The sequence below is a fragment of the Bradyrhizobium liaoningense genome (genome assembly GCF_018130825.1).
Lineage (GTDB): Bacteria > Pseudomonadota > Alphaproteobacteria > Rhizobiales > Xanthobacteraceae > Bradyrhizobium > Bradyrhizobium liaoningense_B.
Map to the genome: position 1 here is coordinate 626,034 of NZ_JAFCJS010000003.1, position 55,058 is coordinate 681,091.

The window sequence follows — 55,058 nt, forward strand, 5'->3', positions numbered from 1 at the left end:
CCAGATGTCGCCGCACCAGTTCGTGCTGGAGCTGTTCCACGGTCCGACGCTCGCCTTCAAGGACGTGGCGATGCAGCTGATCTCGCGGCTGATGGACCATGTGCTGGAAAAGCGCGGCCAGCGCACCACCATCGTGGTTGCGACCTCCGGCGACACCGGCGGCGCTGCGGTCGAAGCCTTCGCGGGCCTCGAGAACGTCGATCTCATCGTGCTGTTTCCGCATCGCCGCATCTCCGAGGTGCAGCAGCGGATGATGACGACGACCGGCGCGGCCAACGTCCATGCGCTTGCCATCGAAGGCACCTTCGACGACTGCCAGGCGCTCGTGAAGGGCATGTTCAACAACCATCGCTTCCGCGATGCGACCTCGCTCTCCGGCGTCAACTCCATCAACTGGGCGCGCATCGTCGCCCAGGTGGTCTACTATTTCACCTCCGCCGTTGCCGTCGGTGCGCCGGCGCGCGCGGTGGATTTCGTGGTGCCGACCGGCAATTTCGGCGACATCTTCGCCGGCTATGTCGCCAAGCGCATGGGCCTGCCGGTGCGCACCCTGCGCATCGCCGCCAACGTCAACGACATCCTGGCGCGCACGCTGAAGACCGGCATCTACGAGGTGCGCGAGGTGCACGCCACGGCGTCGCCGTCGATGGACATCCAGATCTCCTCGAATTTCGAGCGGCTGCTGTTCGAGGCCGGCCGGCGCGATGCCGCCGGCGTGCGCCGTCTGATGGATTCGCTGAAGCAGTCCGGGCGCTTCGTGCTGCCTGACGCAACGCTGGCGGCGATCCGCGAGGAGTTCGACGCCGGGCGCGCCGACGAGACCGAGACCGCGGCTGCGATCCGCGCCGCCTGGCGCGAGGCGGGCGAGCTGGTCGACCCCCATACCGCGGTGGCGCTCGCCGTCGCCGACCGTGACACCACCGACACCACGGTGCCCAGCATCGTGCTCTCCACCGCCCATCCAGCCAAATTCCCCGATGCGGTCGAAACGGCCTGCGGCCAGCGGCCGCAATTGCCGGCCTGGCTCGACGGTCTCATGACCAAATCCGAACACATGAAGGTGATGAAGAACGATCAGGCCGAGGTCGAGCGGTTCGTGATGTCGGTCAGCCGCGCCGCAAAGCAGGGAGTTGCCGGATGAGCGTCGAGATTTCCAAGCTTGCGTCCGGCCTCACCGTCGTCACCGATAAGATGCCTCATCTCGAGACCGCCGCGCTCGGCGTCTGGGCCGGCGTCGGCGGACGCGACGAGAAGCCAAACGAGCACGGCATCTCGCATCTGCTGGAACACATGGCGTTCAAGGGCACGACCAAGCGCACCTCGCGCGAGATCGTCGAGGAGATCGAGGCGGTCGGCGGCGACCTCAATGCCGGCACCTCGACCGAGACCACGTCCTATTATGCGCGGGTGCTGAAGGCCGACGTGCCGCTCGCGCTCGACGTGCTCGCCGACATCCTCGCCAATCCCGCCTTCGAGCCGGACGAGCTGGAGCGCGAGAAGAACGTCATCGTGCAGGAGATCGGCGCGGCGCAGGACACGCCCGACGACGTCGTGTTCGAGCATCTCAACGAGCTCTGCTATCCCGACCAGCCGATGGGCCGTTCGCTGCTCGGCACCGCCAAGACGCTGCGCAGCTTCAACCGCGACATGCTGCGCGGCTATCTCTCGACGCATTATCGCGGCCCCGACATGGTGGTGGCAGCCGCCGGCGCCGTCGATCACAGCCAGGTGGTCGCCGAGGTCGAGCAGCGCTTTGCGAGCTTCGAGGCGACGCCGGGCCCGAAGCCGCAACCCGCCCAGTTCGGCAAGGGCGGCGCCAAGGTGGTGCATCGTGAGCTCGAGCAGGCCCATCTGACGCTGGCGCTGGAAGGCGTGCCGCAGAACGACGTGTCGCTTTTTTCGCTTCAAGTTTTCACCAACGTCCTGGGCGGCGGAATGTCGTCGCGGCTGTTCCAAGAGGTGCGCGAGAAGCGTGGCCTCTGCTACTCGATCTACTCGTTCCACGCGCCCTATACCGACACCGGCTTCTTCGGCCTCTACACCGGTACCGATCCGGCCGATGCACCGGAGATGATGGAGGTCGTGGTCGACATCATGAACGACTCGGTGGAGACCCTGACCGAGGCCGAGATCGCGCGCGCCAAGGCGCAGATGAAGGCAGGGCTCCTGATGGCGCTGGAGAGCTGCTCGTCCCGTGCCGAGCAGCTCGCCCGGCACGTGCTCGCCTATGGCCGGCCGCAGACGGTGCAGGAACTGGTGGCCCGGATCGACGCCGTCAGCGTCGAATCGACCCGGGACGCGGCGCGTGCGCTGCTTTCGCGTAGCCGCCCTGCAGTTGTCGCATTGGGCAGCGGCAGGGGTCTGGACACGGCGGTGTCTTTTGCGGAAGGATTGACCCGGGCGCGCGCCAAGGCGCGGCTGCATTAGGAGCCGCGCGAGGGCGCCCCCGCCCCGGGAAGCATCACCATGGCCCTCTTTCGCCTGCCATCCAGTGGACCCGCCGCCCTCGCCCCGCGCGGCAACGGTCTGTTGCTGCGCGCGCCGCAGATGTCGGATTTCCTGCAATGGGCGCATTTGCGCGAGACCAGCCGCGACTATCTCACGCCCTGGGAGCCGATCTGGCCGTCGGACGATCTGACCCGCTCCGGCTTCCGCCGCCGCCTGCGCCGCTACTCCGAGGATATCGCCGCGGACCGCTCCTACCCGTTTCTGATCTTCCGTGAGCTCGACGGCGCCATGGTCGGCGGCATCACGCTCGCCAATGTCCGGCGCGGCATCGTGCAGGCCGGCACTATCGGCTATTGGATCGGCCAGCCCCATGCCCATCGCGGCTACATGACGGCCGCGCTGCGGGTGCTGCTGCCGACGCTGTTCGGCGAGCTCAATTTGCACCGGGTCGAGGCCGCCTGCATCCCCACCAATGCGCCGTCGATCCGGGTGCTGGAGAAGTGCGGCTTTTCCCGCGAGGGCCTCGCACGCCGCTATCTCTGCATCAACGGGGTCTGGCAGGACCACCTGCTGTTTGGCCTCCTGCACGAGGATTTCCGCGGCTGAGCCGCCCGATGTGTGCGGCCAAATCCCTCTTTGCTGCCTTGGGTTCGCCGATTTTGGCGATATAACCCGGCCGGAACATTGTCATGGAGTATGGGTGTTGATGGTGAAGGAGCTTCGGTCTTCGCGGACGACGTTGCGGCGGCGGACGGCCGTCGCGCTGGCATTATCGGTCGCGCTCGCCTCCGTCTCGCCGGTAGCGGCCCAATCGTTGAGCGACCGCTTCAAGAGCCTGTTCGGCGGCAAATCCGACGAGCCGGCAGAGTCCAAGCCGGCGCCCGCGCCCGGCCAGCCGGCGGCGGACGACGACGTCGATTGCCCGCAGGTCACGGTGCGCGCCGGCGCCTCCACCTACGCGGTCGGCGCGGGCGGCAAGCCGGCCACCGGCAATGATGTCCGCTTCCAGGCCACGATCACCAAGATGGCGCGCGAATGCTTCCGGAACGGCGGCGATATCACGGCCCGGATCGGCATCCAGGGCCGCGTCATCGCCGGTCCGGCCGGAGCGCCTGCCACGGTCGAGGTTCCCCTTCGTATCGCCGTGGTGCAGGGCGGCGTCGGCGAGAAGGTGATCGCCTCGAAGGCCTACCGGACCACGGTCGGGATGTCGGAGGGCGGCAGCGTGCCCTTCACCTTCATCGCCGAGGATCTGGCCTATCCGGTGCCGTCAGCTGCGACCGCCGATTCCTACATCTTCTACGTCGGCTTCGACCCGCAGGCGCTCTCGCCCGAGCCGAAGGCGCGGAAGAAGAAGTAGGCGGCGAGTTCGGCTCTGTAAGGCGCGTGGACTTTACGCGAAATACCGCGTCAGTATCCCGCGATAGACCTTCGTCAGCTTCTCCAGATCCGTGACCGGCACGCGCTCGTCGACCTGGTGCATGGTCTGGCCGACCAGGCCGAATTCGATCACCGGGCAATAGCTCGAGATGAAGCGCGCGTCGGACGTGCCGCCCGAGGTCGACAGCTCGGGCTTGCGTCCCGTCACCTCCTCGATCGCGGACACCGCGAGATCGGTGAAGGGGCCGGGCTTGGTCACGAACACGTTGGAGTTCGACGGCTCCCAGACGATGCGGGCCTTGATGCGGTTGCCGCAGGCCTTGGTGAGGCGCGTCTCGACCAGCTCGCGCAGGCTCGCCTGGGTGTGGTTGTCGTTGTAGCGGATGTTGAACTTTGCGCGGGCTTCGCCGGGGATGACGTTATAGGCCTTGTTCCCGACGTCGACCGAGGTGAACTCGAGATTGGAGGCCTGGAACTGCGCGCTGCCATGGTCGAGCGGCTCGTCGGAGATCGCCACGATCAGCCGCGAGATATCAGGCACCGGATTGGCGGCGCGGTGCGGATAGGCGACATGGCCCTGCACGCCGTCGACATACAGCGTGCCCGACTGCGAGCCGCGGCGGCCGACCTTGATGGTGTCGCCGAGCGTCTCGACATTGGAGGGCTCGCCCAGCACGCAATGGTCGAATTTTTCGCCGCGCTCGGCGGCCCATTTCAGCAGCTTGATGGTGCCGTTGATGGAAACGTCTTCCTCGTCACCGGTGATCAGGAACGAGATCGAGCCTTTTCCATCGGCGCGCGGCTTGCCGCCATTGGCCGCGAGATGCTCCAGCACTGCGGCGACCGAGCAGGCGATGCCGCCCTTCATGTCGACCGCGCCGCGGCCGTGCAGCACGCCGTCCTTCACCTCGCCGGAGAACGCGCCGACGCTCCAGGCGCTCTCGTCGCCCGGCGGCACCACGTCGGTGTGGCCGGCAAAGGTGATGTGCGGTCCCTCGGTGCCGATGCGTGCATAGAGATTGTCGACGTCGGCGATGCCTTCCTCGCTGAAGGTCACGCGGTGGCAGGTGAAGCCGGCGGCGCCGAGGGCTTTTTCAAGCACTCCCAGCGCACCGGCGTCGGCCGGGGTTACCGAGGGGCAGCGGATGAGATCGCGGGCAATCGAGAGAGCATCGGTCATGCGCCCCGCTTAACATGCATGCCGCCGGGTGGGCTAGCACTGGGCGGGACAATTTCGATCTCGCGGTTCTGGTCCCAGCTTTTCGCGGGCGACGTGGCCGACGACGAACTGTCCTCGATTTCGAGAAGCGGATCGGGGCCGAATCGGTTGTGGCCCGAGCTGCCGGGCCGGCAGAACATTTCGACGAATCCCCACAGCCACAGGATGGAGAAGGGCAGGCTGAGCGAAAGCATCCAGCTCAACTTGGGGAGCAGGTCGGCGAACTGGCTGAACAGGCCGGGCAGGAAGAAGAACGGAACGATCCACCAGCCGCTCCTGTCGCGATCGTGCAGCCGCTTGATCGCCGTCGCGAGATAGATCCAGAAGAACAGCGCCATGCCGGATGTCTTGAGGATCGCGCCCGCGAGATCGGCGGATGCCGGCGAGCGGGAGGCGCGGGGATCAACCAGCTTGAAGAGGTCGTCGAGACCGAAGTCGAAATCGAGCTCGATGCCGAGCTTCAGAGTGGACCTCGTCCCTGCGAGGATCCCGACGACTTGACCGGCGATCTCCAGCAAGCCCGCCAGCAGCGCGACGATCAGCAGCGCCTGCCACAGCAGCGCGCGGTTGATGCGGCCGTCGAAGCGGAAGAGGTACCAGGTCCAGTCCATGCGAAGGGCTCCGGGCGGTCAGGACCGCCCGAAGATTGGTCGCGATGGAGGGAGGGAGGGTTCGATTTCTACCAGACCCGTCATCCCCGCGCAGCGGCGAAGCCGCTGTCGCTGGAGGTGCGAGGCCTACGGTGCAGCGCACCGTAGGCGGAGCCTCGAAGGATGTACGGCCGGGATGTAGCGACTACCGGGCCGTCGCCCTTCGAGGGCCGCCGAAGAGGCGGCCACCTCAGGGTGACGGGGACGGATTTGGGTTCGCGGCGCGAACTCAGTCCCGCAGCAGCTCGTTGATGCTCGTCTTCGAGCGCGTGCGCTCGTCGACGCGCTTGACGATCACGGCGCAGGCGGTGCTCGGGCCGATCTGGCCGTTCTTCATCGGCTTGCCGGGCAGCGCGCCGGGCACCACCACGGAATATTCGGGCACCTCGCCCATGAAGACCTCGCCGGTCTCGCGGTCGACGATCTTGGTCGATGCGCCCAGGAACACGCCCATCGCCAGCACGGCGCCCTTGCGCACGATCACGCCTTCGGCGACCTCAGAGCGCGCGCCGATGAAGCAGTCGTCCTCGATGATCACGGGCTCGGCCTGCAGCGGCTCGAGCACGCCGCCGATGCCGGCGCCGCCGGAGATGTGCACGCGCTTGCCGATCTGGGCGCAGGAGCCGACCGTGGCCCAGGTGTCGACCATGGTGCTCTCATCGACATAGGCGCCGAGATTGACGAAGGACGGCATCAGCACGACGTTCTTGGCGATGAAGGCCGAGCGGCGGACGACGGCGCCCGGCACCGCGCGAAAGCCGGCATCGCGAAAGCGGTTCGGGCCCCAGCCCTCGAACTTCGAGGGCACCTTGTCCCACCAGCTCGCCTTGCCCGGACCGCCACCAATGACGTCCATGTCGTTGAGGCGGAACGACAGCAGCACGGCCTTCTTCAGCCACTGATTGACCTTCCACTTGCCGTCCGCGCCGCGCTCGGCAACGCGCGCCTCGCCCTTGTCCAGGGTCTCCAGCGCCTGGTCCACCGCCTCGCGCACCTCGCCCTTGGTCGTGGTCGAGATACCGTCACGCGCGTCGAAAGCGCTGTTGATGGTGGATTCGAGGGCGGACAGGGACATCGGGATTTCCTCTTCGGATCGGGAATTTTGATGGGATTGAGGCGCTTTTTCGGGATTTGGAGGGGCGGAGTCAAGGCATAGTCCGCTGTCGTCCAGGACAAGCTCGGTCCCGTAGTCCCGTAGCCCGGATGGAGCGAAGCGTAATCCGGGAAAGTCTCTCCGTCGCACCAGATGCCCCGGATTTCGCTGCGCTCCATCCGGGCTACGGCTTCACCGAGACAGCCTGCCCAAAAACCCCGCCAGATCGTCCGTGACATGGTCGACATGGGCCGCGTCGCGGCCCTCCAGCTCCCAGTCCTCGCGCACCACCTCTTTGGTCCCGTCAGGCACCACCAGCACGGTGGTCATGCCGAGCTCGTGCGGGACGGTGAGGTTGCGGGCGAGGTCCTCGAACATGGCGGCGCGGGTCGGATCGACCGAATGGTCCACGAGGAATTTCCGGTAGGTCTGCTCCGCCGGCTTCGGCTCGAATTCGGCGGCGATGATGTCGAACACGCCGTCGAAATGGCCGGCGAAGCCGAGCCGCGCCAGCACGGCATCGACATGGTCGACCGAGCCGTTGGTCAGGATCAGTTTTCGTCCCGGCAGCTTTGCGATGGCGGCACCGAGGGCCGGGTTCGGCTCCAGCGGTGAATGGTCGATCTTGTGGACGTAAGCGAGGTAGTCGTCGGCGCGAACGCCATGCAGGGTCATCATGCCGCGCATGGTGGTGCCGAAGCGGCGGTAATAGTCCTTCTGGATATTGCGTGCTTCTGCAGGGCTGACGTTCAGCCAGTTGCACACGAACTCCCCGATTCTAGCATCGACCTGCTGCCACAGATTGACGTGATGCGGATAGAGCGTGTTGTCGAGGTCGAACACCCAGGTGTCGACGTGGCCGAAGGTGCGGGGTTGGTTCATCACAACTCTCTATCCGTTGAGCAAGGCCGCGGCCCCGCCCTCGATCGTCGTCCTGGCGAAAGCCAGGACCCATACGCCGCGGCCCATCAATAGGGCACTCCGGTCATCGTTCTTCGCCAAACCCAATCCTGGGGTAATGGGTCCTGGCTTTCGCCAGGACGACAGCGGAGTGTTCGGCGTCGTCTTCACCACATTGATCACGGCACCGCAAACCGCAGCGTCTTGCCGCCGCTCGACATGTCCACCGCACCAAAGCCCGCCGCCGCAAATCCGCGCGCGGCGCAATCGGTCTGCTCAACGGTCTCGAACTTGGTCTCGCGCGTGCAGAGCTGCTTGTCGCCGCCCCAGTTCAGCGGCCTGTCCTTCAGCTTGATCGCGCGATTGTCGGCATCGACCGCTTCGGCGAAGCTGAAAATCTGCTTCGGCTGGCCGGTCACATCGGGATGCAGGCACTTGCCGGGATCGATGCGGTACCAGCCGCGGCTGGTCACGGTCTTGCCGTCGTCGGTGGCGATCGCCGCCATCACCTTGTGCGGCGTATCGTTGCACCAGGTCAGGCCGCTTGCCGACGGCGTCTGCGTCGCATCGACCATGGTCTTGAAGAAATTTTGCGACGACGCCGCATCGGACGACAGCCCGCGGCTCTTCAGGAACGCGGCGAGTGCGCCTTGCGTCTTCGGCCCGTCGACGCCGTCGATCGCGCCGACGTCGTAGCCGATGATCACCAGCAGCCGTTGGATGCCGGCGAGTCGCGCCTGCTCGTCGTCATATTCGGAATCCTCGGCGAGATACGTCACCAGATTGCCGTCGTCGCCCTGCGTCGGCGTCACCTGCGTGAAGGGCACCTGCGTCTGGCCGCTGCGGCACTGCCGCGCGGCCGCGATGACGAAATTCTCCTGCGCCACGCACAGCATGTCGCGGCCGTTCTGCGGGATCGGGGAGGCGCCATAGATGCCGAGCGCGCGGGCGTTGAGCAAAATGCGGTCGGCGGTCAACGTGCCCTGCACCACCACGCGGCAGGTCGCGGGATCGATCCTGAACCAGCCGCGCGTCGCGGTCGCCGCCTTGTCGTCGATGCCGATCGCGGCCTCCACGACATAGGACATGCGGTTGCAGATCTTGAGGTCGGCGAAAGCCGGCGCGGAGGAGAAGAAGAACGAGACGGCTGCGGCCGGCAGCGTCATCAGGAGGCGCGTGAGGAGCGAGCGGCGGCGACCTTGTCTGACCGGAAGCGGCGTCCGTTCCCTCTTTTGCGCATAGAAGTCGCTGGCGTCGCCGTCAGCGGTAGAACGACGAGACAGCAAGGCCGTCAGGCCCGGGAAGTGCCCGGACGCAACGGCCCTGTTGGTGGTGTCGTCCCTCACTTGTGGATCAGCGTCCCCGTGCCCGTATTGGTGAAGAGCTCGAGCAGCACCGCGTGCTGCATCTTGCCGTCGATGATGACGACGCCCTCCACGCCCTGTTCGAGCGCGTAGATGCAGGTCTCGACCTTCGGGATCATGCCGCCGGAGATGGTGCCGTCGGCGATCAGCTTTCGCGCGTCCTTCACCGACAATTGCGGGATCAGCTTCTTCGACTTGTCGAGCACGCCGGGCACGTCGGTGAGCAGCAGCAGGCGCTTGGCCTTCAGCGCGCCGGCCACCGCACCGGCAAAGGTGTCGGCGTTGATGTTCAGCGTCTGGCCTTCCTTGGAGGTCGCGAGCGGCGCCAGCACCGGGATCAGCTCGTAGCCGATCAGCTGGTTGAGCAGCGTGAGGTCGACCTTCTCGGGGTCGCCGACGAAGCCGAGATCGACCGCCTTCTCGATATGCGAGCCCGGATCGACGATGGTGCGCGTCGTCTTGGTCGCCTTCACCATGTTGCCGTCCTTGCCGGACAGCCCGACGGCCTTGCCGCCGGCCTCGTTGATGTAGCCGACGATCTGCTTGTTGACGGAGCCGGCCAGCACCATCTCGACGATCTCGATGGTCGCGGCGTCGGTGATGCGCAGGCCCGCGGCGAATTCCGAGACGATGCCGAGGCGCTTGAGCATGGTCGCGATCTGCGGCCCGCCGCCATGCACCACCACCGGGTTGATCGCGGTCTGCTCCAGCAGCACGATGTCGCGGGCAAAGTTCTTCGCGGTCTCCTCGTCGCCCATGGCATGGCCGCCATATTTGATGACGATGGTTTCCTCGTCATACTGCTGCATGTGCGGCAGCGCTTCGGACAGGATGCGGGCCTGGTCGAGCGGGGAGATGTCGGTCATGTCACGGTCTCGCTGGCGGGTCGGTCGGTGCGCGTTCTATCTGATTGGCGGGGGCAGCGCAAAGTGTGGTGTTTGCTCTTACCCCTCCAGGGGAGGGTAAGAACGAGCCGCTACTTCCGCGGCAACACCGCCGCGAGCGTCACGGCCAGCCAGCTCGCGATCATCACCGTCCCGCCGGTCGGTGCCGCCATGGGAAACAGCGATTGCCCGGCATATTGCCGCAAGGTGAGGTCGCCCGCGAACAGCGCTGCGCCGATCACGAAGCCAACCGTCGCAACAAGACCAATTCCGCCGTGCAGAAGGCCGCGCGTGAGCAACCCCATCGCCGCAAGTATGGCAGTTGCATGAAACAGCAGCATGGCGCTGGCGGAGGCAAGGCGGCCAGCGTCCGCGCCGTGGGCGGATGCGGCGGCCAGCGCGACGCCGGCGGCGCCCATCAAGCCGGCAAGCCCGATCAGCAGGCGATGCGCCAGCATCACGAGCTCCGCTCGTCCAGCAGCTTCGCCATCGCGGCGCGCAAGCTCTCCATGCCGGTCGAGCTGCGCGAGGAGGTCGCGAGCACATTGGGGAACGCGGCCGGATGTTTGGCCAGCGCGGCCTCGGTCTCGGCAATGCGCGATTGCAGCTCGGAGGCCTTCACCTGGTCGGCCTTGGTCAGCACGATCTGGTAGCTGACGGCGGAGCGGTCGAGCGTCTTCAGGATCTCGAGATCGACGTCCTTGAGCCCATGCCGCGCGTCGATCAGCACGTAGACGCGCGCGAGGCTGGCGCGGCCCAGCAGGAATTTGTGGATCAGCTCGGTCCAGGACGCCACCTGGCTCTTCGGCGCCTTGGCATAGCCATAGCCGGGCATGTCGACGAGACGCAGGTCCTTCTTCCCGGGGACCTCGAAGAAGATCAGCTCCTGGGTGCGGCCCGGCGTATGCGAGGTGCGCGCCAGCGCGTTGCGTCCCGTGAGCGCGTTGATCAGGCTGGACTTGCCGACATTGGAGCGGCCGGCAAAGGCGATCTCGAGCCCGTCCATCGGCGGCAGCGTCGCAATCGACGGCGAGGCCCAGATGAACTGCCAGTCGCGCGCGAACAATTTGCGCCCGGCCTCGATCAGCTTCGCATCTTTGTCGTCGGTCATGCGAAGCTCTTTGCTTGCACCGTCATTCCGGGATGGTCCGAAGGACCAGACCCGGAATCTCGAGATTCCGGGTTCGATGCTTCGCATCGCCCCGGAATGACGGAGTGTGAGACTTACGTCGCCTTCTTCGCGAACGTCGCCTTGAGATTATCGAATAACTCCACCTTCACGCCGTTGCGGCGCATGATGAAGCTCTGCTGGATCACCGAGAGCAAATTGTTCCAGGCCCAGTAGATCACGAGACCCGCCGGGAAGCCCGCCAGCATGAAGGTGAAGATCAGCGGCATCCAGTTGAAGATGATCTGCTGCGTCGGATCCGGCGGCGTCGGGTTCAGCTTCATCTGGAACCACATCGTGATGCCCATGATGATCGGCCAGATGCCGAGCGCGAGGTAGTGGCCGAACACCGGGATCGTGGTCGGATCGAACGGGATCAGCCCGAACAGGTTGAACAGGTTGGTCGGATCCGGCGCGGAGAGGTCCTTGATCCAGCCGTAGAACGGCGCGTGCCGCATCTCGATGGTGACGAACAGCACCTTGTAGAGCGAGAAGAACACCGGGATCTGGATCACCACGGGAAGACAGCCGGCGACCGGGTTGATCTTCTCCTTGCGGTAGATCTCCATCATCTCCTGCTGCTGCTTCACCTTGTCGTCGGGATAGCGCTCCTTGAGCGCCTGCAGCTGCGGCTGGATCGACTTCATCTTCGCCATCGAGGCGTAGGACTTGTTCGCCAACGGGAAGAACAACAGCTTCACGATCACGGTCACGAGCAGGATCGAGATGCCGAAATTGCCGAAGAAGCGGTAGAAGAAGTCGAGGCCGAGGAACATCGGCTTGGTGATGAAGTAGAACCAGCCCCAGTCGATCAAGAGATCGAAGTGGTTCAGCCCCAGCTCCTTGTTGTAGCCGCCGAGGCCGGCGAACGGGAACACGCCGACGACGCCGGCTTCCTTGGCGCCGGCAAACAGGCGCGCATTCGCGGTCGCCGTGCCGCCGATCGCGACGGTGACGGGATCGAGCAGGTAGTCGGTCTGATAGCCCCGGATGTTGTTGGCGAGGGTCGATGAAAAGGTCGCCTGGAGCTGGGCATTGGTGTCGGGAAGCAGCGCCGAGGCCCAGTACTTGTCGGTGATGCCGAGCCAGCCATTGGTGGCCTTGAAGTCGACCTTCTTGGCTTCGTCGATCTTCTTGTAAGCGTATTCCTGCAGGCCGTGCTCGCCGAGATAGCCGATCAGGCCTTCATGCAGGATGTAATAGCCCGAGACCTGCGGCGTGCCGTGGCGCGAGATCAGCGCATAAGGGTAGAGCGTGACCGGCGCGTTGCCGACATTGCTCACCTCGTCCTTGACGGTGAAGAGATAATGGTCGTCGACCGAGATGGTGCGGCGGAAGGTGAGGCCCTCGCCATTGTCATACTTCAGCACCACCGGCGTCGACGGCGTCAGGCTGCCGCTGCCGTCTTGCTGCCATACGGTGGTCTTGTCGGGCATCTTAGCCGTCACGCCCGTTGCGGCCACCCAGCCGAACTCGGCGTAATACGGCTCCGCCGTGCCCGAGGGCGAATAGAGGATGATCGGCGGCGACTTCGGGTCGACCGTTTCGCGGAATTGCACCAGCGCAATGTCGTCGATGCGGCCGCCCTTCAGCGAGATGCTGCCGGCGATCCGCGGGGTGTCGATCTTGACGCGCGGGCTGGCCGCGATCGCGGCATCGCGGGAAACGACCGGCTGGGCCTGCTGGCTCGCGCCCGGCGTCGAGGGCTGCGCGGTACCGCCCGCCTGCGGCGTGGTGCCCGGCGTTGCCGACGCGGTCGGCTGCGGCGTGGTCTTCTGCAGCTCGGCCTGCGCCTGCTGCTGGGCGCGCTGCTTCTCCATCTGCGGCACGTTGTAGAAATACTGCCAGGCGATCAGGACGAGGCCCGACAGAATGACGGCGAGGATGGTATTGCGATTGTCGGTCATCTCTAATGTCTCGTCATCAATCCGGTTTGCGGCTGGCAGGGGCAGCGCCCGGCTTTTCGCCGCGCCCCTTCGCAGGTCCCTTGTGAGACCCCTTGGCCGTATGCCGCGCGGGCTTCGAGAAGGCTATGCGCAGATCGTCGAGCATGGTGGCGAAGTCGCGCGAGAGCGCGTCCCTTCGGCCGACCAGTACATAGTCATGATGGGGCTGCATCGACACCGGATCGAGCCGCTTCACCAATTCGCGAAGCCGGCGCCGGATGCGATTGCGCTCGGGGGCGTTACCGTTCTTCTTGGTGACGGTGAAACCGATCCGGATCGGGCCAAAATCGTCGCGGCGGCGGCTTTGCAGGACGAACGCGGGACTATTCACCCGCGCGCCATTGGCAACGGCGAGGAAATCCGCCCGCTGCCTCAGCCGATCCATGATGAAATCCCAAAAAGGGGGTCCGGCTCAGGCGCTCAGACGCTTGCGGCCGCGGGCACGGCGGGCGGCGAGAACCTTGCGGCCGCCGGCAGTGGCGAGGCGGGCACGGAAGCCGTGACGGCGCTTGCGCACCAGTTTGCTGGGTTGATAAGTCCGCTTCACGGGTTTTTCTCCGCTGACCGGGCAATTTGCCTGTAGAATTGATGGTAAAGTCCGGAAGATGCGGCCCAAAACGGGCCCTTTTCGGCCCCAAGAGAGCCGCTCCCGGCGTCACACCGGGTCATCGCGGACAATTCGCGCGGCTTATATGCGAGCGCCCCCTTTTCGTCAACGCCGCACAAGCGCACGATTCCGGTGAATATCGCTGTTTGTGCGGGGTTTTTAACCCGTGAGGTAGCGACTCGCCGGATCAGCACCTACATCCCACCTCGGCATATTAGCGATCCGTAATTTGACCGGGCCGGGGGCGGGCCGCATCCTTCATCCGCCAGATCGTTCACCGGGCAAGTCAGCGAGGGCGAATTACGTGGCAGAGACAGACCTCCAGCCGATCCAGGATACGGATCAGCAGGATCCGCCCGCGGCGCGGCCGCGCGGGCCTGCGGGGCTTGGGCTGTCGGGCAAGCTGCTGCTGCTCACCGTCCCCCTGGTGATGATCGCTGCGATCCTGCTCTACGTGCCCGCCATCGCCAACTTCTGGGTCAACCGGCTCAACGACCGCGTCGCGGCCGCCAACACGGCGGCGCTGGTGCTCGATGCCGCACCGCTCGGCATGGTCCCCGATTCGCTGTCGCGCGAGATATTGAAGAGCATCAATGCCCGCGCCGTCGCCATCAAGATGGGCCAGCAGCGCCGGCTGCTCGCCAGCGACAATCTGCCTGCTACGATCGGGCACGACGTCGATCTGCGCGACATGACCGTGTGGGAGGCGATCACCGGCTCGTTCCAGATGATGCTGGAGACCGGCAACCAGGCCATTCGCATCGTCGGCCCCGGCGTCGGCAACGCCCAGTTCGTCGAGATCGTGACCGACGAATTGCCGTTGCGGCAGGCGATGTACCGCTTCTCCCGCAATGTCGTCGTGGTTGCCCTGATCATCGGCGTCCTGACCGCGGGCCTCGTCTATCTCGCGCTCCATTATCTCTTCGTGCGGCCGATGCGGCGGCTGACCGCGAGCCTGGTCGGCTTCCACGAGAACCCGGAAAGCTCGGCGGGAATCATCGTGCCGAGCCAGCGCAGCGACGAGATCGGCGTCGCCGAGCGCGAATTGTCGGACATGCAGCGCGACCTGATGTCGATGCTGAATCAGAAGAGCCGGCTCGCCGCGCTCGGCCTCGCGGTGTCCAAGATCAACCACGATTTGCGCAATTTGCTGGCGTCGGCCCAGCTCCTGTCGGACCAGCTCGCCAGCGTGCCCGACCCGCGGGTGCAGCGCTTTGCGCCAAAGCTGGTGCGCTCGCTCGAGCGCGCCATCGCCTTCTGCCAGTCGACGCTGTCCTATGGCCGTGCCCAGGAGGCCGCGCCCGATCGCCGCATGATCCTGATCGAGCCTGTGGTGCTGGAGGTGCGAGAGACCGCCGGCCTTGCCAGCGATGCCTCGATCGCCTGGGTCGCCGCGATCGAGCGCGGGCTCGCGATCGATGCCGATCCCGACCAGCTGTTCCGCGTGCTGCTCAACCTCGTCCGCAACGCCGCCCAGGCGCTGGAAAGCCACGCGACCGGTGACGGCGGGGCGCAGCAGATCCGGATCACCGGCAAACGCGAGGGGGCCGTCGCCATCCTGGAGGTCTCCGACACCGGCCCCGGCGTGCCCCAGAAGACGCGGGAGCACCTGTTCGAGGCGTTCCAGACCTCCGGCCGCCCCGGCGGCAGCGGGCTGGGCCTCGCCATCGCCGCCGAGCTCGTCCGCGCCCATGGCGGCGAGATTCATCTGGTCGAAGGCACCATCGGCGCCACCTTCCGGATCGTCATCCCCGACCGTCCCGTGGAACTCCTCTCCATCCGCAACGAGCGGCAGAGGGCGTAGGTCGGCCAAAGGCCGACTGAACCCGTCATTCCGGGGCGGCGCAAAGCGCCGAACCCGGAATCCAGAGGTTTTAGGCACGAGATTCCGCACTTCCAGCTTCGCGAGCCCCGGAATGACCGGGTGGAGATCGTCATCTCCATGCAAAATCTCCCCATCCCGGACCTTGCCAATCGGGACAAGAGCGGTTAGTCAGAGCGCTCTTTCGCACCCCTCCGGCGCTGTCCGGAGGCTGCGTGTGGGCTAAAGCCTGCACTATCAGCGAAAAACGCGCCCGTAGCTCAGCTGGATAGAGCATCAGACTACGAATCTGAGGGTCGGACGTTCGAATCGTTCCGGGCGCGCCATTTTTATCTTGCCTCTGAGCGGTCGGTAGCGCTCCCCTCGGCATGGTTCCCCCTGGTGCTGTTTAGGACCTTGGTTCCCTCTGCTGCTGCTTAGGACCTTTAGGGCGCGGCGAGCGTTGAGGCGATAGCGCCGGGGCAGGACCGCGAACCCCGGAGTTCGGATCATGAGCACGATCCCTGCGGACCTTGAAAGAAAGTTCGAACAACGGTGGGCCGCCAGATTGGCGCGGTCCATTCCACCGCCATTTGCGCGCCCCGCCTGTCCGATGTGCAAGGCCCAGATGATGCTCGTCAGCATCGAGCCAGAAAGCCCAAGCGTGGACTTGCACATGTTTCGATGCGCTGTCTGCAATCACATACTTACGACCTTCGCAGCGCATGAAGATCCCAGACATTCCAAGGGCCGCTGGCTTCAAGGCGATTTGCGCCCACCGAAGTAACCCGCGCTGCAAGTCGTGACCGAAGGCGAGACGCCGCGGCTGCCGGAAGGTTTCAGGGTCGAGTTCGACAAGGATGGTTGGCGGACTCGCATGAGGCGGCGATATCCTCAAATGCATCCGCCGCTCTGACTGATCTTCACTAATCCGCCGGCCGGCTATGGCATGACCATGTCCGATGACTGGACCAAACGAGCGACGAACATCCTTCGAGAACTTCATGCTGCTGAGACGGAGCTAATCGGCAGGGGTGTTATCCTGACCGACGGCAAGGCGGGGACGATTGATCGCGTCTTCCTTGACGAGGTGCACGGGCTCCGGATCTCGATCGATGGCCACGACGGCAAGTGGCCGATTTCGACTGTGAAGCTTCTAGACTCCGGTTTCACCAGATAGCGCAGACAGGCCGCGGCAACGACCGATCGAGGCTGGGGCGGTCGCAGATTAGTCGCTGGAGCGAGTAATCGGCCATCGCATCACAGCGCTACAGCGAAACAATAGTGCCCATCTTCATCGGCCGTGGCGCGCCATTTCCGCTTCGCTTGCGATGCCGCCAGTCGATGGCGGCCTTTGCTGCGCTTCCTGTGGCTTACGGGATCCTTGCCACGACGTTGGGCCGGTTCTGCCTGAGCCAGGCGACGGCCTCGGGTCCATCGACGACGCACTCGAAGGTTTCCCAGGTTGGATCCTCCAGGGATTCCGATTGCAGTCGCTTCGCGGCATATTCGACGAGATCGTGCAGGCCTTCATATCCTCGTCGGTGCTCGAGCGACTCTGCAATCGTCTTGCTGGTCCATCCTCGTTGGGCCAAATCGATGATGCTCGGAGCATCAGCCTCGCTGAACCACGGCGTGGCATCGAACTCGATGCAGCGGACATTGTCGGCGGTATGACAAGTGGCGTGGATCATTGGATTCCTCCGTCCTGCGCTAAAGCGCGATGAGATTTGGACGAATCGTCATCGCGCTTTAGGTTGTTGTTTGCGCATGATCTTTCCGGAAAACCGCTTCGCACTTTTCCGGATCATGCTTTGGAGCCAAATCGCTCCGGCCACAAAATCGTGCGATTCTGCTAGGCCGAAAGCAGCCGCTGCGCTATGCCGGGACTCTGCGTGAGGAGACCGGCGTGGCGATGGCGAAAGGCGGGGGTGAAGAGGCGGAGAGCGCGCCCCGGCGCGGCCGGCCAAGATCGATCGAGACCACCCACGCGATCCTCGAAAGCGCCTATGCGCTGATGGCGGCCACGGGCCTTGCCACCACCACCATTGATGCGATCGCGCGCCACTCCAGCGTCTCCAAGATGACGATCTACAAATGGTGGCCGTCGCGGGAAGCGCTGCTGATCGACGCCTTCCTCCACCATGCCGCGCAGATGCTGCCGCTGCCGCCCGCGAGCACCGGCACGGCCGCGGCGCGGGCGCGCCGGCACGCCACCGCCTATGCCGAGGCGCTCCAGGGCGAATTCGGCAAGGTCCAGCTCGCCGTCATCTCCGAATGCATCTCCAAGACCGGCTCGGCGGAGCTGTTCTACGCCCGCTACTTACAATTCCGCCGCGACGCGCTGGTGGACATGATCGCCGCGGGCCAGAAGGACGGCAGCATTCTGGCCGAGGGGCTCCCTGAGGATCTCTACGACGCGATCTATGGCAGCCTGTTCTACCGCTACATCTTCGGCATCGCGCCGATCACACCTGGCTACGCGCGCAATCTGGTCGATCTGGTGTTGCGGCCGAAAGGTTAGCCGCGCGCCGGCCGGACCGGCGCCGAGATCTTGTCCGTGCGGTCGCGCTCGGTCATGTCGACCACCGTCTCCATCGGAGCAGTCAATTCATAGACGTAGGAGACGTCAGTGAAGAAGCGCTTGGCGGTGCCCCCCAGCGCCTCGGGCGCGACGCGGTCGAGCAGGATCAGACCGAAATCGGAATCGGGTCGGCGCGTCGCCTCGCTGGTGTTGAACTCCTCCCAGCGGAAATGGAAGACCTCCTCGGGCGCATCGCCCGTCACCGTCCAGTTGGCGGTGATATGCGGATGCTTGCCGACCAGCGACAGGCCCTCGTCGGAATGCGAGGCGAGCTCGAAGAACAGCAGCGACAGGCTCTGCGCGGCGCGCGCGCTGACCGCGATGTCGGGACCGGTGACGGCGATGCGATCGGCATGCGGAATCGCGCGCGCCTCGAACAGGCCCTTCAGCTTGACGCCCTGCCACTGGCTCTCGCTGAGCAGCGAGACCACGTTGGACATGGCGTGGATGCGGCCGATCAGGAGTTCGCGCGCGACGTCGATGTCCGAGCCGTGGCGCAGCGTGCGCGTCACGATCGACTGGATCACGGCCAAGATGTTCTTGACCCGATGATTCAGCTCGTCGATCACGGCGGTCAGGCGGCGCTCGAAGCCGATCCGCACCTGGATCTCCCGGCTGAGCCGCAGATTGTTGTAGGCGACATAGCCGAACAGGCCGCACACCATCGCGGTGATGGCAAAACCGATCGCCGCCACGATGATCGCGGTCTGCTCGGCGCGGCGCGCCGAATTGGTCTTGGCGTAATAGCCGAGCTGCCAGTCACGGCCGCCGAAGCTGACCGTGCGCGTCGCCGATGGCGCCGGGCCGTCGGCGCCCATGCGTGTGGAGACAATGCCCTGGTCGTTGGCGACGAGCTCGCCGCCTTCCTTGCGCGGATCCCTGAGCGCGACCGAGAACAACGACATGTCGTCATTGGTCAGCATCAGCGTGGCGAGCTCATAGGAGAATGTGACGAACCCGGCCGGCTCCGTTGCCCCCTCGGGAATCACGGGAGCAGCCACGATGACGCCGATCGGGCCGTTCCCGCGCAGCAGCGGCACCGGATCGGAAGCGACCGACCGCTTCTCGATCCTCGCCCGGGCAAGCATCGCGCTGCGCACCGGATCCTGGTCGTAGCTGCGGCCGGGCAGCGCCTTGGTCTCGTCACTGCGCGGCTCGAGGTCCATCAGCACGTCGATCGGATGGGTGAGGCTGCCGGGGGCGAAGGGCTTGTCACTGTAGTCACGGATCTGCGGCTTCGGGAAACCGGCCGCCGCGATCGCCGCCTGGGCCGCAGCGAGCTCGTTCGGCTGAAGCCGGGCAACCCAGCCGGCCACCACGAAATCGGTCTTGAAGGCGTAGATCGCCGAGCGCAGCGGCTCCAGCATGCTGGGCTTGAGCACCGAGGGCGCACGGAACAGGCCTGAGGCGACACGCGCGAGCAGCTCGCGCTCGGTGAGCCGGTCCTGAACCAGGCTGGCATGGACGTCGATCGCGCGCGCGAGCGCGATCCGGTCGAGCGCCAGCTCCTGGTCGTGGACGCGATAGGCCGCAAGCCCGGAAAGCAAAGCTCCGAGCAGAGCGATGAAGCCGATGATGAAACCCAGCCGGACCACGCGACTACTCAGACGGAAGCGGGAGGTCGGCAATTAACACGGAGCATATGAACGCCGCTCGAACGGCCATGTGCCGAAACAGGGTGAACCCCAATGGCGCAGATAATGAAGGAGGAGGCATCAGTACGCAACTTGGGTCGCCTGGAAAGCTTAATCCGCCCGGCCGAGGGTCCGGCCGGGGGTGGAGTTGCCCCGGGCACCGGAGGTATTTAATCGCCGTGTCCGAAATTTGTTCCGCAAGGCACGGCCCTGCCCCAGGCGTTAACGGCGAAAATACGCCTGCGCCAAGTCGTCGCGTCGGTCAGCCCGCCCGTTTCAGCCCGCCTTTGGCCTCGATGAAGCCGACGATGCGGTCGAGCCCCTCGCTCTTCTTCAGGTTGGTCATGACGAAGGGACGCTCACCGCGCATGCGCCTGGCGTCCGTCTCCATCTTCTCCAGGGAGGCGCCGACATGGGGCGCAAGATCGATCTTGTTGATGACCAGAAGGTCGGACCGGGTAATGCCGGGGCCCCCCTTGGACGGGATCTTGTCGCCGGCGGCGACGTCGATGACGTAGATCGTGAGGTCGGCAAGCTCCGGGGAAAAGGTGGCAGCGAGATTGTCGCCGCCGGACTCGATCAGCACGAGGTCGAGGCCCGGGAATTTCGCGCGCATGTCCGCGACCGCTGCGAGGTTCATCGAGGCGTCCTCGCGGATCGCCGTGTGCGGGCAGCCGCCGGTCTCGACGCCGGCGATGCGGTCCGGCGTCAGCGAGCCCGAACGCACCAGGAACTCCGCGTCCCATTTGGTGTAGATGTCGTTGGTGATCGCGGCGATGTCGTAGCGCTCGCGCATGGTCTTGCAGAGCAGGTCCATCAGCGCGGTCTTGCCCGACCCAACCGGGCCGCCGACGCCGACACGCAGGGGGCCGTGAGAAGTCGCCATTGGGATAAATCCTTAGTTCTAGTTTTCAGCGTCGTCCCGGCGAAGGCCGGGACCCATACCGCGAGGTCTTTCGATGATGCACTCTGGCTGACATCTTCCATCCCAACCACCATTGGTGGTTATGGGTCCCGGCCTTCGCCGGGACGACGCCGCGGCAACATCACGCCTCATGACCGGAACAGCCGCGTATATTGCGTCTCGTGCCGCAGGCTGGCGAGATCGGCGCGGAACGTGGCGCTGCCGAGATCATCCAATGTCGCGTTGAGCGCACGATTGGCGGTGGCCGCCACTGCCGCTTCCAGCCGCACCAGCACGCGCTGGCTGTCGGTCTGGCCGAGCGGAATGAGGCGGCTGGCCGCCGAGATCCAGTTCGAGACCAGCGCATGCAGGAAGGCGTGCAGCGTCGGCGCCAGCGGCACGCCGTGCAAGGCTGCGACGACACCGACGGCGACGGGATAGACCAGTGGCGTGCGGCATGCGGCAACCATGGCATCCAGGCCGCCCGCATCCCACGCAGCGCGGGAGATATCGATGAAGGCGCGGCCCTGCGAGACCGTCTCCAGCAACCGCTCGCGCGACGGCACGAAGGCGCTTGCGAGTTCGGCGATGTCGCGCAAGGAGGTCTCCTCGCCCGCCTCCGTGGCGCGATAGGCCTGGACCAGGAAGGTCGCATCGCAAAAGCCCGAACCGTCGCCGAGCATCGCATCGAGCCAGTCGGCCAGCGTCGCGACGTCCACGATGTCGCCCGCTTCGACCGCCCATTCGATGCCGCTGGAATAGGAGAAACCGCCGACGGGGAACGCCGGCGACAGCCAGGTCATCAGCCGGTACAGCGCCGCCGCCTCGCGTTCGGCGAGGTCGCCGGCACCGACAGGCTCATTTCTGGTCATGAGCATGCTTGTGGCCGTGGTGATAGTCGGGATGGTCGCAATGCTCGTCGTGATGATGGTGGTGCTCGTGGCCATGGTCATGCGCGGCATGATCATGATGATGGTCATGGCCGTGATGATCATGGTGATCGTGACCATGATCGTGATGATGGCCGTGATCGTGATGTGCATGGCCATGGTGCGCATGGTCGTCGTGCCCATGCGCGTGCCCGGCATCGGCATAGGCGCCGCCTTCGGGATCGAACGGCGCCTCGATTTCGATCACACGCGCGCCGAGGCCTTTCACCATGGCCTCGATGACATGGTCGCGGCGGATGCGCAGGCTCTTGGCCATGATCTGCGTCGGCAGGTGGCGGTTGCCGAGATGCCAGCCGACGCGGATGAGGTGGTGCGGATCGCGGCCGCGGATCTCGAGCAGCGGCTCCGGAGCCGCGACCACCTCGACCAGCCTTCCGTCCTCCAGCACCAGCGCATCGCCGCCGCGCAGCGCGACGGCGTTCTCCAGGTCGAGCAGGAATTCGAGGCCGCGCGTGCCCGTCATCGCCATGCGGCGGCGGTGCCGGTCGTCGAAATCGAGCACGACCGTGTCCGCTGGTGCTTCCGTGAAGCGGTGTTGTCCCCTGACCTGCGTCGCCCGGATCATGCGTCTTACCTCTTTACCGTGTCTCGACCTTCTCGGGCGTGATGATTTCGATCTTCGGCGGTGCCGTGAAGCACTTCACCGCGACGCGGCCGAACGTCTTCATGTGCTCCATGGCGCGATGCGGCACCAGCGCCTCGGCATTCTCCCACTGCTCGACGAACACCATCTTGCTGGGATCGGTGACGCTCTCATGCAGATCATAGGCGATGTTGCCGGGCTCTTTCCGCGTCTCCTTGATGCAGGCGGTGGCAGCCGCAATGAATTCGGCGCGCGTCTCGGGCTTGATGGTCAGGGTTGCAACGACGTAGATCACGAGAAATCCTCCCGGCTTTTCTTCTCTGGGTTAGACACCGGGCGGGACATTAGACCAGGCGGGACCGAACGCAAAACCGGAAAAGCCGCCCCCGGACATTCGCCGGGGACATGCGTTGAGGCGCTATTTCAGTACATGAAATAACGCTGCGCCATCGGCAGCACCTCCGCGGGCGCGCAGGTGAGCAGCTCGCCGTCGGCGCGAACCTCATAGGTCTCCGGATCGACCTCGATATTGGGCGTCGCGTCGTTGTGGATCATGCTCTTCTTGGAGATTTTCCCGCGGGTGTTCTGGACCGCATAGAGCTTCTTCTCGATGCCCAGCTTGCGCGCGAGGCCACCGGTCACCGCGGCCTTGGAGGTGAACACCACCGAGGATTCCGTGCGCGCCTTGCCGAAGGCGCCGAACATCGGCTGGTAGTGCACCGGCTGCGGCGTCGGGATCGAGGCGTTGGGATCGCCCATGGGCGCCGCGACGATCGTACCGCCCTTGACGACGCAGTCCGGCTTGACGCCGAAGAAGGCCGGCGACCACAGCACGAGATCGGCGAGCTTGCCCTTCTCGACCGAGCCGATCAGTTTTGATACGCCGTGCGCGATCGCGGGGTTGATGGTGTACTTGGCGATGTAGCGCTTGACGCGAAAATTGTCGTTGTCCTTGCCCTTGTCCTGCGGCAACGACCCGCGCTGCTTCTTCATCTTGTCCGCGGTCTGCCAGGTGCGGATGATGACCTCGCCGAGGCGTCCCATGGCCTGCGAGTCCGAGGACATCATCGAGAGCGCGCCGAGATCGTGCAGGATGTCTTCGGCCGCGATCGTCTCCTTGCGGATGCGGCTTTCCGCGAACGCCAGATCTTCCGCAATCGAGGGATCGAGGTGGTGGCACACCATCAGCATGTCGAGATGCTCGTCGATGGTGTTGCGCGTGAAGGGGCGGGTCGGGTTGGTCGAGGACGGCAGCACGTTCTTCAGCCCGGCGACCTTGATGATGTCAGGGGCGTGGCCGCCGCCGGCGCCTTCGGTGTGGAAGGCGTGGATGGTGCGGCCCTTGAACGCCTTGATGGTGTCCTCGACGAAACCGGATTCGTTCAACGTGTCGGAGTGCAGCATGACCTGGACATCATAATCGTCGGCAACCGACAGGCAGTTGTCGATCGCGGCCGGCGTGGTGCCCCAGTCCTCGTGCAGCTTCAGCGCGCAGGCGCCGCCCTTGATCATCTCGACCAGCGCGGCGGGCCGCGAGGCGTTGCCCTTGCCGGAAATGCCGAGATTGACCGGGAAAGCGTCGAACGACTGGATCATCCGGCCCATGTGCCACGGCCCCGGCGTGCAGGTCGTGGCGAAGGTGCCGTGCGACGGGCCCGTGCCGCCGCCCAGCATCGAGGTGACACCCGACATCAGGGCGTGCTCGATCTGCTGCGGGCAGATGAAATGGATGTGGCTGTCGAAGCCTCCGGCCGTGAGGATTTTTCCTTCACCCGCGATCACGTCGGTGCCGGGTCCGATGACGATGGTGACGCCGGGCTGGATGTCGGGATTGCCGGCCTTGCCGATCGCGGAGATCATTCCGTCCTTGATGGCGACGTCGGCCTTCACGATGCCCCAGTGATCGACGATCAGCGCATTGGTGATGACCGTGTCGGCCGCGCCCTGCTTGTTGGTGACCTGCGATTGCCCCATGCCGTCGCGGATCACCTTGCCGCCACCGAACTTCACTTCTTCACCGTACGTGGTGAAATCCTTCTCGACCTCGATGATGAGGTCGGTATCGGCCAGCCTGACCCTGTCGCCGGTGGTCGGGCCGAACATGTCGGCATAGACGGAACGCTTTATTTTGACGGACATCACAAGCCCCGTTTGCGATTGAACTGTTGGCTACTCACAGCAAAGCCCTCGCTGCTTTCACGGCATCGTCGAATTTCGTATCGAGCCATGTGTTGCCGCCGCGGCAACCCGCAACGACCTGCTCTGCCCAGCCGCTGTAGTCGGCGAGATCGTCGCGTTCTTCAGCCGTCGGATCGGAATGAATGCGCGCGCCGATATTGCTGATCTTGTCGGCGATCTTGATCAGCTTGGCCCCAGGGGATTTATGCGGAGCGTCCTCGATCTGCTTCTGCCGTCGCTCTGCCTTGGGCAGGCTCATGTCGTCGGTGCATTCGACGACGAGGGACGCGACACGCTCGGAGAATGTCTGCGCGAGCTCCTTGCGCGTGGTGTCGGTGTCCTCGATCGTGTCGTGCAGCCAGCCGGCCGCGACCAGCTCGGCATCGGCGCCGTCGGTCGCGGCAGCGAGCAGGTTCGCGACCTCGGCGAGGTGATTGATATAGGGCTCGTTGCCGCGCCCCTTGCGCGCCATCCCGTTGTGGCGGTGCGCGGCGAGGTCGGCAGCTTCGGAGACGAGGCGGATTGGGGACAGCATGCTTATGCCTCCTCCAGACAGTTGGACGCACTGCGAACATGCCACATCATTCCCGTCGGAGTGCGCAGCATACCCCTCTCCCCAACCCTCCCCCGCAAGGGGGGAGGGAGCCTGACCGGTGTGCTCACCTCACTGTAAATCACGGCTTGCCTTCCGGCTTCAGCAAAAGCTCACAGCTTCCCCATCACGTCGCCGCGGAAGCCATAGATCGTCTTCTTGCCGCCAAGCGCGACGAGCTGGACGTCGCGGGTCTGGCCGGGCTCGAAGCGGACGGCGGTGCCGGCGGCGATGTCGAGGCGCATGCCGCGCGCTTTCTTGCGGTCGAACTTCAGCGCGGGGTTGGTCTCGAAGAAATGGTAGTGCGAGCCGACCTGGATCGGACGGTCGCCGGTATTGGCCACCGTCAGCGTCACGGTCTTGCGGCCGGCATTGAGCTCGATCTCGCCGTCCTGGATGAAGAGTTCGCCGGGGATCATGCTCTGCTCCTACCTGATCGGCTGGTGCACGGTGACGAGCTTGGTGCCGTCGGGAAAGGTCGCTTCGACCTGGATGTCGTGGATCATCTCGGGAATTCCGGCCATTACCTGGTCGCGAGTCAAAACCTGCGCGCCGGATTGCATCAACTCGGCGACGGTGCGGCCGTCGCGCGCGCCCTCGAGGATGAAGTCGGAGATGATCGCGATCGCCTCGGGATGGTTGAGCTTGACGCCGCGGTCCAGCCTGCGGCGCGCCACGATCGCCGCCATCGAGATCAGAAGCTTGTCCTTTTCGCGGGGAGACAGGTTCATGCGAAATCTCTTCCGTTCAACACGTCAATTCAGCCAGTCATCAGTTCAGCCAGAGCCGCGGCAGCGCCGCACCGGTGCGCGCCAGCACGGCCATCATGTCGGCGCGCAAACGCGCCGCATCTTGGGCACAGAACCGCGCCATTGCAAAGCCATTCCATGCGGAGATTCCGACCTCTCCGGAGAAAGACTCCGACGCCTCCCGGATGCGCTCGACCAGGGCCTCGTCACCGGGCACGATCAGGGCCGTGCCGATCGCCGCGCCACCTTTGGCCACGGCTGATCGCGCGAGCTTTGCGCCGACATTGCCGTCGAGCCGGACCGTCTCGGCAAACACCAATCTGCCGCCACGGCGCATCCGCCAGCAATCGACGAACTCGCCCTGCTCCATCCGCTCGCCCATGGCAGTGCGGCCGAATACGACAATCTCGCAAAGCAGGAGCGAGGCCGCCTCGTCGAGCTCGATGTCGAAGCGGCGCTGTACGCGGGCGCGGTCGAACAGGATGGTCTCCTGCGGCAGCCAGGACAGATGCGCCCCCGGACCAACCTTCAAAGCGATATTGAGCTGCGCCGCGGGCCCCGGCGCGCGATAGACCTTTTCGGCGGCCGCCGTGGTCAGCGTCAGCCGCGCGCGATCCGCCGCCGATATCTCGATGTCGAAGCGATCGCCGCCGGCAACGCCGCCGGCCGTGTTGACGAACACGCCTGATAGTCCCTGATCTTCCGGCGAGGGAAAGCGGACGCGGAGCGAACCGGATTCATGCAAGGCGCCGCGCCGCGTCACGCCATCGCGCGCATGCACGTCGAAGCGCACCGCGCCGCGGGCGCGATTGGCTTCGAAAATCGTGGACGTGGCTGACAGCTCGCTGCGCATCCGTCTCCCCAGCCGGTCGCGGCAGGATTTTCCGGCTTACAGCGCCATCTGGCGGCTGATCTCGCCGGGATCGAGGTTGGAGCGGTCGCAGGTGAATTTCACCGCGCCGCGATCCATCACCGCGAAACTGTCGCCGAGTTCGCAGGCAAAGTCGAGATATTGTTCGACCAGCACGATGGCGATGTTGCCGAGGTTGCGCAAATACGAGATAGCGCGGCCGATGTCCTTGATGATCGAGGGCTGGATGCCCTCGGTCGGCTCGTCGAGCAGAAGCAGTTTCGGCCGCATCACCAGCGCGCGGCCGATCGCGAGCTGCTGCTGCTGGCCGCCGGAGAGGTCGCCGCCGCGCCGGCCGAGCATGGATTGCAGCACCGGAAACAGCGAGAAGACGTCGTCCGGAATGTGCTTGTCCTCGCGCTTGAGCGGACCGAATCCGGTCTTGAGGTTCTCCTCGACCGTCAGCAACGGAAAGATCTCGCGGCCCTGCGGCACGAAGCCGATGCCCTTGCGCGCCCGCTCGTAGGGCTTGAGGCCCGTGATGTCGTTGCCGTCGAACACGATCGCGCCCGAGGAGATCGGATATTGCCCGACCATGGCACGCAGCAGCGAGGTCTTGCCCACGCCGTTGCGCCCGAGCACGCAGGTCACCTTGCCGGGCTCGGCCGAGATCGAGACGCCGCGTAGCGCCTGCGCCGCGCCGTAGAACAGGTTGATGTCCTTGACCTCAAGCATCGCTCAGCGTCCCAGATAGACTTCGATGACCCGCTCGTTGGACGAGACCTGGTCGATGGTTCCTTCCGCCAGCACCGTGCCTTCGTGCAGGCAGGTGACCTTGACGCCGAGCTCGCGCACGAACGTCATGTCGTGCTCGACCACCATGACGGTGTGGGTCTTGTTGATCTCTTTCAAGAGCTCGGCGGTCAGATGCGTCTCGACGTCGGTCATGCCCGCGACGGGCTCGTCGACGAGGAGCAGCTTCGGATCCTGCGCCAGCAGCATGCCGATCTCGAGCCATTGCTTCTGGCCATGGCTGAGGCTGCCGGCGAGACGGTTGCGGGCTTCGGTGAGGCGGATCGTCTCCAGCACCTTGTCGATACGCTCGGACTCCGCCTTGCTGCCGCGCCAGAACAGCGTGCCGCGGACCGAGTGGTCGACATTGAGCGCCAGCAGCAGATTGTCCTGCACGGTCTGGCTCTCGAACACGGTCGGCTTCTGGAATTTGCGGCCGATGCCGAGCTCCGCGATGCGGGTCTCGTCGAGCCGCGTCAAATCCGTGACGCCGTCGAACAGCACGGTGCCCTCATCGGGCTTGGTCTTGCCGGTGATGATGTCCATCATCGTGGTCTTGCCGGCGCCATTCGGGCCGATGATGGCGCGCATCTCGCCGGGCTCGAGCGTCAGCGACAGATTGTTGATGGCGTGGAAGCCGTCGAAGGAGACGTGCACGCCGTCCAGGTAAAGCATCGCGGAGGTCGCGCGGGTGTCCATGACGTTCATGACCGCTTACTCCGCCATCTTGGGTTCGGTGACGCCGTCTTCGGCTGCGGCGCTCACTGTGGTCGCGGCGGCGCGTTTCTCCCTAGACGAGGCCCACCAGGCATTGAAGGTCCCGACGATGCCCTTGGGCAGCAGCAGCGTCACCAGGATGAACAGCGCGCCCAGCATGAACAGCCAGTACGGCGCCAGCATGCCCGAGGTGAAGAACGTCTTGGCGTAGTTGACGACGACGGCGCCGAGCGCGGCGCCGACCAGCGTGCCGCGGCCGCCGACCGCGACCCAGATCACCGCCTCGATCGAATTGCCCGGCGCGAACTCGGATGGATTGATGATGCCAACCTGCGGCACGTAGAGCGCGCCGGCGACGCCAGCCATGCAGGCCGACACCGTGAACACGAACAGCTTGTAGGATTCGACGCGGTAGCCGAGGAAGCGCGTGCGCGACTCCGCGTCACGCACCGCGATCAGCACCTTGCCGAGCTTGGAGGAGACGATGGCGCGGCAGATCAGGAAGCCGATGATCAGTGCCAGACAGCTCAGCGCGAACAGCGCGGCGCGCGTCCCCTCCGCCTGCACGTTGAAGCCCAGGATATCCTTGAAGTCGGTCAGGCCGTTATTGCCGCCAAAGCCGAAATCGTTGCGGAAGAAGGCGAGCAGCAGCGCGTAGGTCATCGCCTGCGTGATGATCGACAGATACACGCCGGTGACGCGGGAGCGGAAGGCGAGCCAGCCGAAGCAGAAGGCGAGCAGGCCGGGCACGACCAGCACCATCAGCGCCGCGAACCAGAACATGTCGAAGCCGTACCAGTACCAGGGCAGCTTCTGCCAGTTCAGGAACACCATGAAGTCGGGCAGGATCGGATTGCCGTAGACGCCGCGGGTGCCGATCTGCCGCATCAGGTACATGCCCATGGCGTAGCCGCCGAGCGCGAAGAAGGCGCCGTGGCCGAGCGAGAGAATGCCGCAATAGCCCCAGATCAGGTCGATCGAAAGCGCCAGGATGGCGTAGCAGACGTACTTGCCCCAAAGCGCGACCAGATAGGTCGGCACCTGCAGGAACGAGCCCGCGGGCAGCAGCAGGTTGGACAGCGGGATCAGCACGCCCAGCGCGGCGACAACAAGCAGGAAGATCGTCGCGCCGCGGTCCAGCGATCGCGTCAGCATGTGAGGGGTCATGCTTCCACCGCACGGCCCTTGAGCGCGAACAGGCCGCGCGGCCGCTTTTGAATGAACAGGATGATGAGAACGAGGATGGCGATCTTGCCGAGCACCGCGCCGGCGACCGGCTCCAGGAACTTGTTGGCGATGCCGAGCGTGAAGGCGCCCACGAGGGTCCCCCAGAGATTACCCACACCGCCGAACACCACGACCATGAAGCTGTCGATGATGTAGCTCTGGCCGAGATTGGGGCTGACATTGTCGATCTGCGACAGCGCCACGCCGGCGATGCCGGCAATGCCCGAGCCGAGACCGAAGGTCAGCGCGTCGACGCGCGAGGTGGCGATGCCCATCGAGGCCGCCATGCGGCGGTTCTGCGTCACCGCGCGCATCTCGAGACCGAGCGCAGTGTAGCGCAGCATCGCCAGCAGGATCGCGAACACGGCCAACGTGAAGCAGAGGATCCAGAGCCGGTTATAGGTGATGGTGATTTGGCCGAGCTCAAACGCGCCGCTCATCCAGGAGGGATTGCCGACCTCGCGATTGGTCGGGCCGAACATGGTGCGCACCGCCTGCTGCAGCACCAGCGACAGGCCCCAGGTCGCCAGCAGCGTCTCCAGCGGACGGCCATAGAGAAAGCGGATGATGCTGCGCTCGATCAGCACGCCGATCGCTCCGGCGACGAGGAAGGCGAGCGGCACGGCGATCAGCAGCGAATAGTCGAACAGACCGGGATAGCGGGTGCGGATCACCTCCTGCACCACGAAGGTGGTGTAGGCCCCGATCATCACCATCTCGCCATGGGCCATGTTGATGACGCCCATCACGCCGAAGGTGATGGCGAGCCCGATCGCGGCGAGCAGCAGCACCGAGCCGAGCGAAAGCCCGTACCAGGCGTTCTGCACCGTGGACCAGACTGCGAGCGAAGACTGGATCGAGCTGATTGCACTGGCTGCAGCCTTGGTCACCGAGGCCGGCTGGTCGCCCATGCCGGTGAGCAGCGCCATCGCCTCCTGGTCGCCGCGCGCCTTGAGGGTGGCGACGGCCTCGAGCTTCTCGACCTCCGTGGCATCGGACTTGAACAGCAGGATCGCAGCGCGGGCCTCGCCGAGCGCCGTCTTGACCGACTTGTTGCTTTCCTTGGCGAGCGCGGCATCGACCGCCTCGAGCGCGGTCTCTTCGTGCGACTTGAAGACGGATTGCGCAGCCTGCAGGCGCGTTCCGACGTCCGGCGACTGCAGCGTCAGGCTGCCGAGCGCAGCATCGACGCTGCGACGCAGACGGTTGTTAAGGCGGACCGCGCTCGCACTGTCGGGAACGCTGGCGACGGCCTCGCCGGTCGCGGCATCGATCGACTTGCCGTCGGTGCCGGTGACGTAAATCTTCTTGCTGTCGGGATCAGCCATCAACCGGCCGTCCTGGAGCGCGCTGATGATGGGAAAGGCCAGCTTGTTGCCGCTGCTGGCGATCACGCCGACTGCTTCCTCGGTGTCGGAAAAATCGTCGTTGGCGAATTTGGCGACCGCATCCTCGAACGGACCCGCAAAGGCCGGCAGTGCGAACGCAATCAGAAGCAACGAGAGCAGGAGCGAACAGAGACGGGCGGACAAATTGGCTGGCACTGTGAATGACCCCGGCAGAAATGGGTGGAGAAGGCGGCGGGATCGCCGCCTTCCCCGATCGTGCAATGGAGCGTCAGAGCGGGATCAGGAGCCCGAGCCGAGGCACTTGTTGGTCTTGGTGTTGAAGTTGCCGCACTTCTTGCCGACCCAGTCACCGATCAGGTCCTTGGAGCCGTCGAGCTCCTTCGACCAGGCATCGCCGGCGACGAGGCCCGGGGTCTTCCAGACCACGTCAAACTGGCCGTTGCCCTTGATCTCGCCGATGAACACCGGCTTGGTGATGTGGTGGTTCGGCAGCATCTTCGACACGCCGCCGGTCAGGTTCGGCGCCTCGATGCCGGGAAGCGCATCGATCACCTTGTCCGGATCGGTCGACTTCACCTTCTCGACCGCCTTCACCCACATGTTGAAGCCGATCACGTGCGCTTCCATCGGATCGTTGGTCACGCGCTTCGGGTTCTTGGTGTAGGCCTGCCAGTCCTTGATGAACTTCTCGTTCGATCCGTCCTTGGTCTTGATCGACTCGAAGTAGTTCCAGGCGGCGAGATGGCCGACCAGCGGCTTGGTGTCGATGCCGGCGAGCTCTTCCTCACCCACCGAGAACGCGACCACCGGGATGTCCTTGGCCTTGATGCCCTGGTTGCCGAGCTCCTTGTAGAAGGGAACGTTGGCGTCGCCGTTGATGGTCGAGACCACCGCGGTCTTCTTGCCAGCCGAGCCGAACTTCTTGATGTCGGCCACGATCGTCTGCCAGTCGGAGTGACCGAACGGCGTATAGTTGATCATGATGTCTTCCTGGGCGACACCCTTGGACTTCAGATAGGCTTCCAGGATCTTGTTGGTGGTGCGCGGATAGACGTAGTCGGTGCCCGCGAGCACCCAGCGCTTCACCTTCTCTTCCTTCATCAGATAGTCGACGGCGGGGATCGCCTGCTGGTTCGGCGCCGCACCCGTGTAGAACACGTTGCGCTCGCTCTCCTCGCCCTCGTACTGCACGGGGTAGAACAGGATGTTGTTGAGCTCCTTGAACACCGGGAGCACCGACTTGCGCGACACCGAGGTCCAGCAGCCGAACACGACCGAGACCTTGTCCTTCGTGATCAGCTCGCGCGCCTTCTCGGCGAACAGCGGCCAGTTCGAGGCGGGATCGACGACGACGGCCTCGAGCTTCTTGCCGAGCACGCCGCCCTTCTTGTTCTGCTCGTCGATCAGGAAGAGGATGGTGTCCTTCAGCGTGGTTTCGCTGATGGCCATGGTGCCGGAAAGGGAGTGAAGCACACCGACCTTGATGGTGTCGTCCGCGGCCTTGGCGCCGGTCAATGAGGCCAGACCGAGCATCAGTCCGGCGGTCGCGGCAAGAACGCCGCGGCGGCTAAATGACGCCGCTCTATCGCGAGTGGATTTGGTAAGCATTTGTGTATCATCTCCCTGACGCAGACGTGAAAAAGACGCTGCGAAACGGCCCCACGGCCGCCTGCGATTAACGGAATCGCAAGAACCATGCCATGGGCTGAACACACCCCAACACGTTGTTTTTGTTTATAAATTCAGCAGAAATCAAAGTTTCGCCGCAGTCAGATTGCCCAAAACATGGGCGAACAAAATGTATGCTAATGTGGCAGACAGTTCATTTTTTGAGCAAAATGGCGCCTCTGTCTAAATTTCCGGCATAACTATTTCTGCACCGCAACCGCTGTTTGGGGCCGACTTGCCTTGAAAGCGCCCCCTCAATGTTCCATATGAACAGCCGAGACCTCTTGCGAATCAAGGGGTCGTAGCGAGCCGCGTGTTCTTAAGCCCTCTACGGGCCTCTGGCTTGCCCCATATCATCCAAGCCATCCGACACCCCAAACACGCAGGTGTCTTCTCGACACCCTTTTGCGCGCGCCGCGCTGAATGCGCCGGGCGCCCGCTTTTGACATGGAAAGAACCCATCTTTTGACTTCGTTTCAGAACTTCGGCCTCGCCGAACCCATCGCACGCGCTCTTCGTGAAGAGAATTACGTCACCCCGACCCCGATCCAGGCCCAGACCATCCCGCTGGCACTGACCGGCCGCGACGTCGTCGGCATCGCCCAGACCGGCACCGGCAAGACCGCGTCCTTCGCGCTGCCGATCCTGCACCGCCTGCTCGAGAACCGTATCAAGCCGCAGCCCAAGACCGCCCGCGTCCTGGTGCTGTCGCCGACCCGCGAGCTTTCGGGGCAGATCCTCGACAGCTTCAACGCCTATGGCCGCCACATCCGCCTGTCCTCGACGCTCGCCATCGGCGGCGTTCCGATGGGCCGCCAGGTCCGTGCCCTGATGCAGGGCGTCGACGTGCTCGTCGCCACCCCCGGCCGCCTGCTCGACCTCGTGCAGAGCAACGGATTGAAGCTCTCGAGCGTTGAATTCCTCGTACTCGACGAGGCCGACCGCATGCTCGACATGGGCTTCATCAACGACATCCGCAAAATCGTCGCCAAGCTGCCGATCAAGCGGCAGACGCTGTTCTTCTCGGCCACCATGCCGAAGGACATCGCCGAGCTCGCCGATTCCATGCTGCGGGATCCCGCTCGCGTCGCCGTGACCCCGGTATCCTCGACTGCCGAGCGGATCAACCAGCGCATCCTGCAGGTCGACTTCTCGGCCAAGCCCGCCTTCCTGACCAAGCTGCTGCAGGACGAAGCGATCAACCGCGCGCTGGTCTTCACCCGCACCAAGCACGGCGCCGACAAGGTGGTGAAGACGCTGGCCAAAGCCGGCATCGCCGCCAACGCCATCCACGGCAACAAGTCGCAGAATCACCGCGAGCGCACGCTCGCGCAGTTCCGCTCGGGCGAGATCCGCACCCTGGTCGCCACCGACATCGCCGCCCGCGGCATCGATGTCGACGGCATCAGCCACGTGATCAATTTCGACCTGCCCAACGTGCCCGAGACCTATGTGCACCGCATCGGGCGTACAGCGCGTGCCGGCGCCGACGGCACCGCGATCTCGCTGGTCGCCGGCGGTGAGGAGCTCAGCTATCTCCGCGACATCGAGCGGCTGATCCGCGTGGCGCTGCCGCGCGAGGATCACCGCACCGACGCCGGCCGCCGCGATGCCGGTCCTCCCCCGCAGCAGCAGCGACAGGGCCGGCCGGGCGGCCGCCCGGGCCAGCGTCCGCAGGGCGCACGGCATGGTGACGGACGGCGTGACGACAGGCATGCCGACGGACGCCACCACAGCGCCGGCAGGCACGGCGATGGGCGGCCCGGCGAAGGACGCCATGGCGAGGGCAGACCTGTTGATGGCCGGCCCGGTGAAGGCCACAACGCGTCGAAGGGGTCTCGCCGTCGCCACCGTTCCGGTGGTAAGATGAACTCCTCACCAGCTGATCGGTCGGAACAGCGTCCCGCGCATAGCGCCGGCAAGCCTGATGGAATACAAGGCGTTGCCTTTTTGCGTCGCGAGAGTCGTCCCAACGGCCGACCGAACCGCAATCCTCATTCGCACTAGCCGTCCACGACTGGAGACAACCACATGGCTAAGGAAGAGCTGATCCAGTTCGAAGGACTGGTCACTGAAATCCTCCCCGACGCCCGCTACCGCGTGCAGCTCGACGCCGGACACGAGATCGTCGCCTACACCGCCGGCAAGATGAAGAAGAACCGCATCAAGACGCTCGCGGGCGACCGCGTAACGGTGGAGATGTCGCCTTATGACCTCGAGAAGGGCCGGCTGATTTTCCGTCACAAGGACGAACGTCCTGCAACGGCTGGCGGACCGCCGCGCGGTGGGCCGCAGCGTGGTGGCCAGTTCCGCCGCCGCTAAGCGCCGAGACGTTGATCCGCGCGCAAGCGCGGAAGTAAAATTCCGACCTGTATGCTGATCTGCCGCGCTCACCGCGGCGGATCAAAAATCGTGCACGTCCCGATTGTTTTGAAGCCCTATTTCCAATAAACTGAATTCAATCGATTTTCGGCCGGACGACATTGGCATCCACCGGTACAGCCGGTTCAGACACGCTGACGACCCTTCCAGAATTTCGATCTAACCTGTCCGCGCGAGCGGGCTTTTACATTGTTTATCTGAGAGGGAACTACCCCGTGAGCATGGGAACCGTGAAGTGGTTTAACGCGACCAAGGGCTTCGGCTTCATCCAGCCCGACGATGGCGGCAAGGACGTGTTCGTGCACATCAGCGCCGTCGAGCGCGCCGGCCTCGGTACGCTGCGCGAAGGCCAGAAGATCTCCTACGAGATCGTCGCCGATCGCCGGTCCGGCAAGTCGGCCGCCGACAACCTTCGCTCCGCCGGCTGAGCCCACGGACCTTCGGTCCGGATCAGCTCGATCGAGCAAGTCCAAACGACAACAGAAAAGGCCGTGCGCGACGCACGGCCTTTTTTCATGTTCGAAACAGCGCCCGCGCTCAGTAGGTCGTGCAGGAAGTAGCCGGGCTGTAATAGACGCAGGTCGACTGACGCGGCCTCGTATAGGCGACGTCGCTCAGCGTGATCGCGCTCTTGAGCGCATAGCCGACCGAGGGCGTGTAGGTGTAGCTGACCTCGCTGAAGATCAGATAGGTGCCGCCGATCGCCAGCGTCGTGGGAATCGTGACCAGGGACTTCGCCGTGCGTGGCACCGATCCCTTGCTCCACTGCACATGCGCCTGGAGGGTCGAGGGATCGACATAGAGCTCGGTGATCGTCGCCGTGACCGGCGAAGTGTCGTAAGGCGTCATGATGCCGGTCGAGGCGGCGAAGAAGTTGGTCATGTCGGTATCGCCGACCGACGTCGACTGCGAGGTGAGGTCCGACAGCGTCCGCGCCATCAGCGTCACCTTGCGATCGATCGCCACGGCCGACGAGAACTCGACCGTGCCGAAGAACATCACCAGCATCAGCGGCACGATCACCGCGAATTCGGTGGCCGCGAGACCTCTGCCATCGGCAAGGAATTCGTGCGCGGAAAGACGCGTCACCCGCCAGATTTTCGCAATCGCCTGCATCGTTCCGCCGATCCGTTGGCCTATCGTTTGAGCATGATCTTTTCGGAAAACCGCTGTGCACTTTGCGCTAACGCGGCCCTTCGGGTCCGGATCATGCTCTAGTAGGGTTCGTTCTTGAACGCGGCCGTGGCCACCAGCAGCCGCTTGCTGCCGGTGAGATTGGCGATGTTGTAGCCAAGCCCGGTCACGAACAGCGGCCACTGGTAGAACAGCCGCACCACCACGATGTCGCCGGCGCTGCCCGGGCTGTAGCTCATGCTGGTGTCGAAACTTCCGGCGCCGTCGATGTGGCTCGACAGCGTGACCGCAGAGAAGGACGAGAAGCTCGTGACGTCGACATAGAGCTTGCTGCAATCGAACAGTGCCGGGATCTGGCTGCAGACATAGGTCTTGAACGTCGCCTGCGTGCACGGCGTGCCGACGCCGGACACCGCGCAGGCGGTCACCGAGCCCGATTGCGCCTGCCCGGTCAGCACCACGCGCGCGGAATTCTGCGTGATGGTCTCCAGCACCTGGCTCGCGAAGAACATGAGCGCCGTCTCGATGATGGCGAACAGCAGCGCGAAGAAGATCGGCGCGACCAGCGCGAACTCGACGGCGGCCGAGCCACGGCGGTGGCCGCGAAACCGGCGCAGCGCGGTTCGGAGCGTGAACCTCACGGGTGCAGGCGTTGGCATCGCGTCAAATTTCCCCAGCAGCGGCGATCATCTGCTGCATTCAATAGCCAAAACTGATTGTTTAAGTGTTTCAGGGCGGCCGCGGCCGGCGGAACCCGCCGTTAAGAGGTCGTTAACCAGGGACGACCCGGGACACAGATGACAGCCGGACGGAGAGGGCTGGCGGGCGCAGTTGTCGGGACCGCATCGCACGATCCCGAACCCCTCAATCGAACTTGCTCGTTGGTCTTGTCAGTTGGTGCTGTTAGTTGGTCTTGTTAGTTAGTCTTGGCACCCGCGCCGGCATTGCCGCTGGCATTGTTGCTCAGCGAACCGGCCTGACTCATCGTGGTATTGAAGTAGTTGTCGCTGTCGCCCAGCGTCACGCGACGCTGGCAAAGCGGCACGCAGCTGTAGGACTCGCGCTCAACCCCGCGATAGACGGTGACGAGCCGATCGCTCGGACCTTCGACCTGGATCTGACGGTCGACCAGGATTTCGCCGGTCCGGTCCAGCGCGATGAAATTGGTGGCGCCGTAACCCTTGCCGGTCACGACGATCATGCCGCCGGGCTGGAGCGTGACATCGGCGATCAGGGGATTGCCGACCACGATGGTCGCCACCTTGCCAGGCAGCCGGACCAGCTTGGCCTGGTCGACATTGACGGCGATGGTATCGGCGGTGGATTCGGCGAGGCTCGCAGCCGGCGATGCCAGCACCGCGGCCGCAACCAGAAGACAGACGCGCGCATGGCGGCGCAGCAGTTGTTTACGCATACTCTTACCCCCGGGACGTCACAAACCGGCAGAAGCGATCACATAACAGCGGAGCCGGTGCCCGACCCCGCTAACCTGCCCTCAATTCGTGAACGTTCCGCAAATTCGCCTTCTATTGTTTGAACGGACTGACGATTTAGCGCTCTGGCACGCCCTAGCGGCGGAACGGATAGGCAAGCTGCCCTCCGATTTCCTTCGGCATGGTCGCTTCGTCCTTGCCGTAGTCCTGCGGCAGCTTCCCCTCCGGCATGCGGAAGGTGCCGAACAGCACGTCCCAGATCGGGAACGTCCCGGCGAAATTGGTGTCGCCGCCGTCCTCGAGCGGGGTGTGGTGCCAGCGGTGGAATACCGGCGTCGCCAAGACATATTTGAACGGCCCGAAGGTCCAGTTCAGGTTGGCGTGCACGAAGGCCGAATGGAAGGTCGTGAACGGGGAGACCCAGATCATGACGTTCGGGGAGATGCCGGCCATCAACAGCACGACGTCGACGCCGATGGTGCCGAGCACGAGATTGACGGGATGGAAGCGGGCCGCCGAAATCCAGCTGATCTCTTCCGAAGAGTGATGGATCGCGTGGTACTTCCAGAACTCGCCGCCATGGAAGAGCCGGTGCAGCCAGTACAGCATGAAGTCCGACAGCACCAGGAACAGCGCGGCCTGCACCCAGAGCGGCAATTGCGCCAGCGGGCCGTGGCCGTTGTCGTAGAAGGCGATGAGATCGTCGGCGTCATGGATGTTGAAGAAGACGCCCGCTCCGACGATCAAGAGCCCGATGCGCATGGTGCGGGCAAACACCGGCACGAAGAACCAGTAGCAGATGTCGGTGACGATCTCCCGCTTGCGCCACCACGGCACGCCGGGATTGCAGGCCCAGAAATGCTCGAGCACCGTGAAGACCAGCGCGAGCACGAAGGTGACGGGGACCACCTTCGCGATGGTATCGCCGAGCATCAGGGCGACTTGCATGGGCAGGCTCGACATCGTCGCCTCTCTTCGGAATTGCTGATCCTCCTACGCCTACTCCGCGAAATTTAAGGGAGGGTGAAGCCGGCGGCGCAGTTGCCGTGCGTCCGGAACCGGAGTGAATTTCGATAGGTGCCTTAAGGTGAAATTCACTCTGGGCAAAAGCATCGCGCAGGAATTGGGTTTACACGATCGAATTAACTCTACCGAAAGAGCTCGGCTCTCATGGTCATCACGTCAACGACAGCGCCGAACGAGGCGATCACACCCAAGATGGAGTTTGTTCATGAAGAACTTGATTGCGCGTTTCGCGAAGGATGAATCCGGCGCCACCGCCATCGAATACGGCCTGATCGCCGCCGGCATCGCGCTGGCCATCATCACCGTCGTCAACAATCTCGGCAGCACGCTGAACACCAAGTTCGGCTCGATCAGCAGCTCGCTGAAGTAAGCGACCGACCAACGACGGCAAAAGCCCCGGACCTCCGGGGCCTTTGTTTTTCTGAGTACGGCGAGTTCCAGTGGCGTTGCGAAAGTACAGAACCGATGCCGCGGTTGCAGCGAGCGAGGCGCAGGCGGCGCCGACCGGCTCGCCGGCCTATTGGGTATGCCTTGCGCTGCTGCTGGCAACGGTCGCACTCGCCGCACGCATTGCCAGCCTCTGGTGAGCTTGTCTCCGGCGGGCTATTGCCGGTCCAGACCGCTGCCGCCGTTGTCGGTTTGTTTAGCACTGCCAGCTAGCATCGCGCGACGCCAGATCCCGCGACAAACCCAGGCCTCAAGACGCAGCCCATGATCCTCGACCTTGCGCGCCTCATGCTCTTCCCGGCCCTGATGGCGTTCGCGGCCGCGAGCGATCTCTTCACGATGACCATCTCGAACCGTGTGTCGATGGCGCTGGTCGCGGGCTTCTTCGTGCTCGCTCTTGCCGGTGGCATGGCACCTTACGAGATGCTCACACATGTCGGCGCCGGCGCGCTTCTGCTGGTCGTGGCCTTCACGTGCTTCGCGATGGGTTGGGTCGGCGGCGGCGACGCCAAGGTGGCGGCCTCCGTCGCGCTCTGGTTCGGCTTCGCGCACCTGATGAACTTCCTGCTCTACGCCTCGCTGTTCGGCGGAGCGCTGACGCTGCTCCTGCTCCAGTTCCGGCAATGGCCGCTGCCCTATGGCCTCGCGGGCCAAGCCTGGCTTGCACGACTGCACGCCAAGGAGAGCGGCATCCCCTACGGCATCGCGCTCGCGCTGAGCGCGCTGATGGTCTACCCGGAGACCGAGTGGGTGAAGGCGATCGACCTCGCCCATTTCGCACTGCGCTGAACGCTTCGGGTAAACCCGGCGTTAAGGCGATTTAGATACGCCTCATTAACCATGCTTTGACGAATAGCTGGTCAACTGCCGATTACGGCGGCGGCAGCGTCGCGGCGTTCTTGTTGGAAAGTGAAGCGTATGAATAGGGCACGCATTGTCGTCCTGACGGTCGCCATCTGCGCCGGCGGCGTCGCCGCGTACCTGGCGAGCGGCTCGGACAATTCTGCGCCGCCTCCGGCGGCTCCGGTCGCGCAGCTTCCGACCGTCGACGTGCTGGTGGCCAAGAACGACATCGGTCTCGGCCAGACCGTCAAGCCCGAAGACGTGCAATGGCAGACCTGGCCGGCCGCGACCGCCAGCGCCACCTTCATCCGCCGCAACGAGCGCCCGGAGGGCGCGACCCAGGTGACGGGCTCGATCGCACGCGCCCCCTTCATCCAGGGTGAGCCGATCCGAGACCAGAAGCTGGTCAAGCCGGAGGGCTCCGGCTTCATGGCAGCAATCCTGCCCACCGGCATGCGCGCGATCTCGACCGAGATCTCGCCCGAGACCGGCGCAGGCGGCTTCATCCTGCCCAACGATCGCGTCGACGTGCTCCTGACCCGCCGCCTCAAGAACCCGGATCAGAGCAGCGGCGCTCCCGATCTCATCACCTCCGAGATCATCCTGGCCAACATTCGCGTCCTGGCCATCGATCAGGCGCCGAAGGAGAAGGACGGCCAGAACGCGGTGGTCGGCAAGACCGTCACCCTCGAGCTCAATCCCGCACAGACGGCGACGCTGTCCGCCGCCCGTCAGAGCGGCACGCTGTCGCTGGCGCTGCGCAGCATCGTCGACGTCAAGATGAGCGAGATCACGCTCGATGATTCCGCGCAGAAGCGCGATGGCGTTTCGATCATTCGCTACGGCATCCCGAGCACGACGGCAAAGGCACGATGAGGGCAGTCGATATGAAATGCAGGGCAGATTTGACGACGATGCGAACCTCACTGGTTCGCGCCCTGTCGTTTTCGGCCGCCCTCGCGCTGGTGCTCAACCCGGCGTTGACCCCCGTGGTCGCCGCCGACTACCGCCCCGTGGCGCCGGCCGCCGCCGACGGCCAGATGAACGCGCGCTTCCTTTCGCTCGGCGTCGGCAAGTCGATCGTGATCGACCTGCCGCGCGACATCAAGGACGTGCTGGTCGCCGACCCCAAGATTGCCAACGCCGTGGTCCGCTCGGCGCAGCGCGCCTACATCATCGGCGCCTCGGTCGGCCAGACCAACATCGTATTCTTCGATTCCGCCGGCCAGCAGATTGCGGCCTACGACATAGCGGTCAAGCGCGACCTCAACGGCGTGCGCGCCGCATTGAAGCAGGTCCTGCCGAATTCCGACATCCAGATCGACGGGCTCGGCGAGGGTGTCGTGCTGACCGGCAGCGTGGCGAGTCCGATGGAGGCGCAGCAGGCCAACGAACTCGCCGCGCGCCTCGCCGGCGGCGCCGACAAGGTGGTGAACTCGATCGTGGTCCGCGGCCGCGACCAGGTCATGCTGAAGGTGACGGTGGCCGAGGTCCAGCGCAACATCGTCAAGCAGCTCGGCATCGACCTCTCCGCGAACCTGAACTACGGCACCTCGGTGGTGAGCTTCACCAACTCGAACCCGTTCACGGCCCTGGGCCGCAATCTCGTGGACGGCAACAATCTGACCACGAAGTTCGGCACGTCGGTGCAGGCAACGCTACGCGCGATGGAGACCGCGGGCGTGATCCGGACGCTGGCGGAGCCGAACCTGACCGCGATCTCCGGGGAGTCGGCGACCTTCATCGCCGGCGGCGAATTCCCGGTGCCGGCAGGCTATGCGTGCGATCCCACGACGCATGTCTGTACCACCCAGATCAGCTTCAAGAAGTTCGGCATCTCGCTCAACTTCACCCCTGTCGTCCTGACCGAGGGCAAGATCAGCCTGCGCGTGATGACCGAGGTCTCGGAGCTCTCGAACGAGAATTCGATCACGCTGTCGCAGGCCGTCACCTCGACGTCGGTGAACTCGCTGACGGTGCCCTCGATCCGGACCCGCCGCGCCGAGACCTCGCTGGAAATTCCCTCCGGCGGCGCGATGGCGATGGCCGGCCTGATCCAGCAGCAGACCAAGCAGGCGGTGAGCGGATTGCCGGGCCTGATGCAGCTTCCAGTGCTCGGCACGCTGTTTCGCAGCCGCGACTTCGTCAACAACGCGACCGAGCTGGTCGTGATCGTGACGCCTTATGTCGTTCGCGCAACAGCGCCGAAGGATCTGTCGCGGCCGGATGACGGCTTCGCCGCGCCTGCCGACCCGCAGGCCGAGCTGATCGGCAACATCAACCGCATCTATGGCGTGCCCGGCCGGACCGAACCGGCCCGGAACTACCGTGGCACCTACGGCTTCATCACCGACTGAGGCGGAACGGGGACTTCAAGATGATCACAAGACCACCCCAGCTTCGCAAACGCGCCATCGGCTTCGGCGGCGCGCTCGTCGGCATCGCGCTTGCGCTCGGCGGCTGCCAGCACGACGAGGTGGCGACCGCCTCCATTCCCGACGACTACAAGCAGCGTCACCCGATCGCGGTCGAGGAGCAGAACCGCTCGATCGTCGTCTTCGTCGGCCACGCGCGCGGTGGGCTCACCGCCGGCCAGCGCGCCGACGTGATGGGCCTGGCATCGGCCTGGCTGCACGAAGGCACCGGCGCCATCCATATCGACGTGCCGTCCGGCACGCCGAATGCGCGCCCGGCATCCGAGTCGATGCGTGAGATCCAGGCCATGCTGGCAGCCGCGGGCGTTCCCCCGCGCGGCATCATCACCCGCCCCTACCAGCCGACAGACAAGCGCTTCCTGCCGCCGATCCGGCTGACCTATTCCAAGATCGCCGCGGTCGCGGGTCCCTGCGGACTGTGGCCGGAGGACATCGGCCCCTCGATGAAGAACAAGAGCTGGTTCGAGAACAAGGACTATTACAATTTCGGCTGCGCCTATCAGCGCAACATGGCCGCCATGGTCGACAACCCGGCGGACCTCGAGCAGCCGCGTTCGGAATCGCCGTCCTACACGACGCGGCGCACCGCCGCGTTCGAGAAGTATCGCAAGGGAACTCCGACGGCCGTCATCTATCCTGAAGCCGAAAAGGCCAAACTCAGCGACACCGGCAAATGATCAGCTACGCTCGCCAGTCCCAAGAAGAGCAGCCGGAAGCATCGCTCCCACCGGTCGAGGAGCATATTGCGCCGGCGCCGCGCGTTTCGGTCCAGGCTTTCTGCGAGACCGTGGAGACCGCTGCCGCGGTGCAGTCGGCCGGCGAGGATCGCCGCCTCGGCAAGGCCCACCTGAAGATCCAGATGGGCGGCATGGCGGCCGCGATCGAAGCCTACCGCTCGGCGCCCACGCCGAACGTGATCGTGCTCGAGAGCGACGGCCGCAACGACCTGCTGGGCGGGCTCGACCAGCTCGCCACGGTCTGCGACGCCGGCACCCGCGTGGTGGTGATCGGCCGCATCAACGACGTCACGCTCTATCGCGAGCTGGTGCGTCGCGGCGTCAGCGACTACGTGCTCGCGCCGGTCGGCCCCATCGACGTCGTGCGCTCGATCTGCAACCTGTTCTCCGCACCGGAAGCCAAGGCGGTCGGCCGCATCATCGCGGTGGTCGGCGCCAAGGGCGGCGTCGGCGCATCCACCATCTCCCACAACGTCGCCTGGGCGATCGCGCGCGATCTCGCGATGGACGCGGTGGTCGCCGATCTCGACCTCGCCTTCGGCACCGCCGGGCTCGACTACAATCAGGACCCGCCACAGGGCATCGCCGACGCCGTGTTCTCGCCCGATCGCGTCGATACCGCCTTCATCGACCGTCTGCTGTCGAAATGCACGGACCACCTCAGCCTGCTGGCGGCGCCCGCCACGCTCGACCGGGTCTATGATTTCGGCACCGACGCCTTCGATGCCGTGTTCGACACGCTGCGCTCCACCATGCCGTGCATCGTGCTCGATATCCCGCACCAGTGGTCGGGCTGGACCAAGCGCGCCCTGATCGGCGCGGACGACATCCTGATCGTGGCGGCGCCGGACCTCGCCAATCTGCGCAACACCAAGAACCTGTTCGATCTGCTGAAGGCCTCGCGCCCGAACGACCGGCCGCCGCTCTACTGCCTGAACCAGGTCGGCGTCCCCAAGCGGCCCGAAATCGCCGCCACCGAGTTCGCCAAGGCGATCGAGAGCCAGCCGGTCGTCTCGATCCCGTTCGAGCCGCAGATTTTCGGTTCGGCAGCCAACAACGGCCAGATGATCGCGGAGATCTCCGCCAACCACAAGTCGATCGAAATGTTTCTCCAGATCGCCCAGCGCCTGACCGGTCGCAGCGAGACGAAGAAACAAAAGTCGTCCTTGCTTTCACCCCTGATTGAGAAGTTGCGGGGAAAATAAGCCGCCGCATGGAGTCGTTAAGTGTTCGGTAAGCGTAGCGGAACAGACACCGACCTTCGGGCCCCCAAGCCCGGCGCCGTGTCGCCAGAGCCTGCCCCGGCTCCGGCGCCGACGATGTCGCGCGCGCCGCCCCCGCCGGCCGTCGCCTCGCCACCACTCGCCCCGATCAAAGCCCCGCCGCCGCCTCCCATGGAGAACCGGCGCTCGGACAATTATTACGAGGTCAAGGCGACCATCTTCGGCGCGCTGATCGAGGCCATCGACCTCGCCCAGCTGGCCAAGCTCGATTCGGAATCCGCCCGCGAGGAAATCCGCGACATCGTCAACGAGATCATCGCGATCAAGAATATCGTGATGTCGATCGCCGAGCAGGAGGAACTGCTCGACGACATCTGCAACGACGTGCTCGGCTACGGTCCGCTGGAGCCGCTGCTGTCGCGCGACGACATCGCGGACATCATGGTCAACGGCGCCAACACCGTCTACATCGAGGTCGCCGGCAAGATCCAGCGTACCGGCATCCGCTTCCGCGACAACCAGCAGCTCCTCAACATCTGTCAGCGCATCGTCAGCCAGGTCGGCCGGCGCGTCGACGAATCATCGCCGATCTGCGACGCACGCCTCGCCGACGGCTCCCGCGTCAATGCCATCGTGCAGCCGCTGTCGATCGACGGGCCCACGCTCACCATCCGCAAGTTCAAGAAGGACAAGCTGACGCTGGATCAGCTCGTCAAGTTCGGCGCGATCTCGCCGGAGGGCGCCGAGATCCTCCAGATCATCGGCCGCGTCCGCTGCAACGTGCTGATCTCCGGCGGTACCGGATCGGGCAAGACCACGCTGCTCAACTGCCTCACCAACTACATCGAACACGACGAGCGCGTCATCACCTGCGAGGACGCCGCCGAGCTTCAGCTCCAGCAGCCCCATGTGGTGCGGCTCGAGACCCGCCCGCCCAACATCGAGGGCGAGGGCCAGGTGACCATGCGCGAGCTGGTACGCAACTGCCTGCGTATGCGCCCTGAACGGATCATCGTCGGCGAAGTCCGCGGACCCGAGGCGTTCGATCTGCTGCAGGCCATGAACACCGGCCATGACGGCTCGATGGGCACGCTGCACGCCAACAATCCGCGCGAGGCGCTCTCGCGCTGCGAATCCATGATCACGATGGGCGGCTTTTCCCTTCCGTCGCGAACAATTCGCGAGATGATCTGCGCCTCGATCGACGTCATCGTCCAGGCGGCGCGCCTGCGCGACGGTTCGCGCCGCATCACCCACATCACCGAGGTGATGGGCATGGAAGGCGACACCATCATCACCCAGGACATCTTCGTCTACGACCTGATCGGCGAGGACGCCAACGGCAAGATCATCGGCCGGCACCGCTCGACCGGCATCGGCCGTCCGAAGTTCTGGGAACGCGCCCGCTATTACGGCGACGAGAAACGCCTTGCCGCCGCGCTGGACGCTGCGGAAGTGGCGCCGACGAAATGAGCGGGGCAGCGACGTCATGAACATTCAGGTCCTCGCCCTCGCCTTCCTCGCCACCGCCGCCGTCGGCGGCATCGCCTGGGTCTTCCTCTATCCGTTGCTGTCAGGAGAACGGCAGGCGGAAAACCGCCGCGCCTCGATCGCGCGCGCCGACGCGCCGGCGGCCAAGCAGACCGAAAAGAGCCAGCGCACGCGCCGCGAGCAGGTCGAGAGCTCGCTGAAGGATCTCGAGGCACGGCGTCAGCAGGAGAAGAGCGTTCCGCTCAGCGTCCGCCTGTCGCAGGCAGGGCTGGACTGGACACCGCAGAAATTCTGGATCGTGTCCGCCGTCGTGGCGGGCGTGCTGTTCGCGGCCGCCATGTTCGTCGGCGGCGGCCTGCTCGGCGCCGCCGGCCTTGCCTTTGCCGGCGGCTTCGGCCTGCCGCGCTGGGCACTCGGCTTCCTGAAGAAGCGTCGCGAAGCCAAATTCCTGAAGGCGCTGCCCGACGCCGTCGACGTGATCGTCCGCGGCATCAAGGCGGGCCTGCCGCTGTTCGAATCGATCAAGGTCGTCGCTGCGGACGCGCCCGAGCCGCTGCGCAGCGAGTTCCTGGCGATCATCGAGACGCAGGCGATCGGCATGCCGCTCGGCGAAGCCTGCTCGCGCCTCTACGATCGGATGCCACTGCCGGAAGCCAATTTCTTCGGGATCGTCATCTCGATCCAGCAGAAGTCGGGCGGCAATCTCTCCGAAGCGCTCGGCAACCTCTCCAAGGTGCTGCGTGACCGCAAGAAGATGAAGGAAAAGATCCAGGCGATGTCGATGGAAGCCAAGGCCTCGGCCGGCATCATCGGCTCGCTGCCGCCGATCGTGATGTTCCTCGTTTATCTCACGACGCCGCACTACATCTCGCTGCTGTGGACCCATCCTACCGGCCAGCTCATGCTGGTCGGCTGCGTCATCTGGATGTCGATCGGCATCATGGTGATGAAGAAGATGATCAATTTCGATTTCTGACGGTGGCGTATGGTCGAATTTCTCGTCTCGAAACTTCATGACGTCCGCTTCATGACCATGCTGCTGGCGGCCATCGCCGCCAGCGCCACCGTCTATACGCTGGTGATGCCGCTGTTCGCCGGCGAAGGCCTCTCCAAGCGCATGAAGGCAGTGGCAAGCGAACGCGAACGCATCCGGCAGCGCGAGCGCGACCGCCTCAACAAGAATGAAAAGGTCTCGCTGCGCCAGACGCCGAAGCAGATCGTCTCCAAGGTCGTCGAGGACTTCAACCTTACCAAATGGCTCGCGCAGGAAGCCGCCCGCGACAAGCTCATCATGGCCGGCTACCGCGGCCAGGCGCCCTACATCACCTTCCTGTTTGCGCGCATGGTCGCTCCGCTCGTGCTGTTCATGGGCTCGATCCTGTACGTGTTCCTGATCGCGCACATGGACAAGCCGCTGCCGGTCAAGATCGGTATCTGCATCGGCGCCGCCTATGCCGGCCTCCAGGCCCCGATGCTGTTCCTCAAGAACGCGATCTCCAAGCGCCAGCTCTCGATCAGGCGCGCCTTTCCCGACGCGCTCGACCTGCTGCTGATCTGCATCGAATCCGGCATGTCGGTCGAAATGGCGTTCCGGAAGGTCGCCACCGAGATCGTGGGCCAGTCGATCGCGCTGTCGGAAGAGTTCGCGCTGACCACCGCCGAGTTGTCCTATTTGCAGGACCGCAAGGTGGCCTACGAGAACCTGGCGCGGCGCACCGGGCTCGAGGGCGTCAAATCGGTGTGTCTCGCGCTTCAGCAGGCGGAACGCTACGGCACTCCGCTCGGGCACTCGCTGCGCGTGATGGCGCAGGAAAACCGCGACATGCGCATGAACGAGGCCGAGAAGAAGGCTGCCGCGCTGCCGCCGAAGCTGACGGTGCCGATGATCCTGTTCTTCCTGCCGGTGCTGTTCGTCGTCATTCTCGGGCCGACCGGCATCAAGATCTCCGAGCTCCAGTGACGCGAAAGGCGGACCGCGCGCGGTCCGCATCAGTGAAGTCGAAACGAAGCGATCTGGGGGCGGATCAGTCTGACTGGCTGAGCGAGGCGACCGGCGTCCGCTTCGGCGCGCCGCGCGGGCCCTCGCTGCGGTTCAGCATGTCCTTGAGATAGGCGACATTGGCCGCGGCCTGGTCCGGCGGCAGGTCCGCCTTCACGATGGTCTCGGCCTCGGCGAAGCGGCCCTGGAGACCGACGACCAGGCCGAGATTCTGCCGCACCCGGCTACCGGCGCGCGGCGAGGCATAGGCCTGCCGCAGTGCCTCCTCGGCCTTCGGCAGGTCCTTCGACAGCATGTAGGACAGGCCGAGATTGGAAAGCACGCCGGGATCGCCCGGTGCGATCTTCAGCGAGCTCGCGTAATAGGAGCGCGCCTCCTCGTGACGTCCCATCTGATCGAGCACCGTGCCCTGCACCGAGAGCAGGCGCCAGTCCGGATTGTCGGGCGAATGCGCCTTCGACAGCACGTCGAAGGCCTGCTGGAAGTTGCCGTTGTCGGCGAGCGCCCGGCCATACTGGGCGAGCAGCGCCTTGTTGCCGGGATTGGCGATGGTCGCCTGCTCGAGCACGGCGGCGGCCTGGGCGCGCTGACCGTTGGCGCGAAGGGCCTGGCCGTAGCCGAGCGCGGCTTCGGCGTCCTTGGGATTGGCACGGTAGCGCTCGCCATAGACTTCGACGGCGCGCGCGGGATCGCTGGGAGCTGCTTCCGCGCGCGACCCGGTCGACCCGATCGAGCCGGTGACATCGGAGAGCTTTGACATTGCCGTGCAGCCGCCGAGGCTGATCGCCACCATCGCGACGAGCGAGGCAGACGCAAGAAGCCGGGCAGGACTGAACCGTTGACGCATGACGCTTTGACTCTCGAGCGGATGGATCGAGCCGAACGCGCCAGCAATAGACTGTTAACCCTAATAGCCGGTTAACACCGGCGCCCCCACGGCGGTGTCTGCGGCGGCGCCGCGCCGCCGAGCCCCAGATCGAGGCCGAGCACCTTCATGTGCTCGTTCAGGTCCCGCAGCAATTGCAGCACCCGTGCCTCTCCGTCGGTCCCCGTGTGCGGCAGTCCCGGCCATTGGCGCCGGAGATCCTCACGGCTGACCAGACGCCGCGCCAAGAGTTCATCGAGCTGAAGCTGATCCATGGCAAGCACGCCGGCGGATTGCTCGACCAACCGGCGCAGCAGCAGCGCCACCGCGGCAATCGCGTCGGCATCATGCCTGGGCGCCGACCTCGAGAACTTGCGTTCGAGATCGGCCCAGGCCCGAGAGGTGACGAGATAGGTGTGGAGCGCATTCGCCGAACCCGGCTCGCCGTCGGCGTAGAAGGCACGGCGCATCAGGAGCCGGCGCGCCAGCACCGCCACCTGATCCCGCCTCAATGTCGCGATTGAAGCGATCTCGATCGCCGTCTGGACGGCCGGATCGCGGGAATAATCCCGCCCTGCCGACAGGCGGATCACGCCGTTCGGCAAGTTCGAGTCGAGCAGGCGGAAGCCGCCAGCATTGCGCGGCCGCGAATGGCGCGCGATTGCAAATCCATATTCGGAACTGCCGTCATCGGACATCGGCCCAAAATGGATGATGTTGAATCCGGCATCGTCGCCGCCCTGCCCGGTCGAGGATGGACAGGACAGCACGTAGATGGTGCGCCAGAACGCTTCACTGCCCGTGCTCCGCGTCGCGCGCGGATCGGGAATCGAATAGCGGGTCAGTCCCTCGACATGCCGGTGACCGTGCAGAACCAGGTCGACGTTGAGCGAGGTCGCCGCTTCGAGGAAGGTGGCGGGCGCGGCGAGATACATCAGCGGCTCATCCGGCACGCCGAGAAACCGCTTTGCTTCGCCGGTCGCCTGCGGCAGCGGATGATGGTGCAGCGCCAGCACCCGCACCAGGTTTTCCGCCGGCTCGGAATGATCGGCGCGTCCCGCCGATCCAAGACTGCCTGCGAGCTCGACACTCAGCCGGGCGGAACCGGCGACCATGGCGCTGTAGGAGCCCTGGTCGATATTGCCGCTCGCCAGCGTCATGAGGCTTGCGCGGTTGGAATCCAGCAGCACCAGATCGAGGCCGGCCTGGCGGTAGTAGACGCTCTTCGAGGTCCGCGGCAGATGCAGGTAGTCATAGACGTCGTGACGGCCCGCACGCAGGCTCGCCCGCTTGACGTCGTGATTGCCGGCAACCGCCTGGATGTCGGTGAATAGCCCGGTCTGCCGGAAGGACGCGATCACCGCGAGCGCTTCGTCGAGCGCGCGCGGCGTCGGGTCGTCGACGAGATCGCCGGTGATCAGCAGGATGCGATCGGGAACGTCGGTGAAGTCCGCCATCCTCTCGCGCAGAGCAGCGCCGAGCGCCTCGACCGTCGGAAGCAACCGGCCTGACCCGTCCAGATGCAGGTCGGATATCTGCGCGATAACGAACGATCTATCCATTTTGCGCCGCTCATTGCGAATGCTGCGCCGCTCAAAACGATGAGAGAAATAACGTCGACGACTAGCTTGATGCCGGTCTCAGCGCGGGCAAGGATCACCCGGGCAATCGCATTCCTGCGCTCGATGCGCGCAGAAATGCACAGCACAATCTAAAATGTCCACCAATCATGCCACAACCGCAGCGCTAGTAAAGCCCTGCGACCGCGCTCTCGTGAACGGCAGTTCTCAACGTGAATACGGGAGCTGCCGCACCGCGGTTTCGTTTCGTCCGATCAATATTCGATGGCAAGCCGCTTGCGGATTTCGTCGACGCGCTTGTCGAGCGCATCGAAGCGCGCGTGGACGGAGCGGTCGTGAAGATAGAAGACGTAGCCGCCGGCAAGGAAGGCGAAGATCCAATGATGATGTTCGACATAGCCAAAGATCGCCTCGACGGCCTGGCCGATGAATGTGACCACGCTCCACACAAATTCCATTGCATTTCCTCCCGGCAGGCCTCGCCTCCGGCCGCCGGCGATCTTTCGTACACCTGGCGGCCATTGCCGGAACCTAGCATGACCACCTTGCTGCGAGTAGCGGCCCACTGACAGGTGACAGCAAAGCCGATTGCGGCCGCGGCAAAACTTTGCGAAGTCTTCTGGAGTTCGCATGACCTGACGATCCGGACCCGCCAATGCCCTCTGTCTTCGAGACGTCCTCGACCGCCATCCCCATCACCTTCGTCACCAAGTCGAGCTGGGATGCCGTGCGCGACAGCCTGCCGCCGGCGCAACGGCAGTTCGCGGCCGCCAGCGCCTATTCCGCCAAGCCCGGCGGTTATCTCGCGCTGCCCGCGCCGGACGGTACGATCGCGCAGGTGCTGTTCGGCCTCGAGGACGCAGGGGCCAGATCGCGCGACCTGTTCCGGCCGGGCGCCCTGCCGGGCCTGTTGCCGCCGGGGACCTATCGCTTCGCCAATGCGCCGCACGATGCGCGGCTGGCGGCGCTCGCTTTTGCACTGGGGTGCTACCGCTTTTCCCGCTACCGCAAGGCCGACAGGCCCGAGGTCCGCCTGGCGCCGCCCGGCGGCGTCGACGCCGCCGAGATCGATCGCATCGCGAATGCCGCGATGCTGGCACGCGACCTCATCAACACACCGTCCAACGACATGGGGCCGGAGGAGCTCACCGCGACCGCGCAAGCGCTTGCCGCCGAGTTCGGCGCGAGCTTTGCCTGCACCATCGGCGAGGATCTGAAGGCGAATTTCCCGCTGATCCACGCCGTCGGCATGGCCTCCAGCCGCGCGCCGCGGCTGATCGACATCGGCTGGGGCGACCCTGCTCATCCCAAGGTGACGCTGGTCGGCAAGGGCGTCTGCTTCGACACCGGCGGGCTCGACCTCAAGCCGTCGAGCGGCATGCTGATCATGAAGAAGGACATGGGCGGCGCCGCCAACGTGCTGGCGCTGGCGCGCATGGTGATGGACGCGAAGCTGAAGGTGCGGCTGCGTGTGCTGATTCCGGCGGTGGAGAACGCCGTCGCCGGCAACGCCTTCCGCCCTCTCGATATCTTCACTTCGCGCAAGGGCATCACGGTCGAGATCGGCAATACGGATGCGGAAGGCCGGCTCGTGCTCGCCGATGCGCTGGCGCTGGCCGACGAAGAGAAGCCCGATCTGCTGATCGATCTGGGCACTCTGACCGGCGCGGCGCGCGTCGCGCTGGGACCGGATTTACCGCCCTTTTACACCAATGATGAGACGCTGGCTGCCGACGTCGCGCGCTGCGCGGTGAAGGAGAACGATCCGTTGTGGCGCATGCCGCTGTGGCCGCCTTACGATGCCTGGCTGGACTCCAAGACCGCCACCATCACCAACGCGCCATCGGGCGGCTTTGCCGGCTCGATCACCTGCGCATTGTTCCTGCAACGCTTCGTCGAGCACGCCGGAAGCTGGCTGCATGTCGACATCTACGGCTGGACGCCGTCGGCGAAGCCGGCGCGGCCCGAGGGCGGCGAGTGCCAGGCCGCGCGCGCCATCTACGCATTGCTGAGCGAGCGCTATGCGTGATCCAGGATACGATCCACGACTGACGCCCGCGCGGGGCGACCTCGCCGCGAAATATCTCGAAGGCAAGGTCGAGGCGGACCGCTTCGTCGAGGGTGAAGAGTTCGAGGTGGTCGAGCCGATCGCTTCCGTGCGCGAGCAGCCGTCCTCGGGCGCGATGCTGATGACAGAGGCGCTGCGCGGCGAGCGCGTCATGATCTACGATCGCAACGGCGAAGGCTGGGCCTGGGGACAGCTCAATGGCGACGGCTATGTCGGCTGGCTGCCCGACGCAGCGCTGATGAAACCGGCGGCCGCGCCGACGCACAAGGTCAGCGCGCTGCGAACCTTTACCTTCCCGGGTCCCTCGATCAAGCTGCCGCCGGCCGCCACGCTGGTTCTGGGATCGAGCATTGCCGTGGTGCGCGACGACGGCAGCTTCGCCGTGACGCGCGACGGAAGCTTCGTGCCGAAGACGCATCTGGCCCCGCTCGATCATCGTGAGCCGGATTTCGTTGCCGTCGCTGAACGCTTCGTCGGCACGCCCTACCTCTGGGGTGGCAAGAGCAGCCTCGGCATCGATTGCTCGGGTCTCGTGCAGGTGTCGCTGACGGCAGCGGGCATCGGCTGTCCACGCGACAGCGACATGCAGCTGGCGGGCCTCGGCCGCGCGCTGGAACCGCACGAGCGAGGCAGCTTGCTGCGCGGCGACCTAATCTTCTGGAAGGGCCATGTCGCCATCGTCCGCGACGGCCACACCATGGTTCACGCCAACGCGCATCACATGGCGACGGTGGTCGAGCCGATCGAGCCTGCCATCGCGCGGATCAGGCAGGCCGGCAGCGAAGTCGCGGCGATCAAGCGGCTATAGGTCGTCTCGAATTCGCCGCGTGGATCAGACGTCACCATCGTGGCTGGACAGATTTCCGGCGCCAGGCTTCGGCTTGTAGATCGGGGGGATGCAACTGCCGAAGCGCGGATCGAGCGGATCGTAACGCGACCTCGTTCTTGCAACGATATACAGCACCGCCAGCGCAAAAGAGCCGAGCAGCAACAACAGCCATGCAGGCGCTCGAATTGCGATCAAAAGCACCGTCGCACCAAGCAACAGCAAGGCGAAAGTGCCGAAGACAGCTTTGAAGCCATCGCCGGCTCCGCAATGGGCTTGATGCGGGAATATTATCGCGGAAACCGATATATTTGTGAGAGCCCACTGCGACACTCCAGCGCAGATGCCCGCGTTCCAGGAACACTGACGCGGCCCCCCGGCACCAGAAGGGCAATCCCCCCCGGCTTCCGGCACCGTGCGGTGCAGCTACGGAACAACGTTACATCTGAGAGATTCGCGGAACGAAAAGCATCGTCAGTCTTTCTCTGGCTTTGGGAGGTGCGCATGAGTTCTCATGCCAGAGAAGGCGCCTGTGCGTTCGCTTGGCGGAGCTACTTGCTGGTCCACAGCGGCATCAGCGAGAATGATGACAGGCGCACCGCCCTCCACCGCTACATTTCCAATCTTCGCGACACCGGCGAAGATGACTTCGATCTCCTGCAGATAGCTGCAGTTGCCTACTTGAAAAAGCTGGACGAATTGCACGACGACCAATGTGCGCGGCTCGCGGCAGATCAGATTTTGGCCGAGCGCCTGGAAGAACGCAGCTCACAGCCCGGCAGATAGCTTTGGGCAACAATACCAGGGAAGGAGCGAACAGCATGGCAGACAACACCAACGCAGACCGTTTCGCGAGCGAGCCGCAACGGCGCATCGCCGCCGCGACAGCAATGGGCATGAATGCCCTGAAGCCGATGATGCACTTTCAGGTCTCAATGCTGAGGATGTGGGCCGACAGCATCGAGAGGCTCGAGGCCAGCTACGAAAAGAAGCTGGAAGAAACTGCAACAGGAGCCGAGGAACGGTCCGACAAGGAGCGCGCCGCGTAAATCAACGCGACTGGCCGGGTGAAGCCAACTTGGCCAAAATTGAGAGTTCTGCTCGCGCGCCTGGAATGGCGGGCTACGTCGCCACTGCCCCGTTGCCCGCCGTCTCCAGCCGGAACGCGGCCGCGAACAGTGCGCGCGTGTAATCCGTCTTCGGGTTCTTGAACAGCTCGGCGGCCTGGCCTTCCTCGACCACCTTGCCGCCGCGCATCACGATGAGGTGGCTGGCGAGCGAGGCGACGACGCGCAAATCGTGCGAGATGAACATGTAGGTGAGCTCGCGCTTGCGCTGAAGCTCGCGCAACAGATCCACCATTTGCGCCTGGAACAGCATGTCGAGCGCGCTGGTCGGCTCGTCCAGCACCACGAAATCCGGCTCCAGCACCACCGCGCGCGCGATGCTGATGCGCTGGCGCTGACCGCCGGAGAATTCGTGCGGATAGCGGAAACGCGTATCCGGATTGAGCCCGACATCCTCGAGCGCCTTGACGACGCGCGCCTCGCGCTCCTCGCCCGACAGCTTCGGCTGATGCACGGAGAGGCCTTCGGCGATGATGTCGGCGACCGACATGCGCGGGCTGAGCGAGCCGAACGGATCCTGGAACACGATCTGCATGTCGCGCCGGAAGGGACGCATCTCCTTGAAGCGCAGGCCCTGGATGTCGTTCCCCAGGAACACGATGCGGCCGTTCGAGGAGATCAATCGCAGCAGCGCCAGCCCCAGCGTGGTCTTGCCCGAGCCGGATTCGCCGACGACGCCGAGGGTCTCGCCCTTGCGCACGGCGACGCTGACGCCGTCGACCGCCTTGATGTGACCGACCGTCTTGCGCATCAGGCCGCGCTTGATCGGAAACCACACCTTCAGGTCATCGGCCGACATCACCACCGGCGCATCCGGCTGCGGCGGCGCCGGATCGGGCTTGGGCTCGGCCGCGAGCAGGTCGCGCGTATAGGGATGTTTCGGGCTCTTGAAAACCTGCTCGACCGCCCCCTGCTCGACGATCACGCCGCCCTTCATGACGCAGACGGTGTCGGCGATGCGGCGCACGATGCCGAGATCGTGGGTGATGAACAGCAGGCTCATGCCGAGCCGCGAACGGATCTCGGCGAGCAGCGCCAGGATCTGCGCCTGCACGGTGACGTCGAGCGCCGTGGTCGGCTCGTCCGCGATCAACAGGTCCGGCTCGTTGGCGAGCGCCATCGCGATCATCACGCGCTGACGCTGGCCGCCGGAGAGCTGGTGCGGATAGCTCTTCAGCCGCGTTTCGGGCTCGGGAATGCCGACC

General features: G+C 64.9%; 60 protein-coding genes and 1 tRNA gene (2 of these 61 cut by a window edge). 25 read left to right on the plus strand and 36 right to left on the minus strand.

Features of this window, described 5'->3' with window-relative positions; translation table 11 throughout:
• From thrC to JQ603_RS16390, 4 genes are all read left to right on the plus strand, one after another.
• Window positions 1-1,141, plus strand: partial view of a threonine synthase gene (gene thrC, locus JQ603_RS16375; RefSeq protein ID WP_212340950.1) — the 3' portion only. 278 nt of this gene lie to the left of the window's left edge; only the last 1,141 of its 1,419 coding nucleotides appear in the window; its start codon lies off the left edge, out of view; it ends in the stop codon at window positions 1,139-1,141.
• The gene (locus JQ603_RS16380; RefSeq protein WP_212340953.1) at window positions 1,138-2,427 is read left to right on the plus strand and encodes a M16 family metallopeptidase; all 1,290 of its coding nucleotides are present in this window, start codon (window positions 1,138-1,140) and stop codon (window positions 2,425-2,427) included. Before thrC ends, JQ603_RS16380 begins: the two co-directional genes overlap by 4 nt.
• A gap of 39 nt (window positions 2,428-2,466) precedes the next feature.
• Complete coding sequence (locus JQ603_RS16385; protein WP_100177964.1) at window positions 2,467-3,054, plus strand: GNAT family N-acetyltransferase; 588 nt, start codon at window positions 2,467-2,469, stop codon at window positions 3,052-3,054.
• 100 nt (window positions 3,055-3,154) lie between these two features.
• Window positions 3,155-3,808: a hypothetical protein gene (locus JQ603_RS16390; RefSeq protein WP_212340954.1), complete on the plus strand. Its 654-nt coding sequence runs from the start codon at window positions 3,155-3,157 to the stop codon at window positions 3,806-3,808.
• 33 nt (window positions 3,809-3,841) lie between these two features.
• Here the strand turns inward: JQ603_RS16390 and dapE are convergent, their stop codons facing one another.
• From dapE to rpmH, 11 genes are all read right to left on the minus strand, one after another.
• The gene (gene dapE, locus JQ603_RS16395; protein WP_212340955.1) at window positions 3,842-5,008 is read right to left on the minus strand and encodes a succinyl-diaminopimelate desuccinylase; all 1,167 of its coding nucleotides are present in this window, start codon (window positions 5,006-5,008) and stop codon (window positions 3,842-3,844) included.
• Complete coding sequence (locus JQ603_RS16400; protein ID WP_212340956.1) at window positions 5,005-5,658, minus strand: DUF805 domain-containing protein; 654 nt, start codon at window positions 5,656-5,658, stop codon at window positions 5,005-5,007. The genes dapE and JQ603_RS16400 overlap by 4 nt, the downstream gene beginning before the upstream one ends.
• 268 nt (window positions 5,659-5,926) lie before the next feature.
• Window positions 5,927-6,772, minus strand: coding sequence for a 2,3,4,5-tetrahydropyridine-2,6-dicarboxylate N-succinyltransferase (gene dapD / locus JQ603_RS16405; RefSeq protein WP_212340958.1), 846 nt, complete (start codon window positions 6,770-6,772; stop codon window positions 5,927-5,929).
• A 210-nt stretch (window positions 6,773-6,982) separates the two neighbouring features.
• A complete protein-coding gene (locus tag JQ603_RS16410; RefSeq protein WP_212340960.1) occupies window positions 6,983-7,672 on the minus strand; it encodes a pyrimidine 5'-nucleotidase in 690 nt (229 codons plus the stop codon).
• Between the two features lie 197 nt (window positions 7,673-7,869).
• On the minus strand, window positions 7,870-8,856 hold the full coding sequence (locus JQ603_RS16415) for a DUF1036 domain-containing protein (protein WP_212340962.1): 987 nt from the start codon (window positions 8,854-8,856) through the stop codon (window positions 7,870-7,872).
• A gap of 176 nt (window positions 8,857-9,032) precedes the next feature.
• Window positions 9,033-9,920, minus strand: coding sequence for an acetylglutamate kinase (gene argB / locus JQ603_RS16420; protein ID WP_212340964.1), 888 nt, complete (start codon window positions 9,918-9,920; stop codon window positions 9,033-9,035).
• Between the two features lie 110 nt (window positions 9,921-10,030).
• Window positions 10,031-10,396: a DUF423 domain-containing protein gene (locus tag JQ603_RS16425; protein WP_212340966.1), complete on the minus strand. Its 366-nt coding sequence runs from the start codon at window positions 10,394-10,396 to the stop codon at window positions 10,031-10,033.
• A complete protein-coding gene (gene yihA, locus JQ603_RS16430; protein ID WP_212340968.1) occupies window positions 10,396-11,049 on the minus strand; it encodes a ribosome biogenesis GTP-binding protein YihA/YsxC in 654 nt (217 codons plus the stop codon). The genes JQ603_RS16425 and yihA overlap by 1 nt, the downstream gene beginning before the upstream one ends.
• Window positions 11,050-11,162: 113 nt before the next feature.
• Window positions 11,163-13,013, minus strand: coding sequence for a membrane protein insertase YidC (gene yidC / locus JQ603_RS16435; RefSeq protein WP_212340970.1), 1,851 nt, complete (start codon window positions 13,011-13,013; stop codon window positions 11,163-11,165).
• Between the two features lie 16 nt (window positions 13,014-13,029).
• Window positions 13,030-13,437 carry a ribonuclease P protein component gene (gene rnpA, locus JQ603_RS16440; RefSeq protein WP_212340972.1) on the minus strand — a complete coding sequence of 136 codons (408 nt, stop codon included), beginning with the start codon at window positions 13,435-13,437 and terminating at the stop codon, window positions 13,030-13,032.
• A 27-nt stretch (window positions 13,438-13,464) separates the two neighbouring features.
• A complete protein-coding gene (gene rpmH / locus JQ603_RS16445; protein WP_008542748.1) occupies window positions 13,465-13,599 on the minus strand; it encodes a 50S ribosomal protein L34 in 135 nt (44 codons plus the stop codon).
• 364 nt (window positions 13,600-13,963) lie between these two features.
• Here rpmH and JQ603_RS16450 point away from each other — a divergent pair, with 364 nt between their 5' ends.
• From JQ603_RS16450 to JQ603_RS16460, 3 genes are all read left to right on the plus strand, one after another.
• Complete coding sequence (locus JQ603_RS16450; protein ID WP_212340974.1) at window positions 13,964-15,463, plus strand: ATP-binding protein; 1,500 nt, start codon at window positions 13,964-13,966, stop codon at window positions 15,461-15,463.
• Window positions 15,464-15,730: 267 nt separating this feature from the next.
• Window positions 15,731-15,807, plus strand: a tRNA-Arg gene (locus JQ603_RS16455).
• A gap of 602 nt (window positions 15,808-16,409) precedes the next feature.
• Entirely contained in the window at window positions 16,410-16,640 is a 231-nt protein-coding gene (locus JQ603_RS16460) for a PRC-barrel domain containing protein (protein ID WP_212340976.1), read from the plus strand.
• Window positions 16,641-16,833: 193 nt separating this feature from the next.
• Here the strand turns inward: JQ603_RS16460 and JQ603_RS16465 are convergent, their stop codons facing one another.
• Window positions 16,834-17,154, minus strand: a complete 321-nt coding sequence (locus tag JQ603_RS16465; protein ID WP_212340978.1) for a hypothetical protein — start codon at window positions 17,152-17,154, stop codon at window positions 16,834-16,836.
• Window positions 17,155-17,375: 221 nt separating this feature from the next.
• Between JQ603_RS16465 and JQ603_RS16470 the strand changes: the two genes are divergently transcribed.
• A complete protein-coding gene (locus tag JQ603_RS16470; protein WP_212341538.1) occupies window positions 17,376-17,984 on the plus strand; it encodes a TetR/AcrR family transcriptional regulator in 609 nt (202 codons plus the stop codon).
• Here JQ603_RS16470 and JQ603_RS16475 read toward each other — a convergent pair.
• The 15 genes from JQ603_RS16475 to urtA all read right to left on the minus strand — a co-directional run bounded on the left by JQ603_RS16475 (window position 17,981) and on the right by urtA (window position 32,177).
• Entirely contained in the window at window positions 17,981-19,639 is a 1,659-nt protein-coding gene (locus JQ603_RS16475) for a CHASE domain-containing protein (RefSeq protein WP_212340980.1), read from the minus strand. The genes JQ603_RS16470 and JQ603_RS16475 overlap by 4 nt on opposite strands.
• Before the next feature lie 301 nt (window positions 19,640-19,940).
• Window positions 19,941-20,564, minus strand: a complete 624-nt coding sequence (gene ureG, locus JQ603_RS16480) for an urease accessory protein UreG (RefSeq protein WP_018646618.1) — start codon at window positions 20,562-20,564, stop codon at window positions 19,941-19,943.
• Window positions 20,565-20,731: 167 nt separating this feature from the next.
• Window positions 20,732-21,460, minus strand: coding sequence for an urease accessory protein UreF (locus JQ603_RS16485; RefSeq protein WP_212341539.1), 729 nt, complete (start codon window positions 21,458-21,460; stop codon window positions 20,732-20,734).
• A complete protein-coding gene (gene ureE, locus JQ603_RS16490) occupies window positions 21,441-22,097 on the minus strand; it encodes an urease accessory protein UreE (RefSeq protein WP_212340981.1) in 657 nt (218 codons plus the stop codon). Before ureE ends, JQ603_RS16485 begins: the two co-directional genes overlap by 20 nt.
• A gap of 13 nt (window positions 22,098-22,110) precedes the next feature.
• Window positions 22,111-22,410, minus strand: coding sequence for a putative quinol monooxygenase (locus JQ603_RS16495; protein WP_212340983.1), 300 nt, complete (start codon window positions 22,408-22,410; stop codon window positions 22,111-22,113).
• Between the two features lie 128 nt (window positions 22,411-22,538).
• Window positions 22,539-24,254 (minus strand): urease subunit alpha, encoded by a 1,716-nt coding sequence (gene ureC, locus JQ603_RS16500; RefSeq protein WP_212340985.1) that lies wholly within the window; start codon window positions 24,252-24,254, stop codon window positions 22,539-22,541.
• Window positions 24,255-24,288: 34 nt separating this feature from the next.
• Window positions 24,289-24,828 (minus strand): HD domain-containing protein, encoded by a 540-nt coding sequence (locus JQ603_RS16505; RefSeq protein WP_212340987.1) that lies wholly within the window; start codon window positions 24,826-24,828, stop codon window positions 24,289-24,291.
• Window positions 24,829-24,998: 170 nt separating this feature from the next.
• Complete coding sequence (locus JQ603_RS16510; protein WP_212340989.1) at window positions 24,999-25,304, minus strand: urease subunit beta; 306 nt, start codon at window positions 25,302-25,304, stop codon at window positions 24,999-25,001.
• A gap of 9 nt (window positions 25,305-25,313) precedes the next feature.
• Window positions 25,314-25,616, minus strand: a complete 303-nt coding sequence (locus JQ603_RS16515; protein WP_212340991.1) for an urease subunit gamma — start codon at window positions 25,614-25,616, stop codon at window positions 25,314-25,316.
• 40 nt (window positions 25,617-25,656) lie between these two features.
• Window positions 25,657-26,487 (minus strand): urease accessory protein UreD, encoded by an 831-nt coding sequence (locus JQ603_RS16520; RefSeq protein ID WP_212340993.1) that lies wholly within the window; start codon window positions 26,485-26,487, stop codon window positions 25,657-25,659.
• A 36-nt stretch (window positions 26,488-26,523) separates the two neighbouring features.
• Entirely contained in the window at window positions 26,524-27,219 is a 696-nt protein-coding gene (gene urtE, locus JQ603_RS16525; protein ID WP_212340995.1) for an urea ABC transporter ATP-binding subunit UrtE, read from the minus strand.
• A 3-nt stretch (window positions 27,220-27,222) separates the two neighbouring features.
• On the minus strand, window positions 27,223-27,984 hold the full coding sequence (gene urtD, locus JQ603_RS16530) for an urea ABC transporter ATP-binding protein UrtD (RefSeq protein WP_018646608.1): 762 nt from the start codon (window positions 27,982-27,984) through the stop codon (window positions 27,223-27,225).
• Between the two features lie 6 nt (window positions 27,985-27,990).
• Complete coding sequence (urtC, locus tag JQ603_RS16535; protein WP_212340997.1) at window positions 27,991-29,160, minus strand: urea ABC transporter permease subunit UrtC; 1,170 nt, start codon at window positions 29,158-29,160, stop codon at window positions 27,991-27,993.
• Window positions 29,157-30,764, minus strand: a complete 1,608-nt coding sequence (gene urtB / locus JQ603_RS16540) for an urea ABC transporter permease subunit UrtB (protein ID WP_212340998.1) — start codon at window positions 30,762-30,764, stop codon at window positions 29,157-29,159. The genes urtC and urtB overlap by 4 nt, the downstream gene beginning before the upstream one ends.
• A gap of 84 nt (window positions 30,765-30,848) precedes the next feature.
• Window positions 30,849-32,177: an urea ABC transporter substrate-binding protein gene (urtA, locus tag JQ603_RS16545; RefSeq protein ID WP_212340999.1), complete on the minus strand. Its 1,329-nt coding sequence runs from the start codon at window positions 32,175-32,177 to the stop codon at window positions 30,849-30,851.
• 483 nt (window positions 32,178-32,660) lie between these two features.
• Between urtA and JQ603_RS16550 the strand changes: the two genes are divergently transcribed.
• The 3 genes from JQ603_RS16550 to JQ603_RS16560 all read left to right on the plus strand — a co-directional run bounded on the left by JQ603_RS16550 (window position 32,661) and on the right by JQ603_RS16560 (window position 35,047).
• Window positions 32,661-34,244 carry a DEAD/DEAH box helicase gene (locus JQ603_RS16550; RefSeq protein WP_212341000.1) on the plus strand — a complete coding sequence of 528 codons (1,584 nt, stop codon included), beginning with the start codon at window positions 32,661-32,663 and terminating at the stop codon, window positions 34,242-34,244.
• A gap of 24 nt (window positions 34,245-34,268) precedes the next feature.
• Complete coding sequence (gene infA, locus JQ603_RS16555; RefSeq protein WP_008546913.1) at window positions 34,269-34,559, plus strand: translation initiation factor IF-1; 291 nt, start codon at window positions 34,269-34,271, stop codon at window positions 34,557-34,559.
• Between the two features lie 275 nt (window positions 34,560-34,834).
• A complete protein-coding gene (locus JQ603_RS16560; RefSeq protein ID WP_011084262.1) occupies window positions 34,835-35,047 on the plus strand; it encodes a cold-shock protein in 213 nt (70 codons plus the stop codon).
• A gap of 109 nt (window positions 35,048-35,156) precedes the next feature.
• On the opposite strand, the gene JQ603_RS16565 is transcribed toward JQ603_RS16560, so the two are convergent.
• The 4 genes from JQ603_RS16565 to JQ603_RS16580 form a co-directional block, all read right to left on the minus strand.
• Window positions 35,157-35,735 (minus strand): TadE/TadG family type IV pilus assembly protein, encoded by a 579-nt coding sequence (locus tag JQ603_RS16565; RefSeq protein ID WP_212341001.1) that lies wholly within the window; start codon window positions 35,733-35,735, stop codon window positions 35,157-35,159.
• 98 nt (window positions 35,736-35,833) lie between these two features.
• On the minus strand, window positions 35,834-36,412 hold the full coding sequence (locus JQ603_RS16570) for a TadE/TadG family type IV pilus assembly protein (protein WP_212341002.1): 579 nt from the start codon (window positions 36,410-36,412) through the stop codon (window positions 35,834-35,836).
• Window positions 36,413-36,669: 257 nt separating this feature from the next.
• Complete coding sequence (locus tag JQ603_RS16575) at window positions 36,670-37,167, minus strand: pilus assembly protein N-terminal domain-containing protein (protein WP_212341003.1); 498 nt, start codon at window positions 37,165-37,167, stop codon at window positions 36,670-36,672.
• A 154-nt stretch (window positions 37,168-37,321) separates the two neighbouring features.
• A complete protein-coding gene (locus JQ603_RS16580; RefSeq protein ID WP_212341004.1) occupies window positions 37,322-38,149 on the minus strand; it encodes a sterol desaturase family protein in 828 nt (275 codons plus the stop codon).
• A gap of 268 nt (window positions 38,150-38,417) precedes the next feature.
• Here JQ603_RS16580 and JQ603_RS16585 point away from each other — a divergent pair, with 268 nt between their 5' ends.
• The 10 genes from JQ603_RS16585 (at window position 38,418) to JQ603_RS16630 (ending at window position 47,348) form a co-directional block, all read left to right on the plus strand.
• Window positions 38,418-38,582, plus strand: coding sequence for a Flp family type IVb pilin (locus tag JQ603_RS16585; protein WP_018646598.1), 165 nt, complete (start codon window positions 38,418-38,420; stop codon window positions 38,580-38,582).
• Between the two features lie 70 nt (window positions 38,583-38,652).
• On the plus strand, window positions 38,653-38,799 hold the full coding sequence (locus JQ603_RS16590) for a hypothetical protein (RefSeq protein ID WP_167526376.1): 147 nt from the start codon (window positions 38,653-38,655) through the stop codon (window positions 38,797-38,799).
• A gap of 124 nt (window positions 38,800-38,923) precedes the next feature.
• Window positions 38,924-39,448: an A24 family peptidase gene (locus tag JQ603_RS16595; RefSeq protein WP_212341006.1), complete on the plus strand. Its 525-nt coding sequence runs from the start codon at window positions 38,924-38,926 to the stop codon at window positions 39,446-39,448.
• Window positions 39,449-39,577: 129 nt separating this feature from the next.
• Complete coding sequence (cpaB, locus tag JQ603_RS16600) at window positions 39,578-40,378, plus strand: Flp pilus assembly protein CpaB (RefSeq protein ID WP_212341008.1); 801 nt, start codon at window positions 39,578-39,580, stop codon at window positions 40,376-40,378.
• A gap of 11 nt (window positions 40,379-40,389) precedes the next feature.
• A complete protein-coding gene (locus JQ603_RS16605; protein ID WP_212341010.1) occupies window positions 40,390-41,859 on the plus strand; it encodes a type II and III secretion system protein family protein in 1,470 nt (489 codons plus the stop codon).
• A gap of 20 nt (window positions 41,860-41,879) precedes the next feature.
• Entirely contained in the window at window positions 41,880-42,614 is a 735-nt protein-coding gene (locus tag JQ603_RS16610) for a CpaD family pilus assembly protein (protein WP_212341012.1), read from the plus strand.
• A complete protein-coding gene (locus JQ603_RS16615) occupies window positions 42,611-43,879 on the plus strand; it encodes an AAA family ATPase (protein WP_018646592.1) in 1,269 nt (422 codons plus the stop codon). Before JQ603_RS16610 ends, JQ603_RS16615 begins: the two co-directional genes overlap by 4 nt.
• Window positions 43,880-43,900: 21 nt before the next feature.
• A complete protein-coding gene (locus JQ603_RS16620; protein WP_212341014.1) occupies window positions 43,901-45,370 on the plus strand; it encodes a CpaF family protein in 1,470 nt (489 codons plus the stop codon).
• A 16-nt stretch (window positions 45,371-45,386) separates the two neighbouring features.
• Window positions 45,387-46,364, plus strand: coding sequence for a type II secretion system F family protein (locus JQ603_RS16625; protein ID WP_212341016.1), 978 nt, complete (start codon window positions 45,387-45,389; stop codon window positions 46,362-46,364).
• Between the two features lie 9 nt (window positions 46,365-46,373).
• The gene (locus JQ603_RS16630; protein WP_212341018.1) at window positions 46,374-47,348 is read left to right on the plus strand and encodes a type II secretion system F family protein; all 975 of its coding nucleotides are present in this window, start codon (window positions 46,374-46,376) and stop codon (window positions 47,346-47,348) included.
• Window positions 47,349-47,412: 64 nt separating this feature from the next.
• Here JQ603_RS16630 and JQ603_RS16635 read toward each other — a convergent pair whose 3' ends face one another.
• The 3 genes from JQ603_RS16635 to JQ603_RS16645 all read right to left on the minus strand — a co-directional run bounded on the left by JQ603_RS16635 (window position 47,413) and on the right by JQ603_RS16645 (window position 50,290).
• Window positions 47,413-48,234: a tetratricopeptide repeat protein gene (locus JQ603_RS16635; protein ID WP_212341020.1), complete on the minus strand. Its 822-nt coding sequence runs from the start codon at window positions 48,232-48,234 to the stop codon at window positions 47,413-47,415.
• 71 nt (window positions 48,235-48,305) lie between these two features.
• Window positions 48,306-49,814, minus strand: a complete 1,509-nt coding sequence (locus JQ603_RS16640) for a metallophosphoesterase family protein (protein ID WP_212341021.1) — start codon at window positions 49,812-49,814, stop codon at window positions 48,306-48,308.
• Window positions 49,815-50,086: 272 nt separating this feature from the next.
• Window positions 50,087-50,290: a hypothetical protein gene (locus JQ603_RS16645; RefSeq protein ID WP_183247077.1), complete on the minus strand. Its 204-nt coding sequence runs from the start codon at window positions 50,288-50,290 to the stop codon at window positions 50,087-50,089.
• A 197-nt stretch (window positions 50,291-50,487) separates the two neighbouring features.
• Between JQ603_RS16645 and JQ603_RS16650 the strand changes: the two genes are divergently transcribed.
• Both JQ603_RS16650 and JQ603_RS16655 read left to right on the plus strand, forming a co-directional pair.
• A complete protein-coding gene (locus tag JQ603_RS16650) occupies window positions 50,488-51,861 on the plus strand; it encodes a leucyl aminopeptidase family protein (RefSeq protein ID WP_212341022.1) in 1,374 nt (457 codons plus the stop codon).
• Complete coding sequence (locus tag JQ603_RS16655; RefSeq protein WP_212341023.1) at window positions 51,854-52,708, plus strand: NlpC/P60 family protein; 855 nt, start codon at window positions 51,854-51,856, stop codon at window positions 52,706-52,708. Before JQ603_RS16650 ends, JQ603_RS16655 begins: the two co-directional genes overlap by 8 nt.
• 24 nt (window positions 52,709-52,732) lie before the next feature.
• Here JQ603_RS16655 and JQ603_RS16660 read toward each other — a convergent pair whose 3' ends face one another.
• Window positions 52,733-52,951: a hypothetical protein gene (locus tag JQ603_RS16660; protein ID WP_212341570.1), complete on the minus strand. Its 219-nt coding sequence runs from the start codon at window positions 52,949-52,951 to the stop codon at window positions 52,733-52,735.
• Between the two features lie 279 nt (window positions 52,952-53,230).
• Between JQ603_RS16660 and JQ603_RS16665 the strand changes: the two genes are divergently transcribed.
• Both JQ603_RS16665 and JQ603_RS16670 read left to right on the plus strand, forming a co-directional pair.
• Window positions 53,231-53,512, plus strand: coding sequence for a hypothetical protein (locus tag JQ603_RS16665; protein ID WP_212341024.1), 282 nt, complete (start codon window positions 53,231-53,233; stop codon window positions 53,510-53,512).
• 35 nt (window positions 53,513-53,547) lie between these two features.
• The gene (locus JQ603_RS16670) at window positions 53,548-53,775 is read left to right on the plus strand and encodes a hypothetical protein (protein ID WP_212341025.1); all 228 of its coding nucleotides are present in this window, start codon (window positions 53,548-53,550) and stop codon (window positions 53,773-53,775) included.
• Window positions 53,776-53,848: 73 nt separating this feature from the next.
• Here JQ603_RS16670 and JQ603_RS16675 read toward each other — a convergent pair whose 3' ends face one another.
• Window positions 53,849-55,058: the 3' portion of an ABC transporter ATP-binding protein gene (locus JQ603_RS16675; protein WP_212341027.1), read on the minus strand. Its footprint extends 428 nt past the window's final position; the window shows 1,210 of its 1,638 coding nt (coding positions 429-1,638); the start codon falls outside the window, past its right edge; it ends in the stop codon at window positions 53,849-53,851.

What these genes read in the sequence shown, in the direction of transcription:
- JQ603_RS16510 (WP_212340989.1), bottom strand. Translation starts at nt 25,304, where the DNA reads ATGATCCCCGGCGAACTCTTCATCCAGGACGGCGAGATCGAGCTCAAT.
- JQ603_RS16630 (WP_212341018.1), top strand. Translation starts at nt 46,374, where the DNA reads ATGGTCGAATTTCTCGTCTCGAAACTTCATGACGTCCGCTTCATGACC.
- JQ603_RS16425 (WP_212340966.1), bottom strand. Translation starts at nt 10,396, where the DNA reads ATGCTGGCGCATCGCCTGCTGATCGGGCTTGCCGGCTTGATGGGCGCC.
- cpaB (WP_212341008.1), top strand. Translation starts at nt 39,578, where the DNA reads ATGAATAGGGCACGCATTGTCGTCCTGACGGTCGCCATCTGCGCCGGC.
- urtA (WP_212340999.1), bottom strand. Translation starts at nt 32,177, where the DNA reads ATGCTTACCAAATCCACTCGCGATAGAGCGGCGTCATTTAGCCGCCGC.
- JQ603_RS16385 (WP_100177964.1), top strand. Translation starts at nt 2,467, where the DNA reads ATGGCCCTCTTTCGCCTGCCATCCAGTGGACCCGCCGCCCTCGCCCCG.
- dapD (WP_212340958.1), bottom strand. Translation starts at nt 6,772, where the DNA reads ATGTCCCTGTCCGCCCTCGAATCCACCATCAACAGCGCTTTCGACGCG.
- JQ603_RS16520 (WP_212340993.1), bottom strand. Translation starts at nt 26,487, where the DNA reads ATGCGCAGCGAGCTGTCAGCCACGTCCACGATTTTCGAAGCCAATCGC.
- JQ603_RS16575 (WP_212341003.1), bottom strand. Translation starts at nt 37,167, where the DNA reads ATGCGTAAACAACTGCTGCGCCGCCATGCGCGCGTCTGTCTTCTGGTT.
- JQ603_RS16505 (WP_212340987.1), bottom strand. Translation starts at nt 24,828, where the DNA reads ATGCTGTCCCCAATCCGCCTCGTCTCCGAAGCTGCCGACCTCGCCGCG.
- JQ603_RS16670 (WP_212341025.1), top strand. Translation starts at nt 53,548, where the DNA reads ATGGCAGACAACACCAACGCAGACCGTTTCGCGAGCGAGCCGCAACGG.
- urtD (WP_018646608.1), bottom strand. Translation starts at nt 27,984, where the DNA reads ATGAACGTCATGGACACCCGCGCGACCTCCGCGATGCTTTACCTGGAC.
- JQ603_RS16615 (WP_018646592.1), top strand. Translation starts at nt 42,611, where the DNA reads ATGATCAGCTACGCTCGCCAGTCCCAAGAAGAGCAGCCGGAAGCATCG.
- JQ603_RS16390 (WP_212340954.1), top strand. Translation starts at nt 3,155, where the DNA reads ATGGTGAAGGAGCTTCGGTCTTCGCGGACGACGTTGCGGCGGCGGACG.
- JQ603_RS16400 (WP_212340956.1), bottom strand. Translation starts at nt 5,658, where the DNA reads ATGGACTGGACCTGGTACCTCTTCCGCTTCGACGGCCGCATCAACCGC.
- JQ603_RS16565 (WP_212341001.1), bottom strand. Translation starts at nt 35,735, where the DNA reads ATGCAGGCGATTGCGAAAATCTGGCGGGTGACGCGTCTTTCCGCGCAC.
- JQ603_RS16650 (WP_212341022.1), top strand. Translation starts at nt 50,488, where the DNA reads ATGCCCTCTGTCTTCGAGACGTCCTCGACCGCCATCCCCATCACCTTC.
- JQ603_RS16605 (WP_212341010.1), top strand. Translation starts at nt 40,390, where the DNA reads ATGAAATGCAGGGCAGATTTGACGACGATGCGAACCTCACTGGTTCGC.
- JQ603_RS16655 (WP_212341023.1), top strand. Translation starts at nt 51,854, where the DNA reads ATGCGTGATCCAGGATACGATCCACGACTGACGCCCGCGCGGGGCGAC.
- JQ603_RS16665 (WP_212341024.1), top strand. Translation starts at nt 53,231, where the DNA reads ATGAGTTCTCATGCCAGAGAAGGCGCCTGTGCGTTCGCTTGGCGGAGC.
- JQ603_RS16470 (WP_212341538.1), top strand. Translation starts at nt 17,376, where the DNA reads ATGGCGAAAGGCGGGGGTGAAGAGGCGGAGAGCGCGCCCCGGCGCGGC.
- JQ603_RS16595 (WP_212341006.1), top strand. Translation starts at nt 38,924, where the DNA reads ATGATCCTCGACCTTGCGCGCCTCATGCTCTTCCCGGCCCTGATGGCG.
- infA (WP_008546913.1), top strand. Translation starts at nt 34,269, where the DNA reads ATGGCTAAGGAAGAGCTGATCCAGTTCGAAGGACTGGTCACTGAAATC.
- JQ603_RS16585 (WP_018646598.1), top strand. Translation starts at nt 38,418, where the DNA reads ATGAAGAACTTGATTGCGCGTTTCGCGAAGGATGAATCCGGCGCCACC.
- urtE (WP_212340995.1), bottom strand. Translation starts at nt 27,219, where the DNA reads ATGCTTGAGGTCAAGGACATCAACCTGTTCTACGGCGCGGCGCAGGCG.
- ureG (WP_018646618.1), bottom strand. Translation starts at nt 20,564, where the DNA reads ATGGCGACTTCTCACGGCCCCCTGCGTGTCGGCGTCGGCGGCCCGGTT.
- JQ603_RS16635 (WP_212341020.1), bottom strand. Translation starts at nt 48,234, where the DNA reads ATGCGTCAACGGTTCAGTCCTGCCCGGCTTCTTGCGTCTGCCTCGCTC.
- JQ603_RS16580 (WP_212341004.1), bottom strand. Translation starts at nt 38,149, where the DNA reads ATGTCGAGCCTGCCCATGCAAGTCGCCCTGATGCTCGGCGATACCATC.
- JQ603_RS16515 (WP_212340991.1), bottom strand. Translation starts at nt 25,616, where the DNA reads ATGAACCTGTCTCCCCGCGAAAAGGACAAGCTTCTGATCTCGATGGCG.
- JQ603_RS16610 (WP_212341012.1), top strand. Translation starts at nt 41,880, where the DNA reads ATGATCACAAGACCACCCCAGCTTCGCAAACGCGCCATCGGCTTCGGC.
- JQ603_RS16640 (WP_212341021.1), bottom strand. Translation starts at nt 49,814, where the DNA reads ATGGATAGATCGTTCGTTATCGCGCAGATATCCGACCTGCATCTGGAC.
- ureE (WP_212340981.1), bottom strand. Translation starts at nt 22,097, where the DNA reads ATGATCCGGGCGACGCAGGTCAGGGGACAACACCGCTTCACGGAAGCA.
- argB (WP_212340964.1), bottom strand. Translation starts at nt 9,920, where the DNA reads ATGACCGACATCTCCCCGCTCGACCAGGCCCGCATCCTGTCCGAAGCG.
- ureC (WP_212340985.1), bottom strand. Translation starts at nt 24,254, where the DNA reads ATGTCCGTCAAAATAAAGCGTTCCGTCTATGCCGACATGTTCGGCCCG.
- JQ603_RS16485 (WP_212341539.1), bottom strand. Translation starts at nt 21,460, where the DNA reads ATGCTCATGACCAGAAATGAGCCTGTCGGTGCCGGCGACCTCGCCGAA.
- JQ603_RS16465 (WP_212340978.1), bottom strand. Translation starts at nt 17,154, where the DNA reads ATGATCCACGCCACTTGTCATACCGCCGACAATGTCCGCTGCATCGAG.
- dapE (WP_212340955.1), bottom strand. Translation starts at nt 5,008, where the DNA reads ATGACCGATGCTCTCTCGATTGCCCGCGATCTCATCCGCTGCCCCTCG.
- JQ603_RS16460 (WP_212340976.1), top strand. Translation starts at nt 16,410, where the DNA reads ATGACCATGTCCGATGACTGGACCAAACGAGCGACGAACATCCTTCGA.
- JQ603_RS16570 (WP_212341002.1), bottom strand. Translation starts at nt 36,412, where the DNA reads ATGCCAACGCCTGCACCCGTGAGGTTCACGCTCCGAACCGCGCTGCGC.
- rnpA (WP_212340972.1), bottom strand. Translation starts at nt 13,437, where the DNA reads ATGGATCGGCTGAGGCAGCGGGCGGATTTCCTCGCCGTTGCCAATGGC.
- yidC (WP_212340970.1), bottom strand. Translation starts at nt 13,013, where the DNA reads ATGACCGACAATCGCAATACCATCCTCGCCGTCATTCTGTCGGGCCTC.
- JQ603_RS16380 (WP_212340953.1), top strand. Translation starts at nt 1,138, where the DNA reads ATGAGCGTCGAGATTTCCAAGCTTGCGTCCGGCCTCACCGTCGTCACC.
- JQ603_RS16625 (WP_212341016.1), top strand. Translation starts at nt 45,387, where the DNA reads ATGAACATTCAGGTCCTCGCCCTCGCCTTCCTCGCCACCGCCGCCGTC.
- yihA (WP_212340968.1), bottom strand. Translation starts at nt 11,049, where the DNA reads ATGACCGACGACAAAGATGCGAAGCTGATCGAGGCCGGGCGCAAATTG.
- urtC (WP_212340997.1), bottom strand. Translation starts at nt 29,160, where the DNA reads ATGACCCCTCACATGCTGACGCGATCGCTGGACCGCGGCGCGACGATC.
- JQ603_RS16645 (WP_183247077.1), bottom strand. Translation starts at nt 50,290, where the DNA reads ATGGAATTTGTGTGGAGCGTGGTCACATTCATCGGCCAGGCCGTCGAG.
- JQ603_RS16410 (WP_212340960.1), bottom strand. Translation starts at nt 7,672, where the DNA reads ATGAACCAACCCCGCACCTTCGGCCACGTCGACACCTGGGTGTTCGAC.
- JQ603_RS16415 (WP_212340962.1), bottom strand. Translation starts at nt 8,856, where the DNA reads ATGACGCTGCCGGCCGCAGCCGTCTCGTTCTTCTTCTCCTCCGCGCCG.
- JQ603_RS16550 (WP_212341000.1), top strand. Translation starts at nt 32,661, where the DNA reads ATGCGCCGGGCGCCCGCTTTTGACATGGAAAGAACCCATCTTTTGACT.